Here is a 54,916-nt window from a genome sequence, read left to right on the forward strand (position 1 = left end):
AGGCGTTCGCGCGCAAATCCCACAGGAATAATTGGCCCGAAACAAACGTAGGAGCGGCTTTAGCCGCGAAGCGCCGCGCGGGCGGCGCTCGATCTGTGCACCACCTCAAATACCAAGGCATGCACCTGGATGCCTTAACTGACCGGCACCAGGGTAATCCCCACAGGCGCCCCCGGGCTATCTCAGCTCAGCACCCGGAACCCATGGGTCCCATCCCGTTCCAGCTGAGCAATCAAGCCGAACTCCCAATCCAGATACCCCTGCATCGCCTCACGCGGGTTATCCGTCCCTTCATAAGGCCGGCGATAACGGTCTGTACGCGCCACGGCCAGGCGCGTTTCGCCGCTCTCCAGCGCCTGGCCCGCAGCAATCCAGCGCGCCGTACCACCCTCCAGCACATACACCGGGGTTTGCGTCAGTGCCTGCAGGTCAACGGCAGCAAAACGCGCCAGCAAGCTGCTGCCACAGGTCATCACATAGCGCTCGGCAACCGGGAGCTTTTCCAGCACTTGCGGCAATTGCGCTCGAATACCCCAGTACGCACCAGGAATATGCCGTTTCACATAGTTGGCACTGCTGGTGAAGTCCAGCACCACCGTACCCGGCGCCTGCAGCCAGGTCGCCAGTTGTTCGACACCGATCTCGGTCACTGCCGGCAACGCCGGCTGCGGCGCCTGCCACTCGCCGGTCTCACTGAAGTCGGCCGCCGACAAGCCGTCCAGCACCGCCACCTGCCAGCCCATCTGTGCCAGCCATGAGGCGCTCATGTTGGCCCGCACGCCGTCGTCATCCACCAGCACAATGCGCGCCCCACGTACACTGGCGACATGGTCGGTTTCCTGCACCAGCTGCCCGCCCGGCACACTGCGGCTGGCCGGCAGATGGCCCTTGGCAAACTCCTCCGGTGTGCGCACGTCGAACAGGTAGGTGGTGCGCTGCGCATCGGCCTGCCAGGCCCTGAGGCCCTCATGCGTCAGGCGCGCCACGCCAGCGCGGTCGGCCACACTGCGCGCACGCACCGCGGCCTCTGCACGGTTGCTGTCGGTGACCTCGGCAAAGCGGCGCTGCTGGCCGTGGGCCAGGGTTTGCCCGGCCAGGGTCCAGCCAATGGTGCCATTGCGCAGGGCCGCTACCGGGTTGGGGATGCCGGCATTGACCAGCGACTGGGTGCCGATAATGCTGCGGGTACGCCCGGCGCAGTTGACGATCACCTGGGTGGCAGGGCTGGGCGCCAGCTCGGCAACCCTAAGCACCAGCTCGGCACCCGGCACGCTGATGCCGCCCGGGATACTCATGGTCTGGTACTCATCGAAGCGGCGGGCGTCCAGCACCACCACATCGGCCTTGGCATCCAGCAGCGCCTGCACCTGCTCGGCCGCCAGCGACGGGGTGTGGCGTACGCTTTCGACCAGTTCGCCAAAGGCCTTGCTGGGTACGTTGACGTCACGGAACAGCTCACCGCCGGCAGCGCGCCAGGCGCCCAGGCCACCGTCCAGCAGCGCAACATCGGTGTAGCCCAGTGCGAGCAGCCGTTCACCGGCCTGGGCCGCAAGGCCTTCGCCGTCGTCATACAGGGTGATGGCGGTGTCGCGGCGGGGTACGCGGGCGAATACCTCCAGTTCCAGCTTGGAAAGCGCGATGTTGGCGGCGAACAGTGGGTGTTCCTGGGCGAATGGGTCTTCCTCGCGTACATCGATCAGTGCCAGTTCTTCATGGGCCAGCAAGGCCCGGCGAATATCGTGGTAGGAGCGGGTGGCAATGGTGCTCATGGGGCAAGGTTCTCTTTGGACAGGTCCCAGATGTTGGGCAGAAGGCTGTTGGAATAGCCGGAAATGAACGGTTTTTCAGTGCCGTCGGGCAGGTACACCGCGCGGCTGACGGCGCCGATGTTGGCGCCATACACATGAATGCTGATCGATACCCGGTCGTCGAAGGCATTGCTGACCTGGTGGATATCGCCGATGCGTGGCGAAACCGCCTCCACATGGCCAGGCTCGATGCGCACTGGCGCGCCTGCCGGCAGCAACGCACCGTGTTCACTGCGGGCAAAGCCTTGAGAATATTCGGCGCCGCGCAACATGCCGATCAGCCCCCACACCCGGTGGTCGTGGATGGGGGTCTGCTGGCCAGGCCCCCAGACGAAACTGACAATGGAAAAGCGCTGGCGTGAATCGCAGTGCAGCAGGTATTGCTGGTAACGGGCCGGGTCCGGCTGCGCCAGTGCCTCGGGCAACCAGTCGTCATGCGCGACCAGGCTGCGCAGCAGGCCCTGGCCTTGGTCGAGGAGGGTGGCTTCGTCGGTTTCCCGGTCCAGCAGTTGCGAAAGCGCGTCGATGAAGTGGCGCAGGCGCTCGAAGCGTAGGGGGTGGGTCATGGTTCAGGCTCGGCTGACGGTTTGGTTAAACCCTAGCAAACGCACTGAATATTCTCAAAAGTAAAAATATGAATAAGCTAATATGCAAATATTGCATTTAATCGCAGGGCATTAGGTTATGCCCAAAACGAATTTCACGGCGTTGCTATTTATAGATAGCTTATAAGCATTGCGCTGGTTATATTCAAAGCGAATATGTAAGCCCTTTGACCACCCCACGAGACCGCACGCGCGGATCGGCCTTAAGTACCCCGACGGTACCTGGAGACGAACGTGCGATACCTCAAGCAATTGGCTGCCGGTGTGCTGGCCAGCTCTCTCAGCCTGGCGGCTGCCGCGCAAACCCTGGTGGTTGGCGACCAGAGCTTCAATGCCCGCGCCGTGATGGAAGCGGCCGGCGTGCTCGATAACCTGCCGTATACCCTGGAATGGAAGCAGTTCACCGCCGGCTCGCCGGTGGCCGAGGCGCTGAATGTGGGCAGCCTGGACGTCGGCCTGCTGGGCGACGCGCCGCCGTTGTTTCTCGGTGCCTTGGGCGCGCCGATCAAGGTGATTGCGGTAAGCCGGCAGAACCTCGATGGCGTGGCCATCCTGGCGCGCAAGGACTCGAACATTCACAGCCTCGAAGACCTGCGTGGCAAGCGCGCGGCGATCTGGAAGGGCTCCTGGAGCCAGCAGTTGCTGTTCACCGCGCTGGACAAGGCCGCCGTGCCGCGTGACGCCCTGGAGCTGCGCTACCTCAGCGCCCTGGACGCCTCGCATGCGCTGGATGGCGGCTCGGTGGACGTGATTGCCACCTGGGAGCCGTATGTCACCCAGCAGCAGCGCCAAGGGGCGCGCGTGCTGGCCACGGCCGAAGGGCTGATCCCGGCGCAGAGTTTTGTGGTGGCCAATGCCAAGGCGGTGGAGGCCAAGCGCGCGCAAATCAGTGATTTTCTTCAGCGCCTGAAAAAGGCCCGTGACTGGACCCTGAGCGACCCCGCGCATACCGAGGCCTACGCCGATGCCTGGGCCAAGCGCACCCGCGCTGACCGCGACATTGCCCGTGTCTGGTTTGCCCGCGCGCGTACCGATGTGGCGCCACTGAACCCGCAGGTGATCGTGGACGCGCAGAAGACCGTGGACTTCTTTGCCGGGCTGGGGCTGATCAAGGCCTACCCGGCGGCGAGCCTGTTCGATACCTCGTTCGCGGCGGCGTTCGAGCACTGAGTTTTCCTGTACCGGCCTCTTCGCGGGTAAACCCGCTCCTACAACGATCGCAATGGTTTCAAGATCCCTTGTAGGAGCGGGTTTACCCGCGAAGAGGCCGGCACAGGCACCATCATTCCAGAGGAGCTTCCATGCCCACCCGCAAGATCAAACTCGGCGCCCTGACCATGGGCTGCGGCGGCCCCGGCCGGCACAACCTGTGGCTCGACCCGGAGCTGCCCGCCGACGCCAGCGTCAACATCGACTGGTACATCGACATCGCTCGCCAGGCCGAGGCGGCGCTGTTCGACCTGATGTTCATCGTCGACAGCCAGTACATCACCCCCGGCTCGCCCTCCCATTACCTCAACCGCCTGGAGCCGCTGACCCTGCTTTCGGCGCTGGCAGTGACCACGCGCCGCATCGGCCTGGTCGGTACCCTGACCACTTCTTACAACGAACCGTTCAACGTCGCCCGCCGCCTGGCCTCGCTGGACCTGATCAGCAAGGGCCGCGCCGGCTGGAACGTGGTCACCAGTGGCGATGCCGGTACCGCCGGCAACTACGGCCGTGACGAGCATTACGACTACGACACCCGCTATGCCCGCGCCCAGGAGCACGTGGCCGTGGTGCAGGGCCTGTGGCGTTCCTATGAAGACGGGGCCTTCCCGCGCAACCGGGCCACCGGGCAGTTTCTCGACCCAAGCCGGATGCATGCGCTGAACCACAAGGGCGAGCATTTCTCGGTGGTGGGGCCGCTGAATATCCAGCGCTCACCCCAGGGCCAGCCAGTAATCTTCCAGGCCGGTGATTCGCAACAAGGGCGCGAGCTGGGGGCGGCCACGGCGGACGTGATCTTCACCCACGCCGCCAGCATCGAACAGGGCCAGGCGTTCTACCGCGACGTGAAAAACCGCGCCGCGCGGCTGGGGCGTGACCCTGAGCAATTGCTGGTATTGCCCGGGGCCGAAATCTACGTCGGTGACACGGACCAACATGCCCGCGAGATCGAGCGCCATTACCACCTGCAGGACCACAGTTTCGAATTGGCGCTCAAGGAATTCGGGCGCAATTTCGGCTGGCACGACTTCAGCCAGTACGACCTCGACGCACCGTTCCCGCAAGAAAGCCTGGAGCATGCGCGCAGCAGCTTCTTCACCAACGCCAAACGTATCGCCGACCAGGCGCGGCAGCAGGGCTTGAGCCTGCGCCAGGCCGTGGAGTTCGGGCGCCAGCTGCGGCCGGGGGCCTTCGTCGGCTCGGCAGCAACGGTTGCGGCCAAAATGGCCGAGTGGTTCGAGGCGCGAGCGCTGGATGGCTTTAACATCTACATCGGCCACCCAGGGCAGTTCCGCCGCTTTACCCAGGAGGTGGTGCCGTTGCTGCAGGAGCGCGGGTTGTACCGCACCGCCTACGAGGGCAGCACCCTGCGCGCAAGCCTGGGCCTGGCGATTCAGTGAATGCTCGAGGCCAGTTCGAAGATCGGCATGTACATGAGGATCACGATCAGGCCGATCAGCAGGCCAATGAACGTCATCAGCAGCGGTTCGAACAGCTTCACGAACCATTCCACCCAGCGGCCGATTTCCTGGTCATGGAAGTCGGCGCAGCGTTCCAGCATTTCACCCAGGTTGCCGGACTGTTCGCCGGCCCGCAGCAGGCGCAGCGACACCGGCGTGACCAGGTGCCCGGCTTCCAGGGCATCGGACAGCGGCAGCCCTTCGCCCACTCGCTGGCTGGCCTGTTGCAGGCCTTCGGCCGCCGCACTGCCGAGCAGGCCGTGGGCCATGCCCATGGCGGTGAGGATGGGAATGCCACCTTGCAGCAGAATGCCCAGCGAGCGGTAGAAGCGTGCCAGCTCGTACATCATCAGGCGCTGGTGCAGCGCTGGCAGGCGCCGCAGCTGGCAGGATGCCCAGTGCCGCACCCGCGGGTGCCGGCGCAGCAGCCACAGGGCCGTGACCCCACCGACAGTGCCCAGGGCCAGTGGCAGTTGCTGGGCATGCAGGAACAGGCCGATCTGCATCAGTACCCGTGACAGCCAGGGCAATTCGGTGCCCATGCCCTCGAACACCTGGCTGAAGCGCGGCACCACATAACCGAGCAGGAACAGTACCACGCCGCCGCCCACCAGCAGGAGCAGCAACGGGTAGACCGAGGCCCCCACCAATTTCTGCCGTACCAGGTCCAGGCGCTGGCGGTAACTGATGTAGCGGGCCAGGGCGTCGCCCAGCGCGCCGGTGCGTTCGCTGGATTGCACCAGTGCCACGTACAGCGGCGGGAATACCCGTGGCTGTTGGCCCAGGGCCAGGGACAGCGAGCGGCCTTCGTACAACTGGCGTACCAGGTCGGCCAGCACTTTGCGGGTTGCCGCCGCAGGTGCCTTTTCTGCCAGGCTCTCCAGCGCGTCGATCAGCGGCAGGCCGGCATTGAGCAGGGTCGACAGTTCCTGGCTGAACAGCACCAGGTCGAAGGCGGCCTCGCGGCGCCACGCCATGCCGCGCAGGGCGCCGCCTTGGCCACGCAGGCTGAGCACGCGCAAGCCTTGCTCCTCGGCCTGGCGGCGGGCCTGGTCGGCGTCCTCGGCGTCAATCTGCAACTGCACCACGCCCTGTCTGCCCAGGGCCTTGAGGCTGTAGCGCATGGCCGCTCTCCTTACTGCCAGCTGGTGATTTCGGCGTTTTCCCCGTCGCCACCCGGCTGGCCGTCCTTGCCCATCGACAGCAGGTCGTATTCACCGCCGTTCTCGCCGGGTTGCCGGTAGATGTACGGGCGCCCCCACGGGTCTTGCGGCACGGCCTTCTGCAGGTACGGGCCAGTCCAGCGCGCTTCGCCGCTGGGGGCGACCACCAGCGCCTGCAGGCCTTGCTCACTGTTGGGGTAGTGGCCGACCTCCAGGCGGTACAGGTCCAGGGCCTTGCTCAGCCCTTCTATCTGTGCTCGCGCCACCTTGGCCTCGGAGCGGCCGAGCTGGCTGAAGTACTTGGGTGCGACGATGCCGGCCAACAGGCCGAGCACCACCAGTACCACCAGGAGTTCAAGCAGGGTGAAGCCACGTTGCGGGTTGGTTCTGCGCTGCATGGTGAAGCCCTCCACTGCATGGGGACAAGCGTTGACAGGCCACCATGCAACAGCCGTGCACGTCTGCCTCGGGGCCTTGCGCCATGCGGTACAGGAAGCGGCACAGTGCTTGCGTCGTGGTCATTGTCCTCGGGTTTTCCGGGGCATTTCCCCCACATCGGGGGCCACGACAAAGAGGCGACCGACATGCGTGGACTCATCCTCGGTTTGATCTGGCTGGTGGCAGGTGCTGCCCAGGCTGATGTGTACATTTCCATCGATGCCAAGGGCGGCTACGTACTGACCAACGTCCATCGACCCGGACGCCACTACGAAAAGGTGATCAACGAGCCGTTGGCCCAGGCAGGCCCGGCCAATGCGCAGATGATCACCGGCCGGCCCTATGCGCAGGTGGTTGCCACTGCGGCGAAGATCCACAACGTTCCCCCGGCGCTGTTGCATGCGCTGATCAAGGCCGAGTCTGGCTACAACCCCAAGGCCCGTTCGCGAGCGGGGGCGGTGGGCTTGATGCAGTTGATGCCGGATACCGCCCGCGAGATGGGCGTGGAAGACCGCCTGGACCCGGAAGACAACGTGCAGGGCGGGGCACGCTACCTCAAGCGCATGCTCACTTTGTTCGACAACGACATCACCCTGGCTGTGGCGGCTTACAATGCCGGCCCCGATGCTGTAATGCGACGTGGCGCGGTGCCGCCATTTGCCGAGACCCGGCGCTATGTACCTACTGTGCTGCGGGAATACCGCAAGTTGCAGGGGTTGGCGGATGATTCGCCTTTGTAACTGCCATCCACCGCGTTGGATTCTTCGCGGGTAAACCCGCTCCTACAACGATCGCGTGCATTGGAGGAACGGCAGGATTACCCTTCGGCGGATGCCATCAATTTAACACTACTGCTTCCCCAACTCTGGGCTATAACCTTCAAAGGTGCCCAGATGTGGAGTCCGCCATGGACGTCGCCCCCCGTTCCGACGCCGTAGAAGTGCCAGCCGGTAACGAGGTGGCGGCCCCGCGCAAGCCGTTCAACCTGCTGCGCTGGTATGCCTGGGTCAGCCTGGCCATCATCCTCTCGGTGGCCACCGGGCTGGGGCTGATTTCCAGCCGTTTCATCATCGACGAAAGCGTCGAGCGCGACGCCTTGCTCACCGCGCAGTTCATCACCGCCATTGCTGACGCCGAAGTGCGCCATGTGTCGATCCCCAATGTACGTACCATGGGCGAGCTGCTCGACCCGCGCACCGACCGCGCCAATTTACCCGACGTGGACCCGGATGCCCGGCGCAAGGCGCGCGGCGAGTTTCTTGACCACATTGCCCACCTGCCGGACATGCTGCTGGCCAACATCTATGCCCCGGATCGCACGGTGATCTGGTCCAGCAACCCGGCACTGGTTGGCAAACTGATCGAAGGCGATGATGACCTGGACCGGGCCTTCGACTACAAGATGCGGGTCTCGGCCAGCTACCACGACTTCGAACAGGCACGCGCCGAACAGAAGTTCGTCACCCCGCCCGAGCAGCTGTTCATCGAAAACTACATTCCGCTGTTCGACGCCGATGGCGAGCAGGTCACGGCGATGGTTGAAATCTATAAAGAACCCCACGACCTGATCGTGCGTATCGAGCATGGCCTGATCCTGATCTGGCTGGCGATCACCGTCGGGGCCGGGCTGGTCTACGTCGGCTTGTACGGCATCATGCACCGTGCCGCACGGCTGCTGGCAGTACAGCAGAAGCGCCTGATCAACAGTGAAACCTATGTGGCGCTGGGTGAGGTGTCTTCGGCGGTGGCCCACAGCCTGCGCAACCCGCTGGCCAGTATCCGCTCCAGTGCCGAGTTGGCACAGGCATTCGACGAAGGCTCGGCGCAGCGCAATATCAACGACATCATCAGCCAGGTCGACCGCATGTCGCAGTGGATTCGGCAGATGCTGCAATCACTGCGCCCTCTCAACGATGAGGCGGTGGCCGTGGACTTGTCGCAGGCGCTGCAGGAAAGCCTGCAAACCTTCGCTGTACCGCTGGCGCGCGGCGGGGTCACCCTAGACCTGCAGCCGTTACCGGCAGTGCAGGTGCTGGGGCACCCGGCGTTACTGCGGCAGATATTCAGCAGCCTGATCGCCAACGCCCTGGAATCAATGGAGCAGGGAGGGCAATTGCGCGTGGAAGTCGTACGCCAGGACAGGCGCAACCTGACCTTGCGGCTGTCCGACAACGGCAAGGGCATGAACGAAGAGCAGCAACGCATGGCGTTCCGGCCCTTTTTCACCACCAAACAGGGTGGGCTGGGCGTGGGGCTGGTCTTGGTCAAACGCATCATGGAACGCTTTGGGGGTTCGGCCAGGCTTAGCAGCAGCGAGGGCCATGGCACCCGGGTGTCGTTGAACTTCCGCTTGGCGAAATCGTCTTAGATTGAATTAACTAAGTTGTATAACTATCTGAATTTAAACGGTTTTACATATTATGGGTGAGAAATACCCAATGATGGGGAATTGAGCCCGAAGTGCATTTACCTGAAACATGCAAGTAGCTGAAAAATAACTATTAAAGTTTTTGCACGTAAACTGGCTGAGTTTTTGCAGCGTGCTGTGCACAGCGTGATACGCGAAAAATGGCAGCTGCGGCTGCGCAGGTGGAATCCATATCAATATGCCGCTTTTCGTCATGTTGATGTATTTCTGAACGGACGCCCTGGGCGGGAACCACGCAATGCAGATGCTGGATAACGAAGTTCCCGACAAGGCAGGCGCGAACGCCAACGGTCTGGCCATACCGCTGCGGGAGTTCAACCTGCTGCGCTGGTTTTCGCTGATCAGCCTGCTGATCATCGCCTCGGTGGCGGGCGGGCTTGGTTATGTGTCGACGCGCTTTGTGGTGCGGGACAGCGTCGAGCGCGATGCCATGCTAACCGCCCAGTTCATCCAGGCCATGGCCCAGGCGGAAGTACGCCATTCACAGTTGCCTCCAGGCACCACCATGGGTGAGTTGCTCGACCCGCGCCTGGACCAGCAGCACCTGCAGTTCACCCCGGCGCTGGCCGAGTCGACCCGGGTCGAGTTCCTCGACCATGTGGAGCACCTGCCCGATAGCCTGCTGTCCAACGTCTACGCCCGAGACCGGACGATCGTCTGGTCCACTAACCCGGAGCTTATCGGCAAGCGTATCGAGGCCGATGGCGATCTCGATCGGGCCTTCCGCTCGCGCAAGGCGGTATCGGCCAGCTACCACCAGGCCGAAGACGACCGCGAAGAGCAGAAATTTTTGCGTGAGCCCAGGTACCTGTTCATCGAGAACTACATTCCGCTGTACGACAGCCAAGGCGAGCAGGTCATGGCCATGGTCGAGATCTACAAGGAACCGCAGGACCTGGTGCGGCGTATCCAGCGCGGTTATGTGCTGATCTGGGCATCGACCTTGGTGGGCGGCGCGCTGATCTATTTCGGCCTGTTCTGGATCGTGCGTCGGGCAGCGTTGATGCTGCGCCTGCAGCAGGACCGGTTGGTGGCCAGTGAAACCTACGTTGCGCTGGGTGAAATGTCATCGGCGGTGGCCCACAGCCTGCGCAACCCGCTGGCCAACATCCGCTCCAGCGCGGAACTGGCCCAGGAAATCGCCAACCCGATGGCGCAGAAGAACATCACCGACATCATCAGCCAGGTCGACCGCATGTCGCGCTGGGTACGCGACCTGCTGGTGTCATTGCGCCCAGCCAGCGACGAGGCCGAGGCGGTGGACCTGGTTGCGGCCATCGAGGATACCCACCTGGCTTTCATCCAGCAGATCGAGCGCAGCGGTGTGCGCTTCCATTTCGAAGGGCCTGATGTGCAGTGGGTGGCCAGCCAGCCGCTGCAGCTCACGCAAATTCTCAACAGCCTGTTCTCCAATGCCCTGGAGGCCATGCCAAATGGCGGCATGCTGACTGCGCAGGTCAATGTACAGGAAGGCCAGCGCGCCGAGTTAGTACTTACCGATACCGGCAAAGGCATGAGTCAACAGCAGGAGCGGATGGTGTTCAAGCCGTTCTTCACGACCAAGCAGGGCGGCCTCGGTGTAGGCCTGGCCCTGGTCAAACGCATCATGGAACGTTTTGGCGGCTCGGTCAGTTTGAGCAGCCGCGAAGAGGAAGGAACCCGCGTCAGTCTTACATTCAATATCGCAGCGGGAGGGGACCATGGAGCATAGCATCCTGGTAGTGGAGGACGATGAAATCCTCGCCGACAACATTCGCACCTACCTCAGCCTCAAGGGCTTTGAGGTGACCGTGTGCCACAGCGCGGAGTTGGCGCTGGAGCAGGTCAAGCGGGCCCAGCCCGACGCGGTGCTGACCGACAACTCGCTGCCTGGCATGAGCGGGCATGACCTGCTGCGTACCTTGGTGGCGCAGGCGCCGGAGTTGAAAGTGATCATGATGACCGGCTACGGCAATGTCGAAGATGCCGTACAGGCGATGAAGGAGGGCGCCTTCCATTACCTGACCAAGCCGGTGGTGCTGGCAGAGCTGAAGCTGACGTTGGACAAGGCCCTGGCTGCCGAGCGCATGGAGCGCACGCTGTCGTTCTACCAGGAGCGCGAGGCGCAGAAGTCTGGGTTGCAGGCCCTGATCGGCGAGTCACCGGCCATGCTTACCCTCAAGCACACCTTGCGCCAGGTGCTGGATGCCGAGCGGCGCATGGCCAGCGAAGACTTGCCGCCGGTGTTGGTAGAAGGCGAAACCGGTACCGGTAAGGAACTGGTGGCCAGAGCGTTGCATTTTGATGGTTCCCGTAGCAAAGGGCCGTTCATCGAGTTCAACTGTGCGTCGATCCCTGCCAACCTGCTGGAGGCCGAGTTGTTCGGCCACGAGAAGGGCGCGTTCACCGATGCCAAGGACCGCCGGGTGGGTTTGGTGGAGGCTGCCGACGGCGGCACGCTGTTCCTCGACGAGATCGGCGAAATGGACCTGATACTGCAGGCCAAACTGCTCAAATTGCTGGAAGACCGCAGCATCCGCCGGATTGGCGCGGTGAAAGAGCGTAAGGTCGACCTACGGGTGATCAGCGCCACCAACTGCAACCTTGAGCAGATGGTGCAGCAGGGCAAGTTCCGCCGCGACCTGTTCTTCCGTTTGCGCATCATTGCCGTGAAGGTGCCGCGCCTGTATGCGCGCGGGCAAGACGTGTTGCTGCTGGCCCGGCACTTCCTGGCCCACCACGGTCGGCGCTATGGCAAGCCGAACCTGCGCTTTTCTGCCGAGGCGGAAAGCCTGTTGCTTGGTTATAGCTGGCCAGGCAACGTCCGCGAGTTGCGCAACATGCTGGAGCAGACGGTGTTGCTGGCGCCGAATGAGGTGGTGCAGGCGCATCAATTGAACCTGTGCATGACCCTGATCGACGAGCCGCTGGTGCAGCAGCCGGCGCCGGCCATGTTCGAAATGCCGCGACACGAACCGGAGCCGGGGACCAGCCTGCCAGACATGGAGCGTGACCTGGTGTGCAAGACCCTGGACCGCACCGACTGGAACGTGACCAAGTCGGCGAGGATGCTTGGGCTGTCGCGGGACATGCTGCGTTACCGGATCGAGAAGTTGGGGCTGACCCGGCCTGACAAGCGCCAGTGGTAAGGCCGGCAAGATACTGCTTTTTGTAGGAGCGGCCTTGTGTCGCGATCGGGCTGCGCAGCAGCCCCGGCACTCTCTCCAGCAAGGCTGAAATTTTGGGGCCGCTATGCGGCCCTATCGCGACACAAGGCCGCTCCTACAAGGGTAGCGTGCTCAGGGATTGCCGGTGCTGGTGCCGCTATCACCCTGCTGCCCAGTCGTCCCGTCCGACCCACTGCCATCCATCCCCGGCAAATCGCGGTTGTCATTCTGCTTTGCCGGCGGGCTTTCCGGGTCATTGCCCTGAATGCGCGGGTCAGTGTCCCGTGGCATGGGCTTTTCGATCGGGTTCAGAGTGCTGTCCACGCCCGGCCTGGGCGCCGGGTTGTGCGGGTCGTCGGGGTAGGTCGGGCCGGTGCCGGCCGCCAAGGCCAGCGGCGCGGCGAGCAGGGTAATCAACAGGATGCTTGAGCGGGGCATGGCAGGCTCCTTTGCTTCGGGTAGGGTTCATACTTCCCTTCGGCCCTACCCGGATATTCAAGGTGCCATGACCCCGATCAACGGTCACACCACCGTCGACAGCAACATGATGAAGATGATGCCGACCACCGAGAGGATGGTCTCCATCATGCTCCAGGTCTTGAAGGTTTCCGCCACGGTCATGTTGAAGTACTGTTTCACCAGCCAGAAACCGGCGTCGTTCACATGGGACAGGATCAGCGAGCCGGCACCGGTAGCCAGTACCAGCAGCTCACGGTTCACCCCCGGCACCAGGTCGATCACCGGCGCGACAATACCTGCGCCGGTAATGGTGGCGACAGTAGCGGAACCGGTGGCGATGCGGATTACCGCTGCCACCAGCCAGGCCAGCATGATCGGGGAGATCTCTGCCTGCACGGCCATTTGCCCGATCACGTTGCCGACGCCAGTGTCCACCAGCATTTGCTTGAAACCGCCGCCAGCGCCCACGATCAGCACGATGGCCGCAGTCGGCGCCAGGCTCTGGTCGAGCATTTTCATGATCTGCTGGCGGTTGAAACCACGGGCCGAGCCGAAGGTGTAGAAGGCCAGCAGCAGGGCGGCGAGAAGGGCGGTGATGGGGTGGCCGATCAGGTCCATCCATTGGCGCACGATGTGCTCGGCGGGCAGCACCACGTCAGCGAATGTCTTCAACAGCATCAGCGCCACCGGCAGCAGCACGGTGACCAGGGTGACGGTGAAGCTCGGCAGGTTGCCCTGGTCGGACTCCTTGGCGATCTGGTCCATCAGTTCCTGGGACGGGTTGCCCGGGATGTAGCGCGAAATGAAGTTACCGAACAGCGGGCCTGCGATGATCGCGGTGGGCAGCGCCACGATCAGGCCATAGAAGATGGTCTTGCCGATGTCGGCATGGAAGATGCCGATCGCCAGCAACGGCCCCGGATGCGGCGGCACCAAGCCGTGCACCACCGACAGGCCGGCCAGCAGCGGGATGCCGATCTTGACCAGCGACACGCCGGAGCGCCGGGCAACGATGAACACCAGCGGGATCAGCAACACGAAGCCGATCTCGAAGAACAGCGGGATGCCCACCAGGAAGGCGGCGAACATCATCGCCCAGTGCACGTTCTTCTTGCCGAAGGCGCGAATGAGGGTTTGTGCGATCTGGTCGGCACCGCCGGAGTCGGCCATCAGCTTGCCGAGCATGGTGCCCAGGGCGAGCACGATGCCGACGAAGCCCAATACGCCGCCAAAACCGTCCTGGAACGATTTCATGACCTTGGCCACCGGCATGCCGGAGGTCAGGCCAAGGAAGCCGGCCGCGATGGTCAGGGCAACGAAGGGGTGCACTTTGAAGTGGGTGATCAGCAGGATCAGCCCGACGATGGTAACCAGCGCGTCGAGCAGCAGAAAGGTATCAGTAGCCAGTCCGAACATGGTTTGAAGGCCTCGGTCTTATCGTTGTTTTGGGCGTAGCTTTTTGCAACTTTGCCCACGGTCACGGGGCGAGGTAGCGCTGTCTTGGGTGAGCCGGGAAAACCGCCGGGTCAGGCGGTTTGTGCCAGGCCCTGCTCACCGCAGCGCTTTAGCCAGCGGTCCACCGCTTCGGCCAGTGCTTCGATGGGCTGGGTGGCGTCCAGCGCTAGCGTCAGTGGCTCGCCGCGTGGCGATTCCAGGGCAGCGAACTGGCTGTCAATGAGGCTGGCTGGCATGAAGTGGCCGGGGCGGGCCAACACGCGCTTTTCGGCCTCGGCGGGCGTCAGTTCGAGGAACACGAACACCAGGCCGGGCATGGCATCGCGCAAGGTGTCGCGGTAGCGGCGCTTGAGTGCCGAGCAGGTCAGGATCGGGCGCTCCCCAGCCTGGGTGGTGGTTTGCAGCTCCTCACCAAGGCGTACCAGCCAGCCGGCGCGGTCACTGTCGTCAAGGGGGATGCCAGCGCTCATCTTGCGGATGTTTTCGGCAGGGTGAAAAGCGTCGCCTTCGATCAGGCGGCCACCACTTCTGGCAGCAATGGCGGCGCCGATGCAGCTTTTGCCGCAACCGGCCACGCCCATCACCACGATGGCGGACAGGGGAGAATTCATCAGTACCTCCTGCGGGGTGAGATAGCGCTGTCTCGTCGTCGACGAACAGCCACCTCCCCGGTGTTATTGGTCTTGTCCTTACGCAGTATGGACGCTTGGTGGCGAGCACGTTGTGGCTGCTACCAAAGATTACATTGCCTGCGTCCTGAGACAGCGCTACCTTAGTGGCCGTTCCCTCTCCTTGCAAGTAGTAAAATTACAACATCCATGTCCCGCACCGGCTCCCGCACCACAGGTCGTCCCACCCTGGCAGAAGTTGCCAGGCTTTCCGGGGTTTCCCCGATTACCGCCTCGCGCGCCTTGCGTGGGGTGAGCACTGTCGCGCCAGAGCTGGTGGAAAAGGTCGTCGCCGCAGCGGCGAACCTGGGCTATGTGGCCAACCCGGCAGCCCGGGCACTGGCCTCGGCGCGCAGCCAGTCAGTGGTGGTGTTGATCCCGTCGCTGTCCAACCAGCTGTTCATCGACACCCTGGAAGCGATTCACGAGGTCATGCGCCCGCGCGGGCTAGAGGTGCTGATCGGCAACTATCACTACGATATTGCCGAAGAAGAGAACCTGATCCGCAACTACCTGGCTTATCAGCCTTGCGGCATGCTGCTGACCGGTTTCGAGCGCAGCGATGCAGCGCGGCAGATGCTGGCCGCCAGCGGTGTGCCCTGCGTGCACATGATGGAGCTCAATGGTGAGGCTGGGGCGTTGTCGGTCGGCTTTTCGCAGCAGCAAGCCGGGCGCGCTGCCGCCCGGCACCTGATCGAGCGCGGCCGCAAGCGCCTGGCGTTCATTGCCGCGCAGCTCGACCCGCGGGTGATGCAGCGTGCCGAAGGCTTCCGCCAGGCGTTGGCCGAAGCCGGTTTGCAGGCTACCGAGCTGGAGGTACTGGCCCCGGCCCCTTCCTCCATTGCCTTGGGCAGCGCACTGTTCAGCCAGCTGATGCAGCAGGCGCCGGATGTGGACGGTATTTTCTTCTGCAATGACGACTTGGCCCAGGGCGCGGTGCTGCAGGCGTTGCGTGAGGGCGTAGAGGTGCCGCGGCAGGTGGCGATGGTCGGCTTCAACGACCTGCCGGCCTCGGCCCACATGGTGCCGCGGCTGACCTCGATTCGCACGCCACGGGCCGCCGTCGGGCGCGGCGCGGCGCAGGCGCTGCTGGCGTTGCTCGATGGCAAGCGGGTGCCGAATGCGCAGCAGGATTTGGGTTTTGAGCTGATGGTGCGGGAGAGTTCCTGAGTTCGTCTTGAGTTCGTCTTGAGTGGTGTGGTGGTTTTGAGATCGAGCGCCGCCCGCGCGGCGCTTCGCGGGACAAGCCCGCTCCCACTGTTTGTTTCGGGCCAGTCACTTCTGTGAGGTCACCGCTGGCCGCCTTGTTTGTTCCCCTCGATATCGGCTGCGCCGCTGCTCTTCATCAATCTCCAGCCATGCACCCAGGGTGCGAGTGCGCAGGTGGCAGGAGTAACTGGCCCGAAACAGATGTGGGAGCGGCCTTGTGCCGCGAAGCGCCGCGCGGGCGGCGCTCGATCTTACAGGCAGCACAAAAATCACGACTTGCACCACCCGATCTATGCTCATGAAACCGCGCACAAAGGAGCCCGGCTTCATGTTTGATTTCCATCGCAAGTCCGACCTGCTCGAGATCCAGCGCAGCCACCAGGCCTTGGCCAATGCACAAGCCAAACTGGCAGCCATCAGTCGTTCCATGGCGATGATCGAGTTCGCCCCCGACGGCACCATCCTCGATGCCAACGAGCGCTTCTGCCAGGCCATGGGCTACAGCGCCGACGAATTGCGTGGCAAGCACCACCGGCTGTTCTGTGAGCCTGGCTACGCGAAAAGCGCCGAATACCAGCAGCTGTGGCGTGAACTGGGGCAGGGCAAGGCCATCAGCGGTACTTTCGAACGTATCGACAAGGCCGGGCGCGAGGTTTGGCTGGAAGCCAGTTACATGCCGGTACTGGATGAGCAGCGCCAAGTCAGCAGCGTGATCAAGGTGGCCACCGACATCAGCCAGCGGGTGGTGCTGGAACATGAGAGCGAAAGCCTGCTCAAGGCCATCAGCCGCTCCATGGCGGTCATCGAGTTCACGCCGCAAGGCCGGGTGATCACGGCCAACCAGAACTTCCTCGACACCATGGGCTACCGCCTTGATGAGGTGGTCGGCCGCCATCACGGGCTGTTCTGCCTGGCCCATGAGCGTGAGTCTGCCGCGTACCGCGCATTCTGGGCGTCGCTCAACCGTGGCGAATACCATTCGCACCGCTTCGAGCGCATCAACAAGCAAGGCCAGACGGTGTACCTGGAGGCCTCCTACAACCCGATTTTCGACAGCAAGGGCCGCCTGTACAAGGTGGTGAAGTTCGCCAGCGACATCACCCACCAGGTCAGCACCCAGCAAAGCGCCGCCGACGCCGCCCATGCCAGCTCGGTGCAGACTGACGCCTGCGCGCGCAAGGGCACCGAGGTGGTGCAGCAGACGGTGCAGGTGATCGAGCAGATTTCCCAGGAGCTTAACGACGCCGCGCGCAGCATCGACGCGGTGAGCAAGCAATCGGACGTGATCGGGCAGATCGTGCTGACCATTCGCGGCATCGCCGATCAGACCAACCTGCTGGCCCTGAATGCAGCCATCGAGGCGGCCCGTGCAGGCGAACATGGGCGCGGTTTTGCCGTGGTGGCCGATGAGGTGCGCAACCTGGCGGCGCGGACCAGCAAGGCAACCCTGGAAATCGTCGATGTGGTGCGGCAGAACCACGACCTGTCGCTGTTGGCGGTGGCCAGTATGCAGTCAAGCCTGAACCGCACCGGCCACGGCGTGGCGCTGGCTAACGAGGCGGGTACGGTGATCATGGAAATTCAGCAGGGCTCACGGCACGTGGTAGATGCCATCAGCCAGATCAGTTCGACGCTGCAATTGCATTGAGCGCATCGCGCATTTCGTCAAGCAGGGCCTGCAGGCTGGCTTGCAGTTGTGCGCGCTGGTCAACGGTTGGCTGCCCCTGTGCGTTGGCTTGTTCGATGGCTTCGCAATCCTTGACCACGGTGCGCACCCTGATCATCTTGGCCCCGCCCTTGATACGGTGGGCCAGGGCGCGGACAGCCTCATCAGGCGTATCCTGGCCTAGCGCGCACAAGGCAGCCAGGTCTTCGCCGACACTTACAGATAGTTGTTCAAGCAAATGCCGCGTCAGTTGTTCGTCATCCTGGGTCAGGTGGCGCAGCTCAGCCAGGTTGAACCCGCTGTGGCGCGCTTGCGCGGGCTGTAGCCGGGAGTGGGCCTGGGGCAGGTGGGCCTTGAGCGTACGCAGGCCAATCGGCTTGAACAGGCATTCGTCCATACCGCTGGCCAGGCAGCGGTCACGCTCCTCGGCCTGGGCATTGGCGGTGACGCCGAGGATTCGGCACGCTGTCAGGCCGCGTTCGCCCTCCAGGGCGCGAATGCGGCGGGTGAGTACGTGGCCGTCCATGACCGGCATGCTGCAATCGGTGATCACCAGGTCGAAGCGCGCGGCCTGCCAGCGTGCCAGGGCGATTTCACCGTTCTGCGCCAGGGTTACGTGATGCCCCAGGGTATGCAGTTGCCGCTCCAGCAACAGCAGGTTGGCAGGGTAGTCGTCGACCACCAGGATGTTCAGCGGGCCGCTGTTGCTTTCAAGTGTCAGCACCTCCTGCTCAATGTGTGTCGGTGCTGCGCAGGTGGCCAGTTGCAGGTTCACTTGAACCTTGGTACCGACGCCTTCGACGCTCTGCAAGCCCAAGGTGCCGCCCATCAACTCGGCCAAGGTGCGGCTGATGACCAACCCCAGCCCCGCCCCTTGGCGTGCCCGCGGGCCCTCGGCCTGGACGAAGGCATTGAACAGCCGGGCTTGGTCGGCGGGGCTGATGCCGATGCCGGTATCGCGCACATTCAGTTCAATTGCCAGGCTGTTTTGCTCAGCGTCCTTGGCCAGCACCAGGCTGGCCTGGACTTCGCCACGGTCGGTGAACTTGATGGCGTTGCTGATCAGGTTGGACAGCACCTGCTTGAGCCGCAGCGGGTCAGCCACAACCCAGACGGGCGAAGCGGGCAGCTCGCTGTGCAGATGCAGGCCTTTGGCTCGCGCATTGCCTTCGAACACCCGAACCGTGGCGCGTACCAGTTCAACCAGGTTGGTGGCTACCGGTTGCAGGGTTATGTGCCCGGACTCGATGCGTGAAATGTCGAGAATATCGCCAATCAGTTCAAGCAGGCCGATGGCCGAGTCATGAGCTGTCTGCAAGGTCTGGGCGTCACAGCGGCCGCTGCGGCTGTCTTCCAGGGCCAGCTCCAGCAGGCCGATCACAGCATTCATCGGGGTGCGGATTTCATGGCTCATGGTGGCCAGGAAGGTACTTTTGGTGTGGCTGGCCTGTTCTGCGTCGTCCTTGGCCTGGCGCAACTGTTCAAGCAGGCCGCGGCTGAGCGCCAATTGCGCCTGCAGTGCATGTTGGGCCTCGGTGCGTTGATTGATGAGCTTGCGCAGGTAGCTGTTCCAGAACACCACCCCGGCCAGCAGCAGGGCCGACAACACCAGCACCTGCAAGGCCAGGGTGCGGTAGTCGCGCCACGGGCTGTCGCTGACCAGCGTGCTGGTGCGCCAACGGTTGATCAACTGGTCCAGTTCTTCTGGCGGTATGCTCAGCAATGCCTTGTCGAGTATGGCTTGCAGCTGCGGTTGGTCGGAGGCCACGGCAAAGGCGGCGATGGCCGGGTCGTCATCGAGCACACGGGCGATGCGCAAGCGGCCCTTGAACACATGGCTGATGTAGTAGGCGGCATTGATATGGCTGCTGAGGGCGACGTCGGCAGTGCCGTTGGCCACGGCTTCCATCAGGCCGAGGGGGTTGTCCACGTCGACCAGCCTGGCCTGCGGGTAGCGTTGCTGCAACACGGCCCGTTGCGGTGAGCCGCGTACCAGGGCGATACGCTGGCCGTCCAGGGCCTTGGCTTGCCCCGGCGCTGCATTGTCGCTGCGGGTGACCAGTACCCTTGGGCTGACCAGGTACGGGCGGGTATAGCGCAGTTGCCTGGAGCGGTCTGCGCCGTAGCCCAGGGCGCCGATCATCTGTGCATCACCTTGGCCCAGGCGTTCAACCATCGCATAGGCTGAAGTGCTTTCGATGGGTTTGAAGTGCAGCCCGGTGCGCAACGAAATCTGCTTGAGCAGGTCGAGGGTGATGCCGCTGGGGTGGTGCTGGGCATCGTTGAAGGTCAGTGGCGCCAGGGAGGTATTGATCAGCACGTCGATGCTAGGGTTGGCGGCGATCCAGGCCTCTTCTTCGGCGGTCAGCGCGGCGAGGTGGCGCTGTAACAGCAGGCTGGTGTTGCCGCTGCTCCAGCGCCGCAGGATGTTCAGGCGTTCGCTTTCGCTGATGCGCGCCAGCGCTTGGTCGACCAGCCGATGCAGGCGCGGGTTGTCGCTGGCCAGGGCAAAAGCGAAGGCCTCGGGGGCAGTTTGGGAAAAATGGTCGATCTTCAACGCGCCCTGATAACTCTTGCCGATCGTGAAGTCGGTGCTGATGGCGTCGCCCAGGTAGGCGTCGGCCTCGCCCAGTTCGACGGCAGCCAGCCCGGCCAGGGCCGAACGGTACAGGCTCAATTGTGCCTTGGGGTAGAGGGCGCGTACGGTACTGGCCGGCAGGTAATGATCGACCATGGCCAGGCGCAGGCCGGCAAGGTCGGGCGTGTTCTTCAAGCTGCGCCCCTCGCGGGTGACGACCACCGGCAGGTCTTCAGCATAGGGGGCGCTAAGGCTGAGCTGGGCATCTGCGGCCTCGAAGGCGTTGGAGCTACCCAGCAGGTCGATGCGGCCATCACGCAACGCGGCAATGGCTTCGTGGCGGCTGTCGAAGCGGCGTACGTCGATGGTTATGCCCAGCTGTTCGGCAATGATACCCGCGTAATCGGCGCTGAGGCCTTCGTAGTCGTGCTGGCTGACGTTGATTTCAAATGGCGGGTAGTCGGGCCGCGAGCTGCCCAGTACCAGGTGTTGGCGTTGCTGTAACCACTGGCGGTCTTCGCTGGGCAGCGATAGCGGCGCTGCGGCGCTGACCGAGCGGGCCAGCAGTTGGCGCGGTTCACTGTTGGCCGACAGCCCGCTTGAACCCACCAGGCCGATGGCCAGAAGGGCGCTCGCCAGCAGGCGCTTCATGGCTGCCAAGCCCTCAGTAGACGCTGTTGCGCTTGGCCAGGTCGACCATTTCAACCAAGGATTCCGTCTTGAGCTTTTCCATGATGCGGCCTCGGTAAGTACTGATGGTCTTGGCGCTGAGGTTCATGCAGGTGCCAATGTTCTTGTTGTTTTCGCCACGCGCCAGGCGCCGCAGCACTTCCATTTCCCGGTTGGAAAGGCTGGCCAGGCGCACAGGCTCGCTTTCCAGCGAGTTGCTGTTGACCGACATCTGCGGGAAGGTCGAGTAGCCCTTGACCAGGGCCTTGAGGGCAAACAGCAGCGCCTCGTGGTCCTCTTCCTTGGTGACGAAGGCACCGATGCCGGCATCCAGGCAGCGCCGCACGTACAGGTCGGTGGCTTGCCCGGTCAGCACCATGATCTTGGGTACTGGTTCCAGGCATTGCAGGCGCTTGATCACTTCCATGCCATCCAGGCCGGGCAGGCCGATGTCGAGAATGACCACGTCCGGGCGCAGTTCGCGGGCTACCTGCGCCACTTCGCTGCCATTGCCGACCTCGCCGACGACACGGAAGCGCTCACGCTCGAGCAGTAGGCGCAAGGACAGCCGGACGATGGGGTGGTCGTCGACGATCAGCACAGTTGTCATGGGGAAAACTCCTGTCGGGATGTGGTCCGCTTCCTGGAACACTCAGGAATACGTCTGCAAGTGGGGTTATCGGAAGCGCTGCACGATACGACCATTCCCGAAGTTTGGTAATGCCGAGTATAGAAGTGTTGATAAACCCCGTGGTTGTTGTCGAAATTTCCTACAAATAACGAGAAAGACATCACCCTATCAAAGCGGCGATGTCTGTTTTTTGCGGCCAGTCAAGCGCAGGCGGAGTGTGCTTTTTTCACGCGCTGGGTCGAGGCGGGGTTATTGAGCAGCGCCTGGCCGGCCCGTGTCGGGCGGGCCACCAATTGGCCGGAGCAGTTTGGGCAACGGCCCTGGAAGCGGGTTTCGGCGCAGGCGCGGCAGAAGGTACATTCGAAGGAGCAGATCAGCGCGTCGGGGCTGTCACCCGGCAGGTCGGTATCGCAGCACTCGCAGTTGGGGCGTAAATCCAGCATGGGCATGACTCCTGTTCGCAGGCGGGAACCTGGAGTCTGCTACGCCCGCGGCAAGCCTGGCAATGCTCAGTCGCCAGGGCGGTACAAGTGGGCGTGCCCCGCGCGGTACAAGGCCGACTCGGCGAACGGCGTGTCGCCCAGCACGTGGCCCACCAGAATCAGCGCCGTGCGCCGGAAGGCCTTGGCCGCAACCAGTTTGACGATATCGCCGAGGGTGCCGCGCACCCAGTCCTGGTCGGGCCAGGTGGCGCGATGCACCACCGCCACCGGGCAGTCTGCGCCGTAGTGCGGCAGCAACTCATCGACGATACGCGCCAGGTGCTTGACCCCCAGGTGGATCGCCAAGGTGCTCCCATGGCGCGCCAGGTCGCCCAGTTGCTCGCCCGATGGCATCGGCGAGCTGTCGCCATAGCGGGTGAGGATCACCGTCTGCGCCACCTGTGGCAGGGTCAGTTCGCAGCCGAGCAGGGCTGCGCTGGCCGCCGTGGCGGTGACCCCGGGGATGATCTGGTAATCGATGCCCAGCACCTGCAGGTGGCGGATCTGCTCACCGATGGCGCCGTACAGGCTGGGGTCGCCGCTGTGTACCCGGGCCACATCCTGGCCTTGTTCGTGCGCATTGCGCATGGCCGCGATGATCTGCTCCAGGTGCAGTTCGGCACTGTTGATCACGGTCTCGGCCTGGTGGCCTTCAAGCACGGCGGCAGGTACCAGTGAGCCGGCATAGATGATCACCGGGCACTGGCGGATCAGCCGTTGGCCCTTGACCGTGATCAGTTCCGGGTCGCCGGGGCCGGCGCCGATGAAGTAGACCGTCATTGAAAGTCCTTGCAAGAAAGAAGAGCGAAACGTTCAGCAGGCCAGCGCGAGGGTGGCCGGGCCCATTACCTGGCGCGTCAGCAGCAAGCGGGCCGTACCAAGCTGCTGGCAGGCCAGGGCCAGGGCAGCGCTTTCGGCCACGCCCCAGCAGCCGCTGTGGGCATGGGCTGCGGCAGAGCGGTGGCTGAGCAACGGTTCGTAGGGTTGCAGTTGCGCGCTATGGTACAGCACCAAGGGCAAACCGAGGCGCTCGGCCAACTGCTGCAAGCCGGGCTCGTCGGCCTTCAGGCTGATGCTGGCGATGCCGCGTAGATCAGCCAACGCCAGGCCCTGGTTGCCCAGCGCCTGGTGCAGCAAGGTTTGCAGGGTATCCGCCGGGCAACCCCGGCGGCAGCCGAAACCGGCGTAAAAAACCGGCATCAGGCCTGGCTGGAGCGGCGGAACAGCCATGCGCTGAGCAGGCCCAAGGCCAGCCAGAAGGCGGCGTTGGTCAGCCAGGAGGCCACTTTGAACTGGGTTTCCAGGGCTTCAGGGGCCAGGCTTTCGTGCACCTCGGGTTGCGGTGCGCCGATTACATGGGGAATGACCAGCAGCACGGCACCCAGCGCCTTCAGCAGCCAGTGGCGGGCGAACACCAGCAAGGCCAGGCCGAGGGCGGTGGCACTGGCTGTGCCGATCCACCAGGCCTGGCGTTGCCCCAGGTCGGCAGCCGCAGTGCCTGGCAGTTCGGGTGGCAGGCCCAGGGTTGGGGCCAGGCAGAACACGGCAAAGCCGGCCAGCCCCCACCATGCGCCAGTGCCGGCGCGCTGTGGCTCGCGCAGGCTGTACAGGGCGGCGAGGATCAGGGCGAAGCCGACCGCGACCACCAGGTTGCCACCGGTAGTGGACAGCACGCGTTGCCAGCCGTCTTCGGGCGACCAGGCTTCGGCGCTGTGTTCATGGGCAGGCACTTCACTGCCGTGCTCGTGGTGTGCGGCCGGGGCGGAGGACTCGTAGGTTTCTGCCTCAAGGATCAATGGGGCGACCCAGAAGCTTTGCAGCAAGGTCAGCAGCAGGGCAGCCAGCAGCCCGCTGAAGCCCGCGGTACGGGCAATGCGCGTGATCATCGGGCGTACTCAGTGGCAGGGGAAGGCGGCGCTGTGACGGGTGTCGTGGGCGGCGTTGTGTACGGCCTCGATGTGCGAGAAACCGGCGAAGTACACCAGGCACAAGCCCAGCAGGCTGGCGCCGACGGCGATGACTACGCGCTGGCTGAGGGTAACAGGGGTGGCAAGGCTGTGTGGCTTGGTGCTGGTGACGGGCATGACGCGTTCCTCTGCTTTTTGTGGGCAATGGGCAAGCGCGGCAGCCCCGAGCGTGTACGCCCAGGGGAATGCAACAGCGCCCGCCCACCGCGGGGTGTTCATGAACGCCAGGCCGGTCTCCGGGCTTGCGAGGAGGAGCTGGGCTCCTGGAAAGCGTCACCTTCCCATGCCGAACTATCGGGCACAGTGGTATAGACGTTTCGCTCGCTTACCGTTGCGGGGGCAGCACCGGCCTTGTCCGGCCCTGATTGAAGGGCCTGCGACGCACCGGTTTCCCGTTTCACCCCCATTGGGGGCACCTGAACGTGAGGCATAAGGAGAGCATGGGGCGGGCTTGGCGTCAATCGCCATATTGGGCCGCTTTGCGGCCCTTCGCGGGCTTGCCCGCTCCCACAGGTGTGCCGCTGAACCTATGATTTGCGATATCCCTGTGGGAGCGGGCGCGCCCGCGAAGAGGCCAGTGCGGCAGGTAGAGAGATCTATGCCGTGCGCGCGCTGCGGCCGGCCTCATGCTGGTCAACCAGCACGCGAATACGCGGGATCAGCGCTTGTCCGTACTCAACCGCATCAAGCAGCTGGTCAAAACCGCGGAACAGGAAGGTGGTCACCCCCAGTTCGTAGTAGGCCAGCACCGACTCGGCCACCTGGTCTGCGGTGCCCACCAACGAAGTGGAGTTGCCCGCACCGCCACCCAGTGCCGCAATCTCTGTCCACAGACGGGTGTCATGCACCTTGCGCTGGCTGGCCAGTTGCACCAGGCGCTCGGAACCGGCGTTGCTCTTGCCAAAGTTTTTCTCGCGGCGGTTGCCCTGACGAATGCCAATACGTTCCTGGGCGTCGGCCAGTATGCGTTCGGCGCGGCCCCAGGCTTCGGCCTCGGTGGCCCCCAGGATCGGCCGCAGCGACAGGCTGAAGCGGATGTGCTTTTCGCGCCCATAGCGTGCCGCTGCCTTGCGCACCTTGGCGATGCGCTCGCGTACCTGCTCCAGCGGTTCGCCCCACATCATGTAGACATCGGCGTGCTTGGCAGCCACCTCGACCGCCGCGTCGGAAGCGCCAGAGAAGTAGATCGGCAAGTGCTGCACCGGCTTGACCAGGGTCAGGTTGTCTTCGATGCGGTAGTGAGTGCCCTGGTGGTCGAACGGTTCGTGACGGGTCCAGGTGTCGCGCAGTACCTGCAGGTACTCGTCGGTGCGGGCATAACGGGCATCCTTGTCGAGGAAGTCGCCATCGCGCTGCAAGTCGCCGCTGTCACCGCCGGTGATGACGTTGATCGAGGCCCGCCCACGGCTCAGCTGGTCCAGGGTGGCAAACTGGCGGGCGGCGAAGGTCGGGGCCTGAAAGCCCGGTCGATGGGCTACCAGCAGGCCGATGCGCTCGGTGAGGGCGGCCACGTAGCTGGCCAGGATCAGCGAATCCGGCGCGCTGGTGTTGACCGCCAGCAGCGCCTTGTCGAAGCCGCCGTATTCCTGGGCCTGGGAGAAGGCCTTGATGAACTCCAGATCCACCAGCGGGCCGCGTGGCGCCTGGGATTCGCTGCTTTCCTGCGGGCCGATGAGGCCGATGAATTCGAGGCTCATGGGTGAAGCTCCTGTGCTGTTGAGTGGCGAGTCGGGCCGCGACAGGAGCGCTGCGTGATGCAGGGGGTGGGCTGCCTGGCGGGGCTGTGGTAAACGGCCTCCGCCAGGTGTGGGGTCGGTCTTGATGGGTAGACCATAGCGTGGGGTGGGTGGGGTTGTGAAAGGCTTTTTGGATCTATGCTAATTATGTTTTAAGGGAATTAAATCTATATTTAAAATTAATAAAATGCATTTTAAATATAGGCGCCAGCACAGGTAATAGGTGGCGGCTAGTCAGTCCCGGTAATCCAGCCCCTCCCGATCCAGCTGCCGGATCAATGCATCCCAGTGCCGCTGAATGCCTTCCCCCAGCCCATCGGAAAACCGCTTCGACTGCTCATGTACCTTGGCAATCGCCGCTGGCGCCGCGTGCAGCAACTGGTCATTGCCCCCGGCCTGCGCCGCCACCTGGATATTGCAGGCGCGCTCCAGCCCGTGCAGTTCACGGAACGCATGTTCGACACTGATGCCTCCCGTCAACAGGCCATGATTGCGCAGGATCAGGATGTTGCTGTCGCCCAGGTTGGCCACCAGCCGCTGTTGCTCGTCCAGGTCCAGTGCGACGCCCTCGTAGTCGTGGTAGACCACGCGGCTGTAGTAGGCCAGTGCGTGCTGGGAGATCGGCAGCAGGCCATCACGCTGCGCCGACACCGCTGCGCCGTCACGGGTGTGGGTGTGCAGCACCGCCTTGAGGTCGGGCCGTGCTCGGTGGATGGCGCTGTGAATCACATAGCCTGCCTGGTTGATACCCAGCCCCAGCGGGTCGTCGATAATCGTGCCGTCCACGTCCACCTTCACCAGGTTGGACGCGGTGATCTCGTCGAACAGCAGGCCGAAGGCGTTGATCAGGAAGTGCTCGTCAGGCCCCGGCACGCGGGCCGAGAAGTGCGTGTAGATGTGGTCGGTCCAACGGAACAGGGCGGCCAGACGGTAAGCCGCAGCCAGTTTTACCCGCACCTCCCATTCTTCGGCGCTGACGCGTTGGCGTACGCTGTTTTCCTGCGGGGTGACGACAGACAGTGCAGTCATGGTGTTCTCCAAAAGGTGTGGGTTCAGTAGCCGCGTTGGGTGTCGACCAGGTTGTGCAGCGGTGCCTGTTCGCGGTAACGGGCGAAGTTGTCGAGAAACGCTTCAAGCAGGGCCGGGTAGCCGTCCTCGGAAATCGCCGAGGTGTGCGGCGACAGGAACACGCGTGGGTGGTGGTACAGCGGGTGGCCCGCTGGCAATGGCTCCGGCTCGGTGACATCGAGGCTGGCGCGGCCGATCAGGCCGCTGTCCAGGGCTTCGAGCAGGGCGTCCTGGTCCAGCAACCCGCCGCGGGCGATATTGATCAGGTGCAGCCCGGGCTTTGCCTGGGCCAGTACCTGGCGATCGATCAGGCCACGCGTGGCGGGGGTGAGCGGGGCGGCGATGACCAGGTGGTCGCTGCCGGCAAACAGCTGCTGCAGGTTGTCGACGCGTTGCACGCCTGGCACCTCGGCAATCGCCTGGCCGGGGCGGTTCAGCGCAAGCACCGACATGCCCAAGGCCGTCGCCTTGCGTGCCAGGCTCTGGCCGATGCTGCCGAAACCGAAGATGCCCAGGGTACGGCCACGCACCGGCGCCAGTGGGGTCAGGCGCCAATCGGCGTCCTTGACCCACAGGCCTGGCAGTTGTTTGGCGGCGGCGAACACCAGGGCCAGGGCGAATTCGGCCACCTGTTCGGCATTGGCACCACGGCCACTGGTGACTGGCGGGCCCTGGAACACCCAGGCGGGGTAGAAGTCGATGCCCGAGGACACCACCTGCACCCAGCGCAACGACCACGGCCAGCCGGCTGGCGGGGTGTCCACGCGGTTACCGCGCACGTTGACCGGGCGCAGGATGAACACGTCGGCAGGGGTGTCCAGTTGCAACTGGCTGGGGGCGATATCGACCACCTCGTGGTCGGGCAATTGTTCACGCAGGTACTGGTTGGCCTGGGCGTCCAGCTGGCTGGCGATGATCGAGTGGCTCATGCTGCCACCTCCGCCAGGGCTGCGCGGCCGACCTGGCCGAGCACCACATCGTCCTGCGGGGTGTGGATGCGGCTGCACAGCACATCGCGGTAATGCCGCTCCAGCGGGTTGCGCCGCGACAGGCCGGGGTTGCCGGCGGCCTCTATGGCCAGCTCCACGGCCTGGATGGCATTGCGGCTGACCAGGTGCTTGAGCTGCCCGGCATGGCGCGGGTCGACCTGCCCGGTCACGGCGGCGTCCAGCAAGCCCTGGTTGGCGAACAGCAAGGTATCGATACGCCCGACCACCTCCTGGAAGCGTGCCAGGCTGGCCAGTGGTGCACCTAGGTTGGAAGGCGCGCGCTGGTTGAGGAACTGCACCAGCCAGTCGCGTGCGGCCTGGGCTACGCCGTCGTAAAGCGCGGGTAGCAACACCGCCATCCACAGCAGGCCAGTGCTGTCCAGTTCGGGGCGTGGCGCGCTGGCCGGGCTGACGCTGACAGCATGGTCCAACGGGATCAGCACCTCATCGAACTGCACTTCATGGCTGCAGGTAGCGCGCATCCCCAGGTGGTCCCAGTCTTCGACGATGCGGATGCCGGGCGTGTCCTTGTGCACCAGGAAGCCGCCCACCAATGGGTCCTGGTCATCGCTGCGGGCCCACACCAGGTACCAGGTCAGGCCATGGCTGCCGGTGGAGTAGATCTTTCGCCCGGACAACCGCCAGCCCGCGGTGGTGCGCCGGGCGACGGTGGCTGGCAGGCCGCCGCGGGCAGGGGTGCCCAGCGCTGGCTCGACGCGAAAGGCGTTGATCAGTGCGCCGTTGGCCACGGCATCGCGGGCTACCTGCAGGCGCAGGTGCTCGGGCCAGCGGGCTTCGTCCTGCAGGCGGAAGTGCTGTAGGTACTGCATCACCAGAATCAGTGCGGTGGACGGGCAACCCTTGCCGACGGCGGCGACTACCCGGCGTGCACTGGCCAGGTCGGCACCGCCGCCACCCAAGGGGCGGGGCACGGTTAGGCCCAGCAGGCCGTGGCGGTGCAGCAGGTTGAAGTTGTCGGCGGGGAACTGGCCATTGCGGTCGTAGCGTTCAGCGTTGGCGGCAAGGGCCTGGGTGAGTTCGGCAAGCGCGCTGGCGGAAGGGGGTTGACTCATGGGTATTCATCCCTGGAACACGGTGGGTTTCTAAGACCGTATTCGTATGGATGATGACTGTAAAAGTCTTTTTTGTTCTATGCTAATTATTACTTTTTTGAATTTAAGATTAATATTTTTATGCGGATGAGGTATTTTTTCGTGGTGGCCGGGTTGCGCTGTCGTGCATCAACAGAGGTCCTTGTGGGAGCGGGCTGGTCCCGCGAAGCAGGCAACGCGGTGGATTGCACCGGCTCTGCCGGTGATCGCGGGACAAGCCCGCTCCCACAAGGGCGCAGAGCGCCCCCGGCAATCTCAGCTCAACCGCAAAGCTGCTGCCCAGCCACCCGGCCAAACAACTCCACCGGCTCCTGCAGGTTACCCAGATAGCGCGGATGGAACAGCCACAAATCCACCTGCGGCTTGAAGTCCGTCACGTTGACCACGTCCAGCGCATCCCGATGACGGCTGTTCTGCAGCAATGGCTCAGGTACCAAGCCAAGCCCCTGCCCATTGGCCACCAGCCCCAATTGCAGCTCGGTACCAAAGGTCTCCAGATTGATCGACAGGCTCAACCCCTGTTCGCTGAGGGCGCGCTGCAACCCAGCGCGAAAGCCGCAGCCATCAGGGTTGAGCACCCAGCCGCGGGTGTAGCAATCCTTGAGCTTGAGGTTGCGCTTGCCGGCGCTGCCCTTGGCCACCACCACCCGTAGCGGCATGCGTGCGAGCGACTGGCTGGCGATGCCTTCGGGGAAGATCTTGCCCGGCGGGAACAGCGCGGCGGCGGCGTCGAGCTCGCCGTTTTCCATACGCGCGATCAGGCTGCTGCCCCAGCCGCTGGTAACCTGGGTGCGCAGGTCGGGGTAGGTTTCGCGGATTTGCGCCAGCGCATCGAGCAGCACCACATCACCCAAGGTTTGCGGTACGCCCAGGCGCAGGGTGCCAGACGGGGCGCCGTCGTTGGCCACCAGCTCGCGCAACGAGTCGATCTCGCGCAGGATCGCCTTGCACTGCTCGTATACACGCAGGCCCATGGGGGTCGGCTTAAGGGGCTTGGTGTTGCGGTCGAGCAGGGTGGCGCCCAGGTCTTCCTCGAAGTTCTGCACCCGGCGGGTGATGGCCGGTTGGGTCAACTGCAGGGCTTCGGCGGCGAGGTTGGTCGACTGGCAACGGATGACCGCCACGAAGGCGTCCATGTCATCAATTTTCATATACGGCGCTCACATAGTGGGGCGGTGGGACATACCTTGAGAGCATAATCCCGATAACCCGAATTGTCACAGCACCTGTGGGAGCGGCGTTGCGTCGCGATGGGCTGCGAAGCAGCCCCGGGTAACTCAAACTTGCCCAATCACCCCCGGGCAAACGCCGCCAGCTTCTCCCCATCCAACCGGTAACGCACCCACTCATCCTGCGCCTCGGCCCCCAGCTTCTCATAGAAGCCGATTGCCGGTTCGTTCCAGTCCAGCACACTCCATTCCAGCCGCCCGCAGTTGTTCGCCACCGCCTCGCGGGCAATGTGCTGCAGCAACTGCCGCCCGGCGCCGTCACCGCGTTGCTCGGGCGTCACGTACAGGTCTTCCAGGTAGATGCCATTGCGCCCCAGCCAGGTCGAGTAGCTGTAGAAGTACACGGCAAAACCGATTGCCCGGCCATCGCGCTCGCACATCAGGCTGTGCACCGTGCTGCCTTCGTCGAACAGGCTGTGCTCGATGTCGGCAAGAGTGGCAACCACTTCGTGGCGGGCGCGCTCGTATTCGGCCAGTTCGGTGATGAAGGCCAGGATCTGCTCGGCATCGGTGCGAACGGCAGGGCGAATGGTGAGGCTCATGGGACGGCTTCCTTGATCCAGGGTAACGGTACAGTGAGGTGTATCTACATAATTTAATAGAACTGTACCGGTCGCAGGAGAGGGCGACTCCGTTAGTGTGACAGCACCTATAAAGAATGTGGAATGCCCGCCATGCTTGCCTCTGCCGACCTGCTGACCGCCTTCGTGCTGTTCGCCTTCGTGTCCTCCATCACCCCGGGGCCCAACAACACTATGTTGCTGGCCTCGGGGGTGAACTTCGGCGTACGCCGCTCGATCCCTCACGCCTTGGGTATCAGCTGTGGCTTCATGGTGATGGTGCTGGCCGTCGGCCTGGGGCTGGGCGAGGTGTTCAAGGCCTGGCCGCCGCTGTACACGGTGCTGCGCTATACCGGCGCGGCGTACTTGCTGTACCTGGCGTGGAAGATCGCCACCTCCGGGCCGGTCGGCACGGCCTCGTCCAGCGCGCGCAAACCGCTGGGCTTCTGGGGCGCGGCAGCGTTCCAGTGGGTCAACCCCAAGGCCTGGGTGATGGCGGTAGGGGCGATTACCACCTACACGCCGGCGCAAGGCTATGTAACCAATGTGATCGTCATCGCTGCCTTGTTCGCCTTGGTCAACCTGCCCAGCGTCGGTGTTTGGGTGATGTTTGGCAGCGCCCTGCGCAACCTGTTGCAGAACCCGCGCTGGCTGATGCTGTTCAATGTCCTGATGGCCTTGCTGCTGGTGATTTCACTGTACCCGCTGCTGTTTGTAGAATCGGCGTTTTCCTAGCCCCGCGAGTACGGCAAACCCATGCAGTTGATTCCCTGGTCCCACGAATGTGCCGAAGGCTTCACCCTACGTGGCTGGCGAACCCCGGCCAGTGGCAAGCCGCTGCTGCACTTCTTGCACGGCAATGGCTTCTGCTGCCTGGCTTACCAGCCATTGCTGATGCGCCTGGGTGAGCATTTCGACTTGTGGCTCTGCGATGTCCAGGGGCATGGCGACAGCGACCATGGTGGAGTGTTTCGCGGCTGGAACCGTAACGCCGCCCTGGCCGTGGAGGCCTTTCAGGCCGGGCGTGAGGAGTACGGCGACGTGCCACGGTTTGCCGTGGGGCACAGCTTCGGTGGCGTGCTCACCGGGCTGATCCTGGCCAGTGAGCCGCAGTTGTTCGCGCGTGCCGTGTTGCTCGACCCGGTGCTTTTCAGCCGGCGTATGCTCGGCATGATGGGGGCGGCGGCACTGGTCGGCCTGCATCAGCGCCATGCCTTGGCGCGCAAGGCCGCCAGCCGTCGTAGCCATTGGCCTGACCGCGAAACGGCGCTGGCTTCGCTGCAAGGCCGTGGCATCTTCAAAGGCTGGACCGACGCGGCGTTGCAGGCCTATGTCGAGCATGCCATCGGCGATTGTGGCGAAGCCGTGGTGCTCAAGTGCCGGCCCAGCCGCGAGGTGGAAATCTTCAGCTCGTTCCCCAAGCGCATGTGGGCCAGCCTTGCCGCCATCAGCACGCCGACGCGGGTGCTGTATGGTGAGCATACCTACCCCTTCGTGCCACGCTCGGTGAACCGCCTGGTAGCGCTCAACCGTAATGTGAGCGCGCAGCAGGTCGCGGGTGGGCACTGCTTCATGCAGGAAGACCCGGCCATGGCAGCCGAGCAGGTGCTCGGTTTCTTGCAGGGCTGATTGTTCCATTTGTGGAACGATGTAGGCCAATTTAGCTGGCTACCGCCAGATTGGCATCATTGATAAGGTTATCTCAACCGAGAGAGGAGCCTTCTCATGAAAAAGATTCTGGGTATTCACCGCAGCCCTCACGCCCACTGGGTAGGTGATGGTTTCCCGGTGCGCAGCCTGTTCACCTACGACAACCTGGCCAGCAAGATCAGCCCGTTCCTGCTGCTGGACTACGCTGGCCCGCATGACTTCACCCCGACCAATGCGCGGCGCGGCGTTGGCCAGCACCCGCACCGCGGCTTCGAGACGGTGACCATCGTCTACCAGGGCGAGCTGGAGCACCGTGACTCTACCGGTGCAGGTGGCTTGATCGGCCCAGGTGACGTGCAGTGGATGACGGCCGCCAACGGCATCATTCATGAAGAGTTCCATTCCCCAGGCTTTGCCCGCAGTGGCGGTACGCTGGAGATGGTGCAGTTGTGGGTCAACCTGCCGGCGCGGGACAAGCGTGCAGCGGCCGGCTATCAGACGTTGCTGGCCAACGATATCCCGGTGGTGGCGCTGGACGCAGATGTCGGTAGCCTGCGGGTGATCGCGGGTGACTTCCGTGGGCACCAAGGGCCGGCGCGAACCTTTACGGCCATGGATGTGTGGGACCTGCGGCTAAATGCCGGCGCAGCCTTGCAGCTGCCGGTGGCCGCCGGGCGCAACGCGGCGCTGGTGGTGCTGCGCGGTAATGTGCGGATCAACGGCGAGCGCGAAGCCGGCCCGTCAAGCCTGGTGCTGCTTGACCAGGGTGGCGAGGATGTAATGGTCGAAGCGCTGGAAGGTGCCAGTGTGCTGCTGCTTAGCGGTGAGCCAATCGATGAACCCATCGTTGGCTATGGCCCGTTCGTGATGAACAGCCAGGCAGAGATTGCCGAGTCGTTCGACGATTTCCATGCCGGGCGGTTTGGGCAGATGCAGGATGAGCGAGGCGGAGCTGCGCACTGATCCTGGTTGATTGAATGGCCTGACCCGGCCATTCATTTGCTGGCATGATGCATCCATGCCCAAGCTCACCCTCCAGCACGGCGTGCGCCGGTCTTTATCAAACCCCAGCCACCATACCCTGTGGCTGCGCTACCGCGCCCCCTACCACTGGCCCTCGACCTTGGCCTTCCTCGCCGCCCGCTGCATCCCCGGCATCGAAACCTGCGCCGACGGCATCTACCGTCGCACGTTGATCGTCGCAGGCCACCACGCCGTCCTGCACGCCACGCCATTGCGCAACCAATTGCGTGTCCACCTTGAGGGCGTTCCCTCAGCAATGCTTCCCGCCCTGATCGCCAGGCTAAGGCGCGTCTTCGACCTAGACGCCGACCCCGCACGCATCAGCGCCGAACTGTCCCGCGACCCACTGATGGCCAACCTGCTCATGCAACGCCCAGGCCTGCGCGTGCCACAAGGCTGGGACGCCTGCGAGCAAGCCATGCGTACCGTATTGGGCCAGCAGATCAGCGTGGCCGGGGCCATGACCCTGGCCGGCCGCCTGGTGCAACGTCACGGCGTGCCCCTGCGCTTGCCCGCACCAGGCTTGAGCCATGTGTTCCCGGCGCTGCCGGTATTGGTGGCGGCGCAGTTCGAAAACATGGGCATGCCGCGCGCCCGCGCCACCACCCTCGGCACCCTGGCCAATGCGTTGCTGGCCGAGCCCGGGCTGTTGCGCAGCGGGCAAGTGCTGGACGACTTGCTTCGCAACCTGTGCCGGCTAAAGGGCATTGGGCCGTGGAGCGCGCAGTATCTGGCGCTGCGCCAGGCCGGCGCGGCCGATGCCTTGCCGTTGGGCGATGTGGCGTTGATCAAGGCGTTGCGCCTGCTGGAAGGCGATGAAGCGCAACTGGCCGAACGGGCGTTGGCCTGGCGGCCGTGGCGGGCCTATGCGGCGCAGCACCTGTGGGCATCACTGGGGCCGGCCGGGACCACTCGTCGTTAAGTTTGCCATTGCATTCGAACACTCGGCCCTTGCTGGCAATCTTCCACTAAGGTGCTAGAGGATTCCCCGCATGATTATTGCCCCGGCGCATGGACGCCTGCCTGGGCATGCGCAATATCAATTGGCGCCCCGCCCCACAAAGGCGTACTTCCACACAACAGGCCATCCCACAGAGAGGGTCGTACCATGTCGTTGATTGGAGTTTCGATGCTAGAGATGCGGCAGATGATCGAGCAGGCCTGCCTGCCTGATCGCTGTGAAGTCAGCTGCCCGGACGGCGCCAACCTGACCATCCGCCTCGGCCAGGGCCAGAGTCTCGATGAAGGCGTTACCCTGAGCGGGGTCCCGCTGCAAAGCCTTAACAGTTGCCGTGACCTGGTCAACCTGGTGGGGCAGCTGCATGCGCTGCGCGACAGCCACCCAGCGCCACTCAAGGCCATCGCCTGAGCGCGCCCGCCGTGCCCCGGTCAGCCCAGGCTGGCCGGGCGTACGTATTCCGGCATCAGGCCGTTGAACCAGAACAGGATCATCGCCACCAGCATGGTCACCAGCAGCAATAACCCCACACCCCAGACACAAGTGGCGAACAGCATGGCCTGTTCCTTCTTCAGCCGCAGGAACGTCTGCAACCCGCCATACAGCAATACACTGGCATAAGCCGAGGCTGCGATCAGCGCTGCGAAGGCCAGCCAGCGAATGGGCACCAGGCCGACCACCCCGGCAAAGAACCACGGCGTGGCGCAGTACGCGGCAAAGCCGATGCACTGGCTGAGGCTGGGCTGCACATCGAAGCCGCGAGACATCCAGCGGATCATCACCCCCATCAGCATCACCCCGACCACCGTGGTGGCGTATAGCAGGCCTGCCAGTTGCGCGGCGCTGCCCATACTCAGGCGTACCCGCTCTTCGGCCGCCAGGCTCCAGCCGAAGGTGGTGGTGCCAACGAACAGGCAAACGGCGGGGATCAGCGCCAGGGCCAGCAGGCGTGGCAGGTATTGCTGCGGGTGATCTTCTTCAGCCCGGCGAATGTCCAGCCAGGCGTCGGCGGGGTGGGTGAAGAGCTTGAGCAACGGACTGTTCATGGCGTTCTCCGGCAGGCGTGGGCCCTTTTGCTATGGAGACATGCCGCGCCCGGTGGGTTCAGCCAGGTTGGCCGCCGTTGATCGGCTTACTGCAGTTCCAGCAACAGGTTCAGGCCGCCATCGCCGCACTTGCCGTGGTCGCGGACCACGCCGTGGTAGCTGCGCCCGTCCCACATGAAGGCCACGCTGTGGGCGCGGTCGACCTTGTCGGGCAGCGGCGGGCAGATATGCAGGCGCAGCGCCGGGCGGCCTTGCAGGTTGAGGGGGGCGAGCTGGCATTGGCACTCCACGCTCTGCGCCACCGGGCCGAACAGGGTGTCACGTACGTAATCGAGTTGCAGCGAGGCATTGGGCGCGCGACCGGGCATTTTCATGGGCGCGCGGTACCGGTGCAGGGGCTGAAGGAACAGGGCAGGTAGCGCATGGCAGGCTCCAGGCAGAAGTGGGCGCGGCTTATTGTTTGAAGCTTGCCTGGCCAAGATGTTCAAACTGTTTCATGTGCGTTCATCTGGTTTGCGCCCGCCTTGCGCAAGGTCAGGTTGATCCGCCGTTCACCCAGGCGCGGATGCACGCCGGGCTTGATGGGCTGTACGCCATGAAAGCGCAAGCGGTCTTCACCGCCCCAGACCAGCACATCACCGTGGTTCAGGGGAATGCGCTGGCTTTTGTCGGCGCGCTGCAAACCACCGAACAGGAACACCGCGGGCAAGCCCAGCGACACCGACACGATCGGCTGGCCGAAGTCCTGTTCGTCGCGGTCCTGGTGCAGGCTCAGGCGGGTGCCGGGCAGGTAATGGTTGACCAGGCAGGCATCGGGCACGAAGCCGTCGAACCCGGCCATGGCCGCAGCGCGGCTGGCCAGGCTGAGCAGCACCGGGGGCAGGGCAGGCCAGGGTTTGCCGCTGAGCGGGTCGCTGGGGCTGTAGCGGTAGCCGTGTTCATCACTTACCCAACCTAGCGTGCCGCAGTTGGTCAGGCCTACTGCCATGCGTAGGCCACCCGGGGTGTGCATGTGCCGGAACGGCGCGGCGCGCAGCACCGGGCGCAGGGCGTCGAGCAGCGCCTCGGTTTCGGCCAGGGCGAAGCCGGGCAGCAGCACGGTGTGGCTGGCCAGGCGTTGCGGCTGGGGGCCGAACAGGTCGAGGTCGGACTGGATCATGGGATAGGTGTCGGGTTGGGTAGGCCCATTGTAATGCGCTTGGCAGGTCTGGCCTATTCGCGGGTGAACCCGCTCCCACAGGGACCACACAGATTTCGGACCTGTGTTGATCCTGTAGGAGCGGGTTCACCCGCGAATAGGCCGGTAAAACAAACAAGAAACGGCACAGGAAAAAAAGGAACCGCGGCACCAGGGAGAGGAGCACCGCGGTTCAAGGGGGAGACGCTTACTTCTGGGTCACAGTTGCCAGGTTCGTGCTGCCCAGCTGGGTGATGGTGGCGGTTTGCGCGATACCGCTCTGGTCTACGAACGCCTTGTTGCCCTGGCCTCCTTGGGTCACGTAGGCGACGTTGATGCTGTCAGTCTGCTTGATGGTGGCTTCGTTGCCGCTACCGTACAGCTGGTTGGTGATGCTCTGGTTGCTGTAGCCGGACTGGTCGAGGGTGATCGAGTTGCCGGTGCCCTGGCTATTGCCGTAGGCATAGTTGTCGGTGCCACGCTGGTCGGCGACCAGGATGTTGTCGGTGCCGTTCTGCTCGAAGTACAGCTCGTTGTTGCTGTCGGCCTGCTTGGTCGACATCTGGTTGCCTTTGCCTTGCTGGCCCAGCGTGGCCAATTGGTTGTCGCCGTTCTGGGTCAGGTTGACGCTGTTGTTCTTGCCGTTCTGGTTGATGGTGGCGGTCTGGTCGGTACCGAACTGGCCGCCCATCTTGGCGCCTTTCCAGTTGCTGGCGGTAACGCTGTTGCCATCGCCCTTGGTGTTGATGGTGAGGTTGAGGTTTTCACCGTTCTGGTAGGTGAAGTGCAGGTTGTTGCTGCCGGTCTGGGTAATGGTGGTGTTCGAGTTGTTGGTCTCGAACTGGTCCGACCAGCTGGCGTTGGCGGTGCCTTTTTGCGACAGGCTGGCGGTGTTGCCCATGCCGAAGCTCTGGTCGATATAGCCTTCGTTCGACTGGCCAGTCTGGGTCACGGTCGCCTGGCTGCCAATCTGGGTGTCTTGCCACACTTCCACCGAGTTGCCACCACCGTATTGGCCAATGCCGATGGTTCCGCCGGTGCCTTCACGCTGGTCGCCATAGGCCCAGTTGTCGTGGCCGTCCTGGAAAACCTGGATATTGCCGTCGACGTGGTTCAGGTGTTCGGCGGCGGCATAGTTGTCCTGGCCGGTCTGGTTGACGTTGCTTTGGTTGTTGATGCCGCCGAAGGTCTGCTCGATGAAGGCTGTGTTGCGCTGGCCAGACTGAGTGGTAGTGGCCTTGCTGCCTTCTTGGCTGTCCTGCCACACGGTCGAGGCGTTTTCGCTGCCTTGCTGGGTTTGCAGCGATGTGTTGTTCACACCCAGGGACTGGCTGGCGAAAGCGTCGTTGTAACTGCCACCGGCCTGCTGGGTGATCTGGCTGCCGTTCTCGTACAGCTGCTCACCGTAGCCAGCGTTGTACGAACCCGTGGCGGTCTGCTGGATGTCGCTGGTGCTGTTTTCCTGGACCGCCAGGTGGTTGTGGCCCTTGCCGGTCTGGTTTTGCGTGGCAGAAGCGAACGGCGCCAGGGTCTGGGTGACTTCGGCTTTGTTTTCCTTACCGTCCTGAGTCTGGGACGAGGTGCTGTCAGAAGCCATGGCCTGACCTGCGAGGGCCAGGACAATAGCGACACTTAGGGGAGCGAGCTTGTACATGGTGGTGCCTCCAGGTCTATCTGTATTGAGTGATCTGAACATGCTGGCCATTGCCGTTCTGGCTCACAGAGCTGTTTAGGCCTGTGCCGGACTGCACGATGCTGGCGCTGTTGTCGTTACCGATCTGTTCGATGGCTGCGCTGTTGCTGCTGCCGCTCTGGCGGATCGATGCGTTGTTGCCATATCCCTGTTGGCTGATAACGGCCATCAGGTCACTGCCTTCCTGCAAGATGTACGCTTCCTGCGCGCCACCGGCCTGGACGATGCGGCCCAGCAGGGCCTGCCCGTTCTGGTCGAGGGCGGCGCGGTTGCCCGACCCTTGCTGCTCGATCACCGCGGCCTGGCCGGCGCCGACCGGCAGCAGGCGGATGATCACCGGTTCACCGAGGTCGTTGCCGGGCGCGAGGTCGGCATTGTCCATCAGGTCATCGGCCCAGCTGGCCTGGCCCACCAGGGCCAGGCTGAGCAGCAAGGGATACAGGCGTTTCATCGCAGCCTCCGGCCTTTACTGCACGACAACGTTGACGGTGCGGCTGGTGCCTTGGCTGGTGGTGATCGTCGCCGTCGGCGCGGCAGTCGGGATCACCGTGGTGCTGTTACTGACCGACAGGCGCCAGCGACCGGTCAACGGTACTGTGGCGGTGCCCAAGGTTTGCACGCCGGTGGTGGTGGTCACCCGCACGGTGACGGTGTTGCCGGTGGTTACCGACGAGGTACCGCTGAGGTCCCAGTTGAAACGGTTGTTGGAGCGTGCCGTGACCGTGGCTGCCGTGACCGCGAAGGTTTCGGCGGCGGGCCGTGGCGACACGTTGACGGTGACCGTGCCCGGGGTGGACAGCGCCCCCAGCGAGTCACGAGCCTGGTAGGTGAAGGTGGTGGTGAAGGCGGTGGTCACCGTGGCCGGTGGGGTGTAGGTCACCGTGGTGCCGTCGGTGCTGACCGTGCCTCGGCCAGTCGCTGGCTGGGTGATGTTGCCTACGCTTAGCGGTACGTTGCCTTCCGGATCGGTGTCGTTGGCCAGCACGTTGATGGTCAATGGCACAGCCAGGGTGGCAACGGTTTCCGGGTTGGCGGTTGGTGCCTGGTTAGGCGCGACGTTGATGGTGACCGTGGCCGGTTCCGACTTCAGGCCTTTGGCGTCCACCGCCCGGTAATTGAAGATGGCCACCAGCGGTTGCGTAGCCCCGGCTGGCGGGGTGTAGGTAACCGAGGTGGTGCCGTTCATCACCACGCCGCCAAGTCCGGTACCGGGCTGGGTCAGGTCGCTGATGGCCAGCGGCACGTTGCCGTCCGGGTCGCTGTCGTTCTGCAGCAGGTTGAGGGTGATCGGGATACCGACACTGGTGTTGGCACCATCGGCCTGGGCGAGTGGCGGCTGGTTGGCCGCTTCGACCGGGGCAGTGCCGACCACGACCACCGGCTCGACGTCGCTGCCGCCGTGCGCCGACTTGACCGTGATGGTGGCCGGCGGCTGCGCCACGTCGTTGACGGTCAGGCTTTGCTGCGCGCCCTGCTTGGACATGCGGCCGTAGCCCTGGGCCAGCAGGTCCGGGACCACCACCTCGTCACTGGAGCGGGCCTCGATCACCAGGCGTTTGGTGGCCCATTCGTAGCGTGCGGTGCTGACCTTGACCACGTCGGTGAGTTTGCTCGAAAGCGCGGTCGGCTGGGTGCCGGCGGTGCTGTTGCTGGCGGTGACCACCACAACCGGCGGTGGCGGGTCCTGGCTGAGCTGCTGGGTGAAGAACAGCCCGCTGTCGTCGGTGATCAGGTCGTATTGGCAAGGCACAGGCGGGGTGCCGATCAGTGCCAGGCCATTGCGCATGCACAGGCCGGCCTCTTTGGGGGCCTTGGCGAACACTTCCACACGGGTGCCGTTGCCGTTGCGCGAGTAGGTGGCGCGTTCGAGCGTAACCGGCGTTTGCGCACGTTCGTCCAGCACCTTGCCCGAGACCGTGAACAGCGAGGTTTCGATACGGCCGGGTGGGCCGTCGATGCGGATATAGTTGGTGTCGAACGGGCTGCCGACTACGGCTTCGGGCCGGTTCGGGTCGCCGATGAAGAGGTCGGTGGCGCCGGTGTCCGGGTTGAGTTCCGGGTATGGCCCGCCAACACCGCGCAACCATGGCCCGATGGCGCCGTTGAGCGCGCCGCGGAAGTTGCCCGGTGCGCCGATGCCGATGTCGCGAGTGATGTTGATCGCCCGCCGACCGGGCGTGGTGACGTTGACCGTCTCTACGCCATAGGGGTGGGTGATGGTGTAGGTACCGGCGCGCGGCACCGAGACGCGGATGCGAATGCGAGCGAAGCTCTGCTGGTCGCCATCGACCGGGTTTTCTGCGGCGAAGGCCGCTTCCACGCCGGCCACGTAGGCATCCAGTTCATAGCCACTGTTGCCCACTGCAGGGATGGTCGCCTCGGCCAGGAACCAGAACATTTCCGGTGGCCAGTTGTCGGGGAACACCAGCGGCAGGGCGTCGTCGTAGATGCCCGGCTCTGGCAGCAGGGTACACATGTAGGACGGGGCGGCCGGCGTACCCGGAACTCGCGAACTGGTGGCTCGCGACTGGCACAGTTCCAGGGACTGGTTGAGGCTGTCCTTGTACCACATTGGGTAGCCGCCAGTGGCAAAGGTGTAGGGGCCCGGGTCGACATCAGACAGCGCGGCGAAGGCGGCACTGGTAATGGTGAGGGAGAAACCGGCGGCGAACAGCGCACGGCGCGACCAAGTGTTCATGCTGCCTCCTTGAAGGCTGAGCCTTTGTCTGTTCATGGCACCAGCACCACGTCTTCGGTGTCGCTACCGCCGTTGCTACTGATGACTTCCACTTTGGCCGGCGGAACGGGCGTCAGGCCGGTGACCAACGTCTTCACTGCGCCACTGCCGCTCAGGTTGCCGATTGCCGTGCCGTTGCCGGTCTGCGCTTTCAGTACGGGTGGGGAAGTTTCGTCGCTGGTACTGGCTACCAAGGTCAGTTCACCGGTGGACAGGCTGTACTGGGCCTGGGTGATGGTGACCAGGTCGGTCAGCGGCACGTTGCTGGTGGTCAGGCTGCTGGTGGGGATAGCCACACTGTTGTCGGCGGTCAGCGTCAGGATGGTGCCGGCAGCCGGGTCGAGGGCCGACTGGGCGTACCAGGCGCCGGTGCCATTGGCCTCGGTGAGGTTGAGGTTTGGCGTCTGGCTGGTCAGGGTGACACTGCCGGGTGGCGGCGGGGCCATGACAAAGATGTCTTGCTGGGCACGCAGGTTGCCATCCTCGGTGTGCCGTGAATAGGTGCTGCGTTGTGGCATCAGCGGGGTAGGCAGGGCGACGGTCGAGAGCTTGCCCGAGATCGAGAACAGTTCGGTGCGCAGGTCAATGCCACCGGGGCCTTCGATGCGTACGAAGTTGGTGTTGAACGGGCTACCGGTTACCCGTTCTTCCAGGTTCGGGTCACCGATGAAGCGTTCGTTGCCTTCGGTGTAGGGGCCGTTGACGCTGCGCAGGAATGGCCCGACGTCGCCCTTGAGCGCACCGGTGAAGTCGCCTGCGCCGGCGATGCCGATGTCGCGGGTCATGTTGATCGCCCGGCGCCCTGCGGCTGGCACGTCGAACACTTCGACGCCGTAGGGGTGGGTGATCACATAGGTGCCGGCAGTTGGCACGTCGACCCGGATGCGTACCCGGGCGAAGCTGACCTGGTCACCTTCGACCGGTTCTTCTGCGGCAAACGCCGCTTCGATCGCGGTGCCGTAGCCTAGGTCGATGCCGCGGGCGGCGTCGACGATGGAGGCGTCAGCGGTAAACCAGAATGCTTCGTCAGGGAAGTTGGTGGGGAAGACGATAGGCTGGGTATCGTCGAACACACCGGGGGTTGGCAGCAGCGTGCACATGTACGACGGTGCGCCGGGTGCGCCGGCGACACGAGAGCTGACGGCCTTGGTCAGGCACAGGTCAAGCGTACGACCGTGACTGTCCTGGTACCAGGCGGGGAAACCGCCGTTAGCGGGTAGGTAGGCACCTTGATCGACAGCATTCAAGGCGGCCTGCGCCGGGAGTTGCAGCATGCCGGCGAAAATCGCGACTGCCAGCGGGTGGGGTATCGGTCGGAGCATGAGTCACTTCCTCCTGCAAACGGGCCCATGGACTTGGGGCGTCTGACAGGAGATCGGCAATAGGCGTGCCAAACCGTGAAAATGCCGCTGAAGGCCTTGTGGGATAAGGGATCCAGTTTCTACGAAGGGAAATTTCCCGGCGATTGACGGTGGGTCCCGTTCCCCCAGATTTGGGGGATTGGGGTAGGCATCCTCAACCCAATCATGAGGGCCAAAACTGATCGACCTGGCAGGGACTCTGTGGGAGCGGGTTTACCCGCGAACACCGGCGCAGCCGGTGCCATGCACCGCGTTGGATTCTTCGCGGGCGTGCCCGCTCCCACAGGCCGTTGATGTTTTTGCTACATTGCTTCGGCCTTCCATCTCCTAGCCGAGCCAAGCAATGCAGCCCCTCGACCACCTGTCCCTGAACCTGTTCATCGTCGTCTGTGAAGAAGGCACCATCGCCCGCGCCGGCGAGCGTGCGTTCATGGCGCCATCGGCGGTCAGCAAGCGCATTTCCGACATCGAGGCACGCTTCGGCACAGCGTTGCTCACACGCAGCAAGCGCGGCGTGGAACCGACCCCGGCAGGGCTGGCCCTGCTGCGCCATGCCAGGGAAATGACCCGCGCCATGGAACGCCTGGACAGTGAACTGAGCGAATACGCCGAAGGCGCGCGCGGCCATGTGCGGGTGCTGGCCAATGTGTCGTCGATCATGGAGTTCCTGCCTGAAGAGCTGTCGGCGTTCATGCTGGAGCACCCGCTGATCCAGGCCGATATCGAAGAGCGTTTCAGCCCCGATGTGGTACGCGGCGTGGCCGAGGGCAGCGCAGACCTGGGCATCTGCCGCAAGTCCATGGCGGTGGGTGACCTGGAGTTCGTGCCATACCGCCAGGACCACCTGGCCGTTGTGGTCAGCGCCGACCACCCCCTGGCCGGGCGCAGCCAGGTTGCCTTTGAAGAGACGCTGGCCTATGAGCATCTGGGCCTGTCGGCGTTCGCCACCCTCAACACCTTCATGCGCAAGAGTGCCGAAAAGGCCGGCCGGGAGCTGCGGTTTCGCTCGTACGTGTCATCGTTCGATGCGGCGTATCGCCTGGTGCAGTTCGGCCTGGGCCTGGCGGTGTTCCCCCAGGAAGCCGTGGCCCGCTATGCGGCGTTGTTCGACCTGCGGGTGATTCCGCTGACTGACGACTGGGCATTGGGCGAGTTCGTCATCTGCATGCGTGACCGGCACACCTTGTCGCTGTCGGCGCGGCGCCTGCTGGACCACCTGCTGCTGCGCGCGCCGGCCTGGCAAGCTGCGGGCTGATCCATCGTGGCTGACGATGGATCAGCCCGTGAAACACGTCTTTTCTGCCCGCCATCCAGCTCTTAGTCTGGCGCAACGCTTGAGACAGAGAGACCGTGATGACAACAATAACAATCAACGAAGTCGGCATGCGCGATGGCCTGCAGAGCCTGCAGGCGATCATGCCGACGGCAGCCAAACGCCGCTGGGTCGACGCTGCCTATGCCGCCGGCGTGCGCCACATGGAAGTGGCCTCGTTCGTGCCGGCGCGCGTGCTGCCGCAAATGGCCGATGCCCGCGAAGTGGTGGCCCATGCCCTCACATACCCGGGGCTGCAAGTGACCGTGCTGGCCCCGAACCTGCGCGGGGCCAGGGATGCGCTGGAGTCCGGCGCGCATCGCATCGTCGCCCCGGTATCGGTCAGCATGGCGCACAGCCTGGCCAACGTACGCCGTACGCCCATGGAGATGGTCGAAGAACTGGGGCGCATGTGCCAACTGCGTACTGAAATGGGCCGGCATGAGGTACAGGTCATGGCCGGCATGTCAGTTGCCTTTGGCTGCACCCGCCAGGGTGAGGTGCCGCTGGCCGACCTTTGCGCGCTGACCCGTCAGGTGATCGAGGCCGGTTGCGACCTGGTCTCGCTGGGCGATACCACCGGCTACGCCAACCCGGGCCAGGTGGCAACGGTGCTTCAGGCCGTGCGGGCGATTGCCGGTGAGCGCCTGAAGGCTGCGCACTTCCATGACACCCGTGGCCTGGCTCTGGCCAACAGCCTGGTCGCCGTGCAGCAGGGCATCCGCGAGCTGGATGCCTCGCTGGCCGGCCTGGGCGGCTGCCCATTTGCCCCAGGCGCCTCTGGCAATACGGTCACCGAGGACCTGGTGTTCATGCTGCAGAGCATGGGCTACGACACCGGCATCGACCTGCCTGCACTGATCACGTCACGCCAGGTGTTGAGCGACGCGCTGCCGGGCGAGGCCCTTTACGGCTGTATCGCGCGCGCCGGCTTGCCGTTGAACTTTGCGCAGGCCGCACAGCACGCCTGACCTGCCCGAACAAGGAGTACCACGATGTCCACACTTCCCTTGGACGGCATCCGTGTCGTCGAGATTTCGCACATGGTCATGGGCCCGACTTGCGGCATGATCCTCGGTGACCTTGGCGCCGAAGTGATCAAGATCGAGCCCGTGCGCGGGGATGGTACGCGCCGGCTGCTGGGTGCCGGGGCGGGTTTCTTCCGCACCTTCAACCGCAACAAGCAATGCATTGCCGTAGACGTCGAAACGCCCGAAGGCCGCGAGGCCGTGTTGCAGCTGGTGGATACCGCCGACGTGTTCATCGAGAACTTCAAGCCCGGGCGAATGCACAAGCTGGGCCTGGACTACGCTGCGCTGCGCCAGCGCAACCCTCGGCTGATCTATGCCTCGCACAAGGGCTTCCTCAGCGGCCCCTACGACAACCGCCTGGCGTTGGACGAGGTGGTGCAGATGATGGCCGGCCTGGCCTACATGACCGGGCCAGTGGGCCGCCCACTGCGCGCGGGCAGTTCGGTGAACGACATCATGGGTGGCATGTTCGGCGCCATCGGTGTACTGGCCGCGCTCAACGAGCGCCATACCACCGGCAACGGTCGCGAGGTGCAAAGCGCCCTGTACGAGAACTGCGTACTGCTGGCTGCCCAGCACATGCAGCAGTACGTGGTCACCGGTGAGGCGGCGGCGCCCATGCCTAACCGCATCAGTGCCTGGGCCATCTATGACGTGTTCACCTTCGCCGGTGGCGAGCAGATGTTCGTCGCCGCCACCGGTGAGGGGCAGTGGCATGCGTTGTGCGAGCTACTGGGGCAGACCGCCTTGCTCGACGACCCGAGCCTGGCGACCAACAACGACCGCGTGTTGCAACGGCCTCGGCTGCTGGCGCACCTGGCCGAGGTGTTCGCGCCGCTGGACGCGGGGCAACTGGCGCTGCAACTGGAGGCCAACGGCATTCCCTTTGCGCCGATCCGCCGCCCGGAAGAGCTGTTCGACGACCCGCACCTGCAGCAAAGCGGTGGCATGGCCAACCTGCAACTGGAAGACGGCAGCCACACGCCGATGCCTTTGCTGCCGCTGTCACTGGACGGCCAGCGCCTGCAGCCACGCCGGGCCATCGCGCGGATTGGCGAGCATACCCACCAGGTGATGCGTGAGCTGGGCTACAGCGACGCGCACATTGCCCAGCTGTGCGCGGCCGGTGTGCTGAAAACCGACGACGCGGCCTGAGGAGGGCTTGAAATGGCGATTTACCAATACGACAGCCTTGCGCCCACCTTGCACCCGGAAACCTTCGTTGCCGAGGATGCCAGCGTCATTGGCGACGTTACCCTTGAACAGGGCGTCAGCGTATGGCCGCAGGCGGTGTTGCGCGGGGACAACGAACCGATCCGCATCGGCCAGCACAGCAACGTGCAGGAGGGCGCGGTGCTGCATGCAGACCCGGGGTTTGCGCTGACCGTGGGGCAGGGGGTGACCATCGGCCACCAAGCGATGCTGCACGGCTGCACCATCGGCGATGGCGCGCTGATCGGCATCCAGGCCGTGGTGCTCAATGGCGCGGTCATCGGCAAAAACTGCCTGGTCGGTGCTGGGGCCATTGTCACCGAGGGCAAGGTGTTCCCCGACAACTCGCTGATCCTCGGGGCACCGGCCAAGGTGGTGCGCGAACTGGCGCCAGAAGCCATCGCCGGCATGCAACGCAACGCTGCCGAGTACGTCAGCAAAGGCCAGGCCTTCAAGGAAAAGCTGGTCCGTATCCGCTGAAAAACCTGCAAGCGGCGCCCGCAGAGGCGTCGCTGCTCTCCAATAATTACAAGAATGGAGATCCACCATGGTTGCCATGACCGGCGAACTGGCGCGTGAGCGCAACGACAGTCACATCAACGAACTGCTGCTATACCGCCGCGTGGCCTGGCGCATCATGCCGCTGGCCATCATCTGCTTCCTGTTCTCGTACTTCGACCGCATCAACATCAGTTTCGCCAAAGCCCAGATGCAGCAGGAACTGGGCCTGAGCGATGCCGCCTACGGCCTGGCCGCGAGCATGTTCTTTGTCGGCTACGTGCTGTTTGAAGTACCCAGCAGTTTCGGCCTGAAGCGCTATGGGGCACCGGCGTGGATCTGCCGGATCATGGTGTCGTGGGGCCTGGCCACGGCTGCGCTGGTGTTTGCCTACACCCAGTACACCCTGTACTTCCTGCGTTTTCTGATCGGCGTGATGGAGGCCGGTTTCGGCCCGGCGATCCTGTTCTACCTGGCGTGCTGGTTCCCCCGCAAGCACCTGGCGAAGATGAATGGCCTGTGGTTCCTGGCCGTGCCGCTGGCCGGCGCAGTGGGTGGCCCGGCGGCCGGCTTTTTGCTGGGGACCATGGACGGCGTGCTGGGCCTGGCCGGCTGGCACTGGTTGTTCCTGATGTCCGGGCTGCCGTGCGTGTTGCTGGGCCTGCTGGTGCTGTGGAAACTGGACCGCGACATCGAAGCGGCGAAATGGCTGAGCCGTGAGGAGAAGGACCTGCTGGCGGAGAACCTGGCCCAGGACAAACGCACCGCAAAACCCATCCTCGGTTCGATCTGGCGGGTACTGCTGACCCGCGAAGTGGCGATCATGGCGTTCATCTACTACGTGGTCAAAACCGCGTCGTATGGCCTGAATTTCTGGATGCCGCACCTGATCAAGTCCTCGGGGGTGCAGGACATGCTCTGGGTTGGCGTACTGTCGGCATTGCCTTATGCGGTGGCCTGCATCGGCATGGTGTGGCTGACGCGCCGCTCCGACCGCACCGGCGAGCGCAAGCGCTACCTGGTGTACTGCCTGCTCGCGGCCGCCATGGGGTACCTGCTGGCGTGCCTGTTCTCCGACTCGTCCGTGGCGATGATGGCCGCGTTGGTGCTGGCCACCGCTGGCACCTTCATCGCCATCCCGATCTTCTGGACCATTCCGCAATCCACCTTCTCAGGGTTGGCGATTGCCACTGGCACCGCCGCGATCAACTCGGTCGGTCAGCTGAGCGGTATCGTCGCGCCTGTGATGGTGGGCAAGATCAATGACGTCACGGGCAGTACTTACATGGGCATGCTGTCCATCGCCCCGCTGATCCTGATTGCCTGCCTGGTGGTGATGCGCTACGTGCGCAACCCCAAAAGCTGAATGGCGTTGAGTCTTCGCACAACAACAAGAACAAGGCACACCCATGATCATTCTCTCCCGGCGGGCATCGCTGATGCTCGCGGCGCTTTGCTGCGCCTGCCAAACCGCCCAGGCCGGCTTCATCGAAGACGGCCAAGGTAGCCTGGAACTGCGCAATTTCTATTTCGACCGCGACTTTCACGGCGACAGCGCCACGCAATCCCGGCGTGGTGAATGGGCCCAGGGTTTCATGCTGCGTCTGCAGTCCGGTTATACCGAGGGCGTGGTCGGCTTCGGCCTGGATGCAGCTGGCATGCTCGGGCTCAAGCTGGATTCGTCACCCGACCGCAGCGGCACTGGCCTGTTGCCCCGGGGTAGCGACAAACGTGCTGCGGATGACTACGCCAAGGCTGTCGCAGCCTTCAAGGCGAAGCTGTCGCAGACCGAGTTGAAGGTCGGTGGCTTGAGCCCGCAGCTGCCGTTGCTGGCGTCCAACAACAGCCGCTTGTTCCCCCAGTGGTTCAACGGCGCGCAACTGGTCAGCAAGGACCTGGACCGGTTTACGTTCACGTTGCTGCAGGTGGATGCCACCAAGTTGCGTGATTCAACCGACTTCGAGGACCTGACCGCCATGGCGCAGCAGGGGGCCTATTCGGCAACGGTCACCGCTGACCGGCTGTACTACGTGGGTGTCGATTATCAGCCACTGGCCAACCTGACCTTGAGCCTGCATGCCAGTGACCTCAAGGATCTGTTCCGTCGGGATTTTGCCGGGTTCAAGCTCTAGACCGCTTTGGGGCCGGGGGAGGTGTTCACCGAGTGGCGCTGGTTCAGCGCCCGCGAGCAGGGGCGAGCGCTGCTGGGCGAGGTCGACAACCAGACTCTCAGCACCAACTTCGGTTACAACGTTCAGGGCCATACGTTCAGCGGCGGGTATCAGAAAGGCCGTGGTGATACGGCGTATGCCTATGTGGGCGGCACTGATACTTACCTGTTCAGCGAACAGCAGGTCAGCACCTTCGCCCTGGCCAATGAGCGGGCGTGGATGCTGCGCTATGACTACAACTTCGCCGCGCTGGGCATCCCGGGGCTTACCTTCAATGTGCGTTATGTGAAGGGAGACCAGGTGGCCCCGCAGCGCATCGCCACCGCCAAAGGCAGGGCCTTGGCGACGCGGGACGGGGAGGGGCGGGAGTGGGAGCGGACCACGGATATCACCTACGTGGTGCAATCGGGGCCGCTCAGGAATGTGTCGCTGCGCTGGCGCAACGCGAGCATGCGTTCGAACTTTGCCGATGCGGCGGATGAGAATCGGGTGATTGTGGGGTATACGTTCGAGTTCTAAAAACTGACGCGCCCTCGCTGTAGGAGATCACCCAGCCCTTTGGGCTGCGCTGTCGCGCAGAGAACTGTTACTGGCAAGCGCTCCGCGTACCGCTGTGGGAGCGGCGGTGCGGCGGTCCGATTTACCCGCGAAGAATTTAACGCGGTGCATGGCACCGGCTGCGCCGGTGTTCGCGGGTAAACCCGCTCCTACAGAGTCGCTGCGCAGTTCTATGAGAGCGGCCTTGTGTCGCGATGGGCTGCGCAGCAGCGCCAGATTTCAATGCCCATACCGAAAGTGCTGGGGCCGCTGCGCGCCCCGATCGCGACACAAGGCCGCTCCTACAAATACCGGTTCTCCTGTGGCTTTCGCGTACGTGGCTTGCGCGGCTTTTTCTCCGGGCTCTTGCCGGGCTTGAGCTGCCAGCGGTCGGCATTGGCGAGCAGGCGCTCCTGTATCGCTGGCGGGTAGTCGCTGAGGGTGGTTACGGGGGGAACGGCCTTGCCGGGCATGCCGGCCTCGCGGATCACCTTTGGCCAGCGAGGTCGCCAACACAGCATCAGGCTGAGCCAATGCCCGGTACCGACGATGACGAAGGCGGGCCAGACCATTAGCAGGACGACCTTGAACAGCCAGCTGCTTTTGCGGAAGAAACGGCCAAGGCCTTCGAACTGGGCGCTGAATGCCTGGATGGGCGAGGGGAGCTGAGTGCTCAAGCGGGGGCGGGGGACGGCATGCGGCCCTTCTTCCATGTAACGACGGATGAATTCCCACTCGTCACGCAGCTCGCTGCCGCCCTGGCCTTGCTTGCCGACCAGGGCCATTTCCATGTGCGGCAGGCCGGTGAGGCTGGGGTGCCAGACAAGGCCGAGTCGCATGCCGGCGCTTAGGGAATCATCTTCTGGATAGATCCCCGTGCTGCCGGTTGTTCTCCAAGGAAAGGTTACGATGCCGCCGCAACTGTTAGGTCGATGCAGATGAACCTGCTGGGTTTTTCGGTTGAAACGAATGATTAGATGGCGGCTAGTAAGCATTTCTAATCGCGTGAATTGAAGTCCGAATCTTAGATAAAAATAAATGATGGCGCCGTCCAAGGCGCTCATTACTATAGTTACGATGATATTGACGAGGGAGGTTGCGTGAGGTGAAAAAAAATCAAAGTAGATTGATCCTCCAGTGACGATGGCTCCGGTGTATATGATAGGGCCTAAGCCTACCAGAGTCATGATTGTAATTAGCCCTCGCTTTTCCTCTGAGCCCCCGCAGCGCATTTCCAAAAAAGTCTCATTGAAGGCGTAAACAGGTCCGCGAGCGCAAGGTCTTTCACTGACCCTTCGAAAATGCATTTCCTCCTCTAGGTCAAGCTCATAAAAATCCCGCGTTGCGTTTATCTCAGAAGCGGTCATTTCTTTTTCATATTCGTTTCGTAGCGCTTCTGCCTCGATTGCCGTCTGCCAGAGTCCCCATTCGATCAAATACATTATATGACCTCGCTAAAAGCTGAATGAAGCTCGCTTAGCTCTTCGTGCTCTTCATGGAGTTTTGATGTTCTCGCAGCGCGGAAACAACTGCGTTTGCACCATTTTTCTAATGCATCGTCTTCAAGGAGATAAATGACAATCGTCAGAATTAGGCCTAGCCAAAAAGCGCCGAGCACTAGGCGTGAGAGTAAGAGTCGAGCACTTTTTGTCCCTAGTTTTTTTGCGAGTGCTCCCATAGATGTGGCAAGCATTCTTCCGAATTTGGACTTGGCGTTATGAGATAGATAGTCGAAAAGAGGCTTCGCAATTGCTATGGCTGTTCCTGCTTCTGCTAGTCCAAGGGCTATTGTTGCCATCCCACGAGCGCGGTAAGCGTTAGCCAGGTGGTTTGTTTGAGCAGTCGACTCATCATTTTGCCTTTCACGTAAATGTTTTTCAGCATCTGCAAAATCCCACCATGCAAACACAAATCCTCCTGCACCAGCCAGACTAGCCCCCCAAAGCTTCAACCTCCCCAAGACCGCTGCTGCCCCTCGCCCCGTAACGCTTTTCGCCCCGTATCGCGTTACCACTTGATCCACATAACTGGCGCCAATCTCAAACCCCGCCGCAGCCGTGGTCATCGCCGCCGCCATGAGTTCGGTCTTGACCCGTGCATCACTGTCGGGCAGCTCTCGCGCCTTGAAGGCCATCAACATACCTTCAAGCAGGCATACCAGGCCGGCGGCGCGCACCTTGTAGAAGTCACTCTTCTTGCTGTCGGCCTGCATCAGCCCTTCAGCCCAGGCTTGGTCGAGGTACCGTGAAACCTGGCCGGCGCTGCGTTGAGGGTCTATTGGTTGTCCGTTGCGAGCCGCTTCACCCAGGCGAATATCGACAGCCGATTCATGCACCGAAGCAAACAGTGTCAGGCGTAAGCCATGGTGCAGGGCGCGGTCCACGCTGTTGGGGGCTCCAGTGCGCAGCACTTGCCGGCCCAGCGCGACGTACCAGGCATACAAGCCGATGCTGGCCGTGCTGTTTCTGTTCTGCAATTCTTCGTACAGCGTGTTGATTCGCCCGAAGGCATTGGCCGCGATATGCGCTTGCCGGGCCAGGGACTCGCGTAGCACGAACGATGATTCCGAAGGGGGTTCAGCTTTCGCTGCTTCCCGCAATGCTGCAAGCTCCTCACGAATATCGTCCTGGTTGTACGTGATGCCACGCATTGCCAGGTTGTCCCGATCCGCCACGTCACTGCGCCACCAGTGGTCCAGCACCGTCGCGCCCCATTCGCTAAGCTCCATGCCTATCACGCACTGGCCGGTTTGCTCGGCAAAGGCCAGGCCATTGATCAGGTCGGCATTGTCGTAGCGGTCCAGCGCCTGCAACAGACGTTCACTGATCACCCAGCGGGCATGATCCTTGGCCCGCTCCTCGGCGGCTTGCTGGGCCTGCTGCATCGCCTGCTCGAAACCTTCCAGCTGATCGTGCATGGCCTGGCGGTCGACCAGATGGCCGTATTTCTGCTCAAACTTCTTGCTGAACTCGCCAGCCTCCTGGCGAGCCTGGACCTTGGCGCGCACATCGCGCTCGAACTTGGCGAGGTGCGGTTTCATCTGCTCGTCATGCGCATCAGCCTGTTGCCTGGCCCGTTCGGAAAAAGCGTAGATTTCCGCGTGGACGAACGGTTGATTGCGAACGTTCTCAGCCATGACCGCCTGCTTGACGATCCGGTCGGCCACCATCTGCGGGTAGAGCTTCTCGATCTCCAGAAACGATTGCGCGACCAGTAGCCGGCGTTCGTTGTCCACGCCTGGCTCCACCTCGCGCTGTAGCCACTGGGTTTTCACTTCGTCGACCGCAGCATTGCGCCAGGCATTGAGTTCCTGGGTAATGCCGATGGCGTCCTCGACGACGATGGCTGCGCCACGCGGCTTGGTTTGATACACCAGCGGCGCCAGGGCTTGGCGTGACGCGTGCGGCGAGACGATCTGGTCGTTGTTGAACGGCTGCAGGTCCAGCAGCGCTTGCAGGTCTGCGTCGCCCTGGGCCTTGAAGTCGGCAACCCAGCCCAGCTGATCGTGCTTGAGAACGTGGGGTTGCGGTGGCGCATCGGAGGGCTGGATGAAACGGGCGATATCAATGGCCGGCAAGCTGCTGCGGTACTCGTCGTCGAGCAGGCGGTAGTTGTCGAGCATACGCGGGGTCAGCGGGGACGGGCTGAACAGCGGGCGCAGTTCCTGGATGTCGTCGAGGTCGTAGAGGGTGATGGTCCAGCCAAAGCCGCGGATGATCTCGGCCATGTTGCTTGCGCTGGGGGCTGGCGCCCAGGGCGCGTCGGCGCTGATGTGCAGCAGCGAGCCGTTGGGTGCTACGCGGTACTGGCTGTGCCATTGGTAGGCGGGCTCGCTGTGGCGCTTGATCAGCAGGTAGAGGAAGCCCTCGCGCAGTGGGCGGATGGCGTAGCTGGAATTAGTCAGCTCGCCGACATCCTGGAACGGGCTGAGGTAGCCCGGCAATTTGGGCAGGCGGGCGCGTTGTGCCGGGTTGCCACCGATGGCGGCATAGCGCAGGGGCAGCAGTTCGAAGCGGCGGGTGCAGTCGGCGACGGGGCTGTTGCGCAGAGCGGGGCGGTAGCCCTCGGTGATGTGCTTGCACAGATCGAGGGTTTTGCTGAGAGAGTCCATGTTTGTGTACCTCAGTCCTTGGTGCGCAGAAATCGCTGCACATTGTCCATCAGGGATGTGTGCTGCTCGCGCGTGGCGGCAATCGCGTCCTGCCAGGCTGTTGAGTTGCTGAGGTGCTCGCCGTCGCGAGCCAGCATGAGCACATAGCTGATGAGGTCTTCCTCACGGTCCAGGCCCTGTTCGCGCGCTTCATCCAGATAGTGCTGGATCAGGCCGACCCGAGTGCCGTGACAAACAGCCGCCAGCGCCGGGCAGGACTGCCCGTCATTGAGCAATTCGGCAAGCTGGTAGCTCAGCGGGTCACCTGCCAGTTCGGCCCAGCAGTCTTCGTTCAGCGTGATGGGCGGAATGTGTGTGGCCGCAGGCTGATCGCCACCGGAAATCTGCTGCCACAACCGTTTGCTCGGGTGCGCCACCGGTGACCACCAGTGATGAATGGGGGCCAGCCACTCGCTTATCCCTGGGAGCTCGCGGTGTGTATCGAGCACTTGCAGCGCTGCAGCGGTGTGAAAGCGCAGGAGGTATGAATGGCCGTCAGGGCCTGTGACTATATTGGCATGGCTCAAATGCCGGGCGAGTTGCACCGCTGGTAGCGCACTGACGACCCAGCCACATACCGCACCCGCTGCAAGCTGCTCGAGTTGCCATTGAAAATCGTACTGGGCCGACACATCGGAACCGGGCCGCGATCCGAACAGCCAGGGCCCTGCCGTTCGCAGGTTGCTGAACTGGGCTTGTTGCAACAGCGGCAAGCAGCGGTCCGCATAGTGCCGGGTCAGTTCATCCTGTGCCTTGGGGGACAGATTGGCCATTTCCACGATGGCGCTCAGGCGATACCGGTCGGATGCCCGCAGCACCTCGACCATTGCTCTGACAAATGGGCTGGGCATCAGCTTGCTCCCTGCATGCGAATCACGCTGTGGCCTTGCTTGATCGCTTTCAGCAAGCAGCTGAGGCAAATGGGCTCGCCAGGCTCGGGTACGCCAGAGGTCGATGTCGTGCGCTGGCTACCCGTTGCCTGCTGGCTGAGTGGCCCCTTGAAGGCCAGCGCCAGGCCGTCCAGCGTGATGCCGGCGCCATCGATGCGCAGCAAGCCGGCCGGGCTCCTGATCGTGAGGCTTTCGCTGACCTGGATGTCGTAGACTTTTGTGGTGTGCCGGATGGCTTCACCTGTCTGCAAGGTACTGTGACCGGCCACGACCTGCTCCAGGTGCCCACCGATTTCTATCGTATGGTTGGCTTTGGTGGTGTCCTGGCGATGGTTGCCGACCTGTTCGATGCGGTCCTGGCCGGTGATGATGGTATGGGTCCGGCCAATGGTCAGGCTGTCGTCATTGCCGATTTCTTGTACACGGTTCTGCCCGACGCTGACAGACTCATCCCGGGCAACATCTTCCCGTCGATCCTGGCCAATTGAAACAGTCTCATCTCTTTCGACACGTTCGCTGCGGTCGTTACCGACTTGCGTGGTTTCGTCGTGCTTGACGACGTTGTTCTGGTCTTTTTCTGCGTGGATGAAGACTTCCTGCCTGCCCAGTTCATCCTCAAAGCGCAGCTCATTGAAACCACTGCCCTTGTGGGTCTGGCTCTTGATGGTCATGCGCGTCTTGTGTTTGGGCAGGTCGTAAGGCGGGAGCTGATCGCCGCAGTAGGTGCGCCCGGTG

General features: G+C 63.5%; 48 protein-coding genes, 3 pseudogenes and 1 riboswitch. Of the genes and pseudogenes, 20 read left to right on the top strand and 31 right to left on the bottom strand.

Annotated elements, in window-relative coordinates; genetic code table 11:
- Positions 1 to 182: 182 nt before the first annotated feature.
- Together ACIP1G_RS26045 and ACIP1G_RS26050 are read right to left on the bottom strand one after the other, a co-directional pair.
- Positions 183 to 1,769, bottom strand: a complete 1,587-nt coding sequence (locus ACIP1G_RS26045; RefSeq protein ID WP_400742191.1) for a rhodanese-related sulfurtransferase — start codon at positions 1,767 to 1,769, stop codon at positions 183 to 185.
- Positions 1,766 to 2,374, bottom strand: coding sequence for a cysteine dioxygenase (locus tag ACIP1G_RS26050; protein WP_400742194.1), 609 nt, complete (start codon positions 2,372 to 2,374; stop codon positions 1,766 to 1,768). Before ACIP1G_RS26050 ends, ACIP1G_RS26045 begins: the two co-directional genes overlap by 4 nt.
- Positions 2,375 to 2,647: 273 nt before the next feature.
- Between ACIP1G_RS26050 and ACIP1G_RS26055 the strand changes: the two genes are divergently transcribed.
- Positions 2,648 to 3,583, top strand: a complete 936-nt coding sequence (locus ACIP1G_RS26055; protein ID WP_400742195.1) for an ABC transporter substrate-binding protein — start codon at positions 2,648 to 2,650, stop codon at positions 3,581 to 3,583.
- 131 nt (positions 3,584 to 3,714) lie between these two features.
- Positions 3,715 to 5,022, top strand: coding sequence for an LLM class flavin-dependent oxidoreductase (locus tag ACIP1G_RS26060; RefSeq protein WP_400742198.1), 1,308 nt, complete (start codon positions 3,715 to 3,717; stop codon positions 5,020 to 5,022).
- Here the strand turns inward: ACIP1G_RS26060 and ACIP1G_RS26065 are convergent.
- Both ACIP1G_RS26065 and gspG read right to left on the bottom strand, forming a co-directional pair.
- Complete coding sequence (locus ACIP1G_RS26065; RefSeq protein ID WP_400742201.1) at positions 5,016 to 6,206, bottom strand: type II secretion system F family protein; 1,191 nt, start codon at positions 6,204 to 6,206, stop codon at positions 5,016 to 5,018. The genes ACIP1G_RS26060 and ACIP1G_RS26065 overlap by 7 nt on opposite strands.
- Positions 6,207 to 6,217: 11 nt before the next feature.
- On the bottom strand, positions 6,218 to 6,643 hold the full coding sequence (gene gspG, locus ACIP1G_RS26070; RefSeq protein ID WP_003253843.1) for a type II secretion system major pseudopilin GspG: 426 nt from the start codon (positions 6,641 to 6,643) through the stop codon (positions 6,218 to 6,220).
- A 186-nt stretch (positions 6,644 to 6,829) separates the two neighbouring features.
- On the opposite strand from gspG, the gene ACIP1G_RS26075 reads away from it, so the two are divergent.
- The 4 genes from ACIP1G_RS26075 to ACIP1G_RS26090 all read left to right on the top strand — a co-directional run bounded on the left by ACIP1G_RS26075 (position 6,830) and on the right by ACIP1G_RS26090 (position 12,239).
- On the top strand, positions 6,830 to 7,423 hold the full coding sequence (locus ACIP1G_RS26075) for a lytic transglycosylase domain-containing protein (RefSeq protein ID WP_400742204.1): 594 nt from the start codon (positions 6,830 to 6,832) through the stop codon (positions 7,421 to 7,423).
- 167 nt (positions 7,424 to 7,590) lie between these two features.
- The gene (locus tag ACIP1G_RS26080) at positions 7,591 to 9,051 is read left to right on the top strand and encodes a sensor histidine kinase (RefSeq protein ID WP_400742207.1); all 1,461 of its coding nucleotides are present in this window, start codon (positions 7,591 to 7,593) and stop codon (positions 9,049 to 9,051) included.
- Positions 9,052 to 9,349: 298 nt separating this feature from the next.
- Positions 9,350 to 10,822, top strand: a complete 1,473-nt coding sequence (locus tag ACIP1G_RS26085; protein ID WP_400742210.1) for a sensor histidine kinase — start codon at positions 9,350 to 9,352, stop codon at positions 10,820 to 10,822.
- A complete protein-coding gene (locus ACIP1G_RS26090; RefSeq protein WP_400742212.1) occupies positions 10,812 to 12,239 on the top strand; it encodes a sigma-54-dependent transcriptional regulator in 1,428 nt (475 codons plus the stop codon). The genes ACIP1G_RS26085 and ACIP1G_RS26090 overlap by 11 nt, the downstream gene beginning before the upstream one ends.
- Before the next feature lie 150 nt (positions 12,240 to 12,389).
- Here the strand turns inward: ACIP1G_RS26090 and ACIP1G_RS26095 are convergent, their stop codons facing one another.
- From ACIP1G_RS26095 to ACIP1G_RS26105, 3 genes are all read right to left on the bottom strand, one after another.
- Positions 12,390 to 12,695, bottom strand: coding sequence for a hypothetical protein (locus tag ACIP1G_RS26095; RefSeq protein WP_400742214.1), 306 nt, complete (start codon positions 12,693 to 12,695; stop codon positions 12,390 to 12,392).
- An 84-nt stretch (positions 12,696 to 12,779) separates the two neighbouring features.
- Positions 12,780 to 14,132 (bottom strand): GntP family permease, encoded by a 1,353-nt coding sequence (locus tag ACIP1G_RS26100; RefSeq protein ID WP_400742216.1) that lies wholly within the window; start codon positions 14,130 to 14,132, stop codon positions 12,780 to 12,782.
- Positions 14,133 to 14,242: 110 nt separating this feature from the next.
- A complete protein-coding gene (locus tag ACIP1G_RS26105) occupies positions 14,243 to 14,782 on the bottom strand; it encodes a gluconokinase (protein WP_400742218.1) in 540 nt (179 codons plus the stop codon).
- A 207-nt stretch (positions 14,783 to 14,989) separates the two neighbouring features.
- Between ACIP1G_RS26105 and ACIP1G_RS26110 the strand changes: the two genes are divergently transcribed.
- The 3 genes and pseudogenes from ACIP1G_RS26110 to ACIP1G_RS26120 all read left to right on the top strand — a co-directional run.
- Positions 14,990 to 16,009 carry a LacI family DNA-binding transcriptional regulator gene (locus tag ACIP1G_RS26110; protein ID WP_400742221.1) on the top strand — a complete coding sequence of 340 codons (1,020 nt, stop codon included), beginning with the start codon at positions 14,990 to 14,992 and terminating at the stop codon, positions 16,007 to 16,009.
- A gap of 367 nt (positions 16,010 to 16,376) precedes the next feature.
- Positions 16,377 to 17,159 (top strand): annotated as a pseudogene (locus ACIP1G_RS26115) (PAS domain-containing protein); the annotation flags it as partial.
- A 105-nt stretch (positions 17,160 to 17,264) separates the two neighbouring features.
- Positions 17,265 to 17,696, top strand: a pseudogene (locus ACIP1G_RS26120) (methyl-accepting chemotaxis protein); the annotation flags it as partial.
- On the opposite strand, the gene ACIP1G_RS26125 reads toward ACIP1G_RS26120, so the two are convergent.
- From ACIP1G_RS26125 to ACIP1G_RS26185, 13 genes are all read right to left on the bottom strand, one after another.
- Positions 17,671 to 20,943: a transporter substrate-binding domain-containing protein gene (locus tag ACIP1G_RS26125; protein ID WP_400742223.1), complete on the bottom strand. Its 3,273-nt coding sequence runs from the start codon at positions 20,941 to 20,943 to the stop codon at positions 17,671 to 17,673. The pseudogene ACIP1G_RS26120 and the gene ACIP1G_RS26125 overlap by 26 nt on opposite strands.
- A 13-nt stretch (positions 20,944 to 20,956) precedes the next feature.
- Positions 20,957 to 21,571, bottom strand: coding sequence for a response regulator (locus ACIP1G_RS26130; RefSeq protein ID WP_400742226.1), 615 nt, complete (start codon positions 21,569 to 21,571; stop codon positions 20,957 to 20,959).
- A 221-nt stretch (positions 21,572 to 21,792) separates the two neighbouring features.
- Complete coding sequence (locus ACIP1G_RS26135; protein ID WP_400742229.1) at positions 21,793 to 22,035, bottom strand: DUF1272 domain-containing protein; 243 nt, start codon at positions 22,033 to 22,035, stop codon at positions 21,793 to 21,795.
- A 66-nt stretch (positions 22,036 to 22,101) separates the two neighbouring features.
- Complete coding sequence (gene cobM / locus ACIP1G_RS26140) at positions 22,102 to 22,854, bottom strand: precorrin-4 C(11)-methyltransferase (protein ID WP_400742232.1); 753 nt, start codon at positions 22,852 to 22,854, stop codon at positions 22,102 to 22,104.
- Positions 22,855 to 22,887: 33 nt separating this feature from the next.
- The gene (locus tag ACIP1G_RS26145) at positions 22,888 to 23,274 is read right to left on the bottom strand and encodes a cobalamin biosynthesis protein (protein WP_400742234.1); all 387 of its coding nucleotides are present in this window, start codon (positions 23,272 to 23,274) and stop codon (positions 22,888 to 22,890) included.
- On the bottom strand, positions 23,274 to 23,960 hold the full coding sequence (locus ACIP1G_RS26150; protein ID WP_400742237.1) for a CbtA family protein: 687 nt from the start codon (positions 23,958 to 23,960) through the stop codon (positions 23,274 to 23,276). The genes ACIP1G_RS26145 and ACIP1G_RS26150 overlap by 1 nt, the downstream gene beginning before the upstream one ends.
- Before the next feature lie 9 nt (positions 23,961 to 23,969).
- Positions 23,970 to 24,158, bottom strand: coding sequence for a CbtB domain-containing protein (locus tag ACIP1G_RS26155; RefSeq protein WP_201207055.1), 189 nt, complete (start codon positions 24,156 to 24,158; stop codon positions 23,970 to 23,972).
- Between the two features lie 92 nt (positions 24,159 to 24,250).
- A riboswitch (cobalamin riboswitch) is annotated at positions 24,251 to 24,476 on the bottom strand.
- A gap of 161 nt (positions 24,477 to 24,637) precedes the next feature.
- Entirely contained in the window at positions 24,638 to 25,738 is a 1,101-nt protein-coding gene (locus ACIP1G_RS26160) for an LLM class flavin-dependent oxidoreductase (RefSeq protein ID WP_400742240.1), read from the bottom strand.
- 273 nt (positions 25,739 to 26,011) lie between these two features.
- On the bottom strand, positions 26,012 to 26,806 hold the full coding sequence (locus tag ACIP1G_RS26165; RefSeq protein WP_400742243.1) for a class II aldolase/adducin family protein: 795 nt from the start codon (positions 26,804 to 26,806) through the stop codon (positions 26,012 to 26,014).
- Between the two features lie 23 nt (positions 26,807 to 26,829).
- Entirely contained in the window at positions 26,830 to 27,774 is a 945-nt protein-coding gene (locus tag ACIP1G_RS26170) for a D-isomer specific 2-hydroxyacid dehydrogenase family protein (protein ID WP_400742245.1), read from the bottom strand.
- On the bottom strand, positions 27,771 to 28,907 hold the full coding sequence (locus ACIP1G_RS26175) for an acyl-CoA dehydrogenase family protein (protein WP_400742248.1): 1,137 nt from the start codon (positions 28,905 to 28,907) through the stop codon (positions 27,771 to 27,773). The genes ACIP1G_RS26170 and ACIP1G_RS26175 overlap by 4 nt, the downstream gene beginning before the upstream one ends.
- Before the next feature lie 299 nt (positions 28,908 to 29,206).
- Positions 29,207 to 30,097: a LysR family transcriptional regulator gene (locus ACIP1G_RS26180; protein ID WP_400742251.1), complete on the bottom strand. Its 891-nt coding sequence runs from the start codon at positions 30,095 to 30,097 to the stop codon at positions 29,207 to 29,209.
- Positions 30,098 to 30,237: 140 nt separating this feature from the next.
- The gene (locus ACIP1G_RS26185) at positions 30,238 to 30,717 is read right to left on the bottom strand and encodes a GNAT family N-acetyltransferase (protein ID WP_400742254.1); all 480 of its coding nucleotides are present in this window, start codon (positions 30,715 to 30,717) and stop codon (positions 30,238 to 30,240) included.
- A 123-nt stretch (positions 30,718 to 30,840) separates the two neighbouring features.
- Between ACIP1G_RS26185 and ACIP1G_RS26190 the strand changes: the two genes are divergently transcribed.
- The 5 genes from ACIP1G_RS26190 (at position 30,841) to ACIP1G_RS26210 (ending at position 34,777) form a co-directional block, all read left to right on the top strand.
- Positions 30,841 to 31,470: a LysE family translocator gene (locus tag ACIP1G_RS26190; protein ID WP_201204020.1), complete on the top strand. Its 630-nt coding sequence runs from the start codon at positions 30,841 to 30,843 to the stop codon at positions 31,468 to 31,470.
- A gap of 21 nt (positions 31,471 to 31,491) precedes the next feature.
- Entirely contained in the window at positions 31,492 to 32,364 is an 873-nt protein-coding gene (locus tag ACIP1G_RS26195; RefSeq protein WP_400742257.1) for an alpha/beta fold hydrolase, read from the top strand.
- A 96-nt stretch (positions 32,365 to 32,460) separates the two neighbouring features.
- Entirely contained in the window at positions 32,461 to 33,348 is an 888-nt protein-coding gene (locus ACIP1G_RS26200; protein ID WP_400742259.1) for a pirin family protein, read from the top strand.
- Between the two features lie 55 nt (positions 33,349 to 33,403).
- The gene (locus ACIP1G_RS26205; protein ID WP_400742261.1) at positions 33,404 to 34,330 is read left to right on the top strand and encodes a DNA-3-methyladenine glycosylase family protein; all 927 of its coding nucleotides are present in this window, start codon (positions 33,404 to 33,406) and stop codon (positions 34,328 to 34,330) included.
- 186 nt (positions 34,331 to 34,516) lie between these two features.
- Positions 34,517 to 34,777, top strand: a complete 261-nt coding sequence (locus tag ACIP1G_RS26210; RefSeq protein WP_063914185.1) for a DUF1652 domain-containing protein — start codon at positions 34,517 to 34,519, stop codon at positions 34,775 to 34,777.
- A 20-nt stretch (positions 34,778 to 34,797) separates the two neighbouring features.
- On the opposite strand, the gene ACIP1G_RS26215 is transcribed toward ACIP1G_RS26210, so the two are convergent.
- The 7 genes from ACIP1G_RS26215 to ACIP1G_RS26245 all read right to left on the bottom strand — a co-directional run bounded on the left by ACIP1G_RS26215 (position 34,798) and on the right by ACIP1G_RS26245 (position 42,341).
- A complete protein-coding gene (locus ACIP1G_RS26215) occupies positions 34,798 to 35,412 on the bottom strand; it encodes a Yip1 family protein (RefSeq protein WP_400742264.1) in 615 nt (204 codons plus the stop codon).
- 86 nt (positions 35,413 to 35,498) lie between these two features.
- Positions 35,499 to 35,786 (bottom strand): hypothetical protein, encoded by a 288-nt coding sequence (locus ACIP1G_RS26220; RefSeq protein ID WP_400742266.1) that lies wholly within the window; start codon positions 35,784 to 35,786, stop codon positions 35,499 to 35,501.
- A 110-nt stretch (positions 35,787 to 35,896) separates the two neighbouring features.
- On the bottom strand, positions 35,897 to 36,571 hold the full coding sequence (alkB, locus tag ACIP1G_RS26225) for a DNA oxidative demethylase AlkB (RefSeq protein WP_400742269.1): 675 nt from the start codon (positions 36,569 to 36,571) through the stop codon (positions 35,897 to 35,899).
- Between the two features lie 226 nt (positions 36,572 to 36,797).
- Entirely contained in the window at positions 36,798 to 38,243 is a 1,446-nt protein-coding gene (locus ACIP1G_RS26230; RefSeq protein ID WP_400742272.1) for a curlin, read from the bottom strand.
- A gap of 16 nt (positions 38,244 to 38,259) precedes the next feature.
- Positions 38,260 to 38,733, bottom strand: a complete 474-nt coding sequence (locus tag ACIP1G_RS26235) for a curlin (RefSeq protein WP_400742275.1) — start codon at positions 38,731 to 38,733, stop codon at positions 38,260 to 38,262.
- A gap of 15 nt (positions 38,734 to 38,748) precedes the next feature.
- On the bottom strand, positions 38,749 to 40,980 hold the full coding sequence (locus ACIP1G_RS26240) for an Ig-like domain-containing protein (RefSeq protein ID WP_400742278.1): 2,232 nt from the start codon (positions 40,978 to 40,980) through the stop codon (positions 38,749 to 38,751).
- A gap of 32 nt (positions 40,981 to 41,012) precedes the next feature.
- Positions 41,013 to 42,341 carry a hypothetical protein gene (locus tag ACIP1G_RS26245; protein ID WP_400742281.1) on the bottom strand — a complete coding sequence of 443 codons (1,329 nt, stop codon included), beginning with the start codon at positions 42,339 to 42,341 and terminating at the stop codon, positions 41,013 to 41,015.
- 382 nt (positions 42,342 to 42,723) lie between these two features.
- On the opposite strand from ACIP1G_RS26245, the gene ACIP1G_RS26250 reads away from it, so the two are divergent.
- From ACIP1G_RS26250 to ACIP1G_RS26275, 6 genes and pseudogenes are all read left to right on the top strand, one after another.
- Positions 42,724 to 43,635, top strand: coding sequence for a LysR family transcriptional regulator (locus tag ACIP1G_RS26250; RefSeq protein ID WP_400742283.1), 912 nt, complete (start codon positions 42,724 to 42,726; stop codon positions 43,633 to 43,635).
- A gap of 98 nt (positions 43,636 to 43,733) precedes the next feature.
- Positions 43,734 to 44,663, top strand: coding sequence for a hydroxymethylglutaryl-CoA lyase (locus tag ACIP1G_RS26255; RefSeq protein WP_400742285.1), 930 nt, complete (start codon positions 43,734 to 43,736; stop codon positions 44,661 to 44,663).
- A 24-nt stretch (positions 44,664 to 44,687) separates the two neighbouring features.
- Positions 44,688 to 45,878 carry a CaiB/BaiF CoA transferase family protein gene (locus tag ACIP1G_RS26260; protein WP_400742288.1) on the top strand — a complete coding sequence of 397 codons (1,191 nt, stop codon included), beginning with the start codon at positions 44,688 to 44,690 and terminating at the stop codon, positions 45,876 to 45,878.
- A gap of 12 nt (positions 45,879 to 45,890) precedes the next feature.
- Positions 45,891 to 46,415 carry a gamma carbonic anhydrase family protein gene (locus ACIP1G_RS26265; RefSeq protein WP_400742290.1) on the top strand — a complete coding sequence of 175 codons (525 nt, stop codon included), beginning with the start codon at positions 45,891 to 45,893 and terminating at the stop codon, positions 46,413 to 46,415.
- A gap of 67 nt (positions 46,416 to 46,482) precedes the next feature.
- Positions 46,483 to 47,799 carry an MFS transporter gene (locus ACIP1G_RS26270; protein ID WP_400742293.1) on the top strand — a complete coding sequence of 439 codons (1,317 nt, stop codon included), beginning with the start codon at positions 46,483 to 46,485 and terminating at the stop codon, positions 47,797 to 47,799.
- A gap of 43 nt (positions 47,800 to 47,842) precedes the next feature.
- Positions 47,843 to 49,123, top strand: a pseudogene (locus ACIP1G_RS26275) (OprD family porin).
- 320 nt (positions 49,124 to 49,443) lie between these two features.
- On the opposite strand, the gene ACIP1G_RS26280 reads toward ACIP1G_RS26275, so the two are convergent.
- The 4 genes from ACIP1G_RS26280 to ACIP1G_RS26295 all read right to left on the bottom strand — a co-directional run.
- Entirely contained in the window at positions 49,444 to 50,583 is a 1,140-nt protein-coding gene (locus ACIP1G_RS26280) for a DUF6708 domain-containing protein (RefSeq protein ID WP_400742295.1), read from the bottom strand.
- Positions 50,583 to 53,252, bottom strand: coding sequence for a T6SS effector BTH_I2691 family protein (locus ACIP1G_RS26285; RefSeq protein WP_400742298.1), 2,670 nt, complete (start codon positions 53,250 to 53,252; stop codon positions 50,583 to 50,585). Before ACIP1G_RS26285 ends, ACIP1G_RS26280 begins: the two co-directional genes overlap by 1 nt.
- Before the next feature lie 11 nt (positions 53,253 to 53,263).
- Positions 53,264 to 54,142 (bottom strand): DUF4123 domain-containing protein, encoded by an 879-nt coding sequence (locus ACIP1G_RS26290; RefSeq protein ID WP_400742301.1) that lies wholly within the window; start codon positions 54,140 to 54,142, stop codon positions 53,264 to 53,266.
- Positions 54,142 to 54,916, bottom strand: a 775-nt coding sequence (locus tag ACIP1G_RS26295) for a bacteriophage T4 gp5 trimerisation domain-containing protein (protein ID WP_400742304.1), incomplete at its 5' end; no start/stop codon positions are given. The genes ACIP1G_RS26290 and ACIP1G_RS26295, both read right to left, overlap by 1 nt.

Origin of the sequence: Pseudomonas sp. NPDC089392 (assembly GCF_044749595.1) — a bacterium.
Classification (GTDB): domain Bacteria; phylum Pseudomonadota; class Gammaproteobacteria; order Pseudomonadales; family Pseudomonadaceae; genus Aquipseudomonas.

Excerpts from the sequence above, each read along its gene's own strand:
- ACIP1G_RS26150 (WP_400742237.1), bottom strand. The coding sequence starts at position 23,960 with ATGATCACGCGCATTGCCCGTACCGCGGGCTTCAGCGGGCTGCTGGCT.
- ACIP1G_RS26050 (WP_400742194.1), bottom strand. The coding sequence starts at position 2,374 with ATGACCCACCCCCTACGCTTCGAGCGCCTGCGCCACTTCATCGACGCG.
- ACIP1G_RS26270 (WP_400742293.1), top strand. The coding sequence starts at position 46,483 with ATGGTTGCCATGACCGGCGAACTGGCGCGTGAGCGCAACGACAGTCAC.
- ACIP1G_RS26075 (WP_400742204.1), top strand. The coding sequence starts at position 6,830 with ATGCGTGGACTCATCCTCGGTTTGATCTGGCTGGTGGCAGGTGCTGCC.
- alkB (WP_400742269.1), bottom strand. The coding sequence starts at position 36,571 with ATGATCCAGTCCGACCTCGACCTGTTCGGCCCCCAGCCGCAACGCCTG.
- ACIP1G_RS26240 (WP_400742278.1), bottom strand. The coding sequence starts at position 40,980 with ATGAACACTTGGTCGCGCCGTGCGCTGTTCGCCGCCGGTTTCTCCCTC.
- ACIP1G_RS26265 (WP_400742290.1), top strand. The coding sequence starts at position 45,891 with ATGGCGATTTACCAATACGACAGCCTTGCGCCCACCTTGCACCCGGAA.
- ACIP1G_RS26250 (WP_400742283.1), top strand. The coding sequence starts at position 42,724 with ATGCAGCCCCTCGACCACCTGTCCCTGAACCTGTTCATCGTCGTCTGT.
- ACIP1G_RS26085 (WP_400742210.1), top strand. The coding sequence starts at position 9,350 with ATGCAGATGCTGGATAACGAAGTTCCCGACAAGGCAGGCGCGAACGCC.
- ACIP1G_RS26280 (WP_400742295.1), bottom strand. The coding sequence starts at position 50,583 with ATGTATTTGATCGAATGGGGACTCTGGCAGACGGCAATCGAGGCAGAA.
- ACIP1G_RS26105 (WP_400742218.1), bottom strand. The coding sequence starts at position 14,782 with ATGAATTCTCCCCTGTCCGCCATCGTGGTGATGGGCGTGGCCGGTTGC.
- ACIP1G_RS26130 (WP_400742226.1), bottom strand. The coding sequence starts at position 21,571 with ATGACAACTGTGCTGATCGTCGACGACCACCCCATCGTCCGGCTGTCC.
- ACIP1G_RS26060 (WP_400742198.1), top strand. The coding sequence starts at position 3,715 with ATGCCCACCCGCAAGATCAAACTCGGCGCCCTGACCATGGGCTGCGGC.
- ACIP1G_RS26195 (WP_400742257.1), top strand. The coding sequence starts at position 31,492 with ATGCAGTTGATTCCCTGGTCCCACGAATGTGCCGAAGGCTTCACCCTA.
- ACIP1G_RS26180 (WP_400742251.1), bottom strand. The coding sequence starts at position 30,097 with ATGAAAATTGATGACATGGACGCCTTCGTGGCGGTCATCCGTTGCCAG.
- ACIP1G_RS26190 (WP_201204020.1), top strand. The coding sequence starts at position 30,841 with ATGCCCGCCATGCTTGCCTCTGCCGACCTGCTGACCGCCTTCGTGCTG.
- ACIP1G_RS26090 (WP_400742212.1), top strand. The coding sequence starts at position 10,812 with ATGGAGCATAGCATCCTGGTAGTGGAGGACGATGAAATCCTCGCCGAC.
- ACIP1G_RS26185 (WP_400742254.1), bottom strand. The coding sequence starts at position 30,717 with ATGAGCCTCACCATTCGCCCTGCCGTTCGCACCGATGCCGAGCAGATC.
- ACIP1G_RS26125 (WP_400742223.1), bottom strand. The coding sequence starts at position 20,943 with ATGAAGCGCCTGCTGGCGAGCGCCCTTCTGGCCATCGGCCTGGTGGGT.
- ACIP1G_RS26135 (WP_400742229.1), bottom strand. The coding sequence starts at position 22,035 with ATGCTGGATTTACGCCCCAACTGCGAGTGCTGCGATACCGACCTGCCG.
- ACIP1G_RS26095 (WP_400742214.1), bottom strand. The coding sequence starts at position 12,695 with ATGCCCCGCTCAAGCATCCTGTTGATTACCCTGCTCGCCGCGCCGCTG.
- ACIP1G_RS26165 (WP_400742243.1), bottom strand. The coding sequence starts at position 26,806 with ATGACTGCACTGTCTGTCGTCACCCCGCAGGAAAACAGCGTACGCCAA.
- ACIP1G_RS26290 (WP_400742301.1), bottom strand. The coding sequence starts at position 54,142 with ATGCCCAGCCCATTTGTCAGAGCAATGGTCGAGGTGCTGCGGGCATCC.
- ACIP1G_RS26160 (WP_400742240.1), bottom strand. The coding sequence starts at position 25,738 with ATGAGCCTCGAATTCATCGGCCTCATCGGCCCGCAGGAAAGCAGCGAA.
- ACIP1G_RS26245 (WP_400742281.1), bottom strand. The coding sequence starts at position 42,341 with ATGCTCCGACCGATACCCCACCCGCTGGCAGTCGCGATTTTCGCCGGC.
- ACIP1G_RS26215 (WP_400742264.1), bottom strand. The coding sequence starts at position 35,412 with ATGAACAGTCCGTTGCTCAAGCTCTTCACCCACCCCGCCGACGCCTGG.
- ACIP1G_RS26230 (WP_400742272.1), bottom strand. The coding sequence starts at position 38,243 with ATGTACAAGCTCGCTCCCCTAAGTGTCGCTATTGTCCTGGCCCTCGCA.
- ACIP1G_RS26065 (WP_400742201.1), bottom strand. The coding sequence starts at position 6,206 with ATGCGCTACAGCCTCAAGGCCCTGGGCAGACAGGGCGTGGTGCAGTTG.
- cobM (WP_400742232.1), bottom strand. The coding sequence starts at position 22,854 with ATGACGGTCTACTTCATCGGCGCCGGCCCCGGCGACCCGGAACTGATC.
- ACIP1G_RS26155 (WP_201207055.1), bottom strand. The coding sequence starts at position 24,158 with ATGCCCGTCACCAGCACCAAGCCACACAGCCTTGCCACCCCTGTTACC.
- ACIP1G_RS26145 (WP_400742234.1), bottom strand. The coding sequence starts at position 23,274 with ATGCCGGTTTTTTACGCCGGTTTCGGCTGCCGCCGGGGTTGCCCGGCG.
- ACIP1G_RS26170 (WP_400742245.1), bottom strand. The coding sequence starts at position 27,774 with ATGAGCCACTCGATCATCGCCAGCCAGCTGGACGCCCAGGCCAACCAG.
- ACIP1G_RS26220 (WP_400742266.1), bottom strand. The coding sequence starts at position 35,786 with ATGAAAATGCCCGGTCGCGCGCCCAATGCCTCGCTGCAACTCGATTAC.
- ACIP1G_RS26205 (WP_400742261.1), top strand. The coding sequence starts at position 33,404 with ATGCCCAAGCTCACCCTCCAGCACGGCGTGCGCCGGTCTTTATCAAAC.
- ACIP1G_RS26100 (WP_400742216.1), bottom strand. The coding sequence starts at position 14,132 with ATGTTCGGACTGGCTACTGATACCTTTCTGCTGCTCGACGCGCTGGTT.
- ACIP1G_RS26260 (WP_400742288.1), top strand. The coding sequence starts at position 44,688 with ATGTCCACACTTCCCTTGGACGGCATCCGTGTCGTCGAGATTTCGCAC.
- ACIP1G_RS26045 (WP_400742191.1), bottom strand. The coding sequence starts at position 1,769 with ATGAGCACCATTGCCACCCGCTCCTACCACGATATTCGCCGGGCCTTG.
- ACIP1G_RS26110 (WP_400742221.1), top strand. The coding sequence starts at position 14,990 with ATGTCCCGCACCGGCTCCCGCACCACAGGTCGTCCCACCCTGGCAGAA.
- ACIP1G_RS26285 (WP_400742298.1), bottom strand. The coding sequence starts at position 53,252 with ATGGACTCTCTCAGCAAAACCCTCGATCTGTGCAAGCACATCACCGAG.
- ACIP1G_RS26200 (WP_400742259.1), top strand. The coding sequence starts at position 32,461 with ATGAAAAAGATTCTGGGTATTCACCGCAGCCCTCACGCCCACTGGGTA.
- ACIP1G_RS26175 (WP_400742248.1), bottom strand. The coding sequence starts at position 28,907 with ATGAGTCAACCCCCTTCCGCCAGCGCGCTTGCCGAACTCACCCAGGCC.
- ACIP1G_RS26080 (WP_400742207.1), top strand. The coding sequence starts at position 7,591 with ATGGACGTCGCCCCCCGTTCCGACGCCGTAGAAGTGCCAGCCGGTAAC.
- gspG (WP_003253843.1), bottom strand. The coding sequence starts at position 6,643 with ATGCAGCGCAGAACCAACCCGCAACGTGGCTTCACCCTGCTTGAACTC.
- ACIP1G_RS26235 (WP_400742275.1), bottom strand. The coding sequence starts at position 38,733 with ATGAAACGCCTGTATCCCTTGCTGCTCAGCCTGGCCCTGGTGGGCCAG.
- ACIP1G_RS26255 (WP_400742285.1), top strand. The coding sequence starts at position 43,734 with ATGACAACAATAACAATCAACGAAGTCGGCATGCGCGATGGCCTGCAG.
- ACIP1G_RS26210 (WP_063914185.1), top strand. The coding sequence starts at position 34,517 with ATGTCGTTGATTGGAGTTTCGATGCTAGAGATGCGGCAGATGATCGAG.